Here is a 57,671-nt window from a genome sequence, read left to right on the forward strand (position 1 = left end):
GCCGCCGCTGGCGGCGGTCGCGGCAGCGGCGCCGCCGCCGGAGCGGCCGCCTGTTGCCGCGGCGCCGGCCGCCACCCGGCCGAAACCGGCCCGCACCCGGCTGGAAGCGCTGGGCGAACAAGAGATCGTCGATGCGATGGAGAGCAATGGCTGGCAAATCCTGGGCGCGGCGCGGGCCCTGGGTATCTCGCGGCCGTCGTTGTACAAGCTGCTGCAGGCGCATCCGCAAATCCGCCGCGTCGAATCGATACCCGTGGAAGAACTGCGCCAGGTGCTGGCGCAGTACGCACAGGACTGGCAAAAATGCGCCTCCGTGCTGCGCACGCCCGGCGAAGCCTTGCGCCGGCATGCGCGTCTGATCGGTCTGCTGGCCTAGTCAGCGTTCAGGGATGGCCGTCTTCATCGCTGCCGCGGCCGGAACCGACCTCCGTTTCCGGATCGAATGAAAAGACCCGTATCTCATCCTGCATATCGATGCCGCGGAAGATGCGCACGGTGAGCAGCAAGGACATTTCCCAGCGGCCCAGCACATTGCCGACATCGAGGGTGTGCTTCCAGTTTTGTGTCACCAGCCGCAGCTTCTTGTCGTCGACCGCATCGGACGTGAAGTCCAGTGCCAGCGGGTAGCTGGCGCCGATCTGCTGGGTAAATGGCCCGGGTGGCGCGTAGCGCGGGGTCTTGCCGGGTTGGACCTGCAGCACCAGGGGCCTGGTGACCACGCAGCAATCGATGATCTGGTAGCCCGTGAAGCTGGCTTGGCGGCCGCTGCCAATGACGCGAATGTGGAAGATCTCGCCTTGGCAGAAATAGATTTCGCCTTCAAACAGTCCGGTCGGATGGACTGGCTGCTGGCCGTCTGTCGAGGCAAATTTGAACGCAAGCTGGTCGCTGATCTGGTCGGCATCGAAACCGACCGTCAGCATGACGTCTTTCAATATACTCATTTGACACTTTCGTGGTGGAGGTGACGGTAGAGAGGATCGCGCCGGAGTGCCAGCAAGTCGGGTTCCATGGCGATCAGGTGGGCAGGGTAGCCGAGTGTCAGGGCCTGTTGAAGCTGGACCAGTGCGGCACTGCGGTTACCGCTGATTTCATACACTAGGCAGGCCCTGAAATGCGCGTCGGCGCTGTCCGGCGCGGCCTGGAGCGCGCGCCGCGTCCAGTCCGCGGCGGCCGCGCCGTTGCCGAGCTTGGCAAGATACAAGCCCAGGCGTGACTGGTAGGTGGCGTTGTGGCTGGAGCGCGCCAAAAGCGGTTGCAACAGCGCCGCCGCCTGCTGATAGGCCTGGCGCGCATCGGCCTCTCGTCCCGGCAGCCAGCGCAGCGCATCGCCCAGATTGGCCCAATACAGGTATTGGTTGGGACTGCCGCGGCCGGACGACACGGCCAGTTCGAAGTTCTTTTGTGCACCCAGGTAATCGCCACGGTAGAACAGGGCCGTGCCCAGGCTGCTGTACAGGCGACTGCTGGGATGGACCTGCAAGCCCTGTTGTAACACCTGCAGGCCTTCCTCGGCGCGATCCTGGCGCAGCAGCACCGCATGCAGATTGGCGTAGGCGTAACTCAGGTCAGGTTCCAGCGCGATGCTGCGGCGGAAGTCTTGCTCGGCGGCGGGCAGCTGGCCTTGCTGGAAATGCAGTCGGCCGCTCAGGTCGTACAGCAGGCGCTGCTCCGGGTGGGCGGCCATCGCGCCGGTCAGCGCCTGGCGCGCTTCCGCGTAACGGCGCAAGTTGATCAGCAGGTCGATCCGGCCCCATTGCGCAAACAGATCGAGTGGGTCGAGTTGCAGCGCGGCTTGTTCTTCCTGCAGTGCCTGCGCAGTCTGGCCCTGGTATTCCAGTACCCAGGCACGCGCGGTATGCGCCAGGGCCAGTTGCGGATCGTCCTGCAGCGCCTGCTGTGCGCTGGCATCGGCGCGGGCCAGCCAGACCTCGTCGCGGCCTTCGCCGAAATAGCGCAGGCTATAGGCCAGCGACAAGCCGGCGGCTGCGCCGGCGTGATGCGGCTGGCGCAGCAGGATGGCATTGAAATGGCCGATGGCCGTGTCCAGGCTGCCGTTACGGTCGGCGCTGCGCAAGGCGTCCAGGCCGGCGGCCATGCTGCGCGCGGTGGAAAACGGCAAGGCGGGCACGGAGCCGGCCAAATGCCAGGCGCTGGCCAACAGGACAGCTGCGAGGATGGCTGCGGCCAGCGCCGCCGGCCCGGCCCGGCCAGCGCGGCCACGGCGGATGCGGGCCAGCAAGGGGATGGGCCCGATGCGGCGCGGTCGCCGCAGGGCGGTGCCGGTGGACAGCGCCTCGATCGCGGCGCGCACCGCCTGCATGCTGGACAGGCGCAGCACCGGGTCGCGGGCGGTCATGGCTTGCACCAGTGCGGTCACTGCGGGAGGCAGTTGCGGCGGGAATTGCCATTGCTCCGAACTGGTCTGGAGCTGGGCTGCGGCCAGCGCCAGGCCGCTCAGGTTGGCCAGCGGGCGGTGGCCGGTCAACAATTCGTACAGCACCACGCCCACCGCATAGATGTCGCTGGATGGATTGGCGGCTGCGCCCAGCAGCCGCTCCGGCGCCAGATAGGCGATGGTGCCGTGGAGCTGGCCGGTGGTCGCGCTTTGTGTCGCCAGCGGGTCGATCTGGCGCGCCAGGCCGAAGTCGAGGATGCGTACGCTGCCGGAAGGTTCGTACATCAGGTTGGAAGGTTTGAGGTCGCCATGCACCAGGTGCGCCTGATGCGCCTCGCGCATCGCGTCGGCGATCTGGCCGGCGATGGCCAGCGCCGACGCAGGCGCCAACGCGGTGTCGCGGATCAGTTGACCCAGGGTCTGGCCTTCGACCAGTTCCATGACGATGGATTGCTCTTCCGCTTCGTCATCGAAGGCGTAGATCTTGACGAAGGCGGGATGCCGCAGCGATGCCGCTGCCCTGGCCTCGTCCAGCAGCCGGTATGGATGGTGGGCAGCGGACACTGCCTTGAGACGCTTGATTGCAACTCGCCGCTGCAACAGGCCATCCCAGGCCTCGAAAACCTGGCCATAGCCGCCTTCGCCCAAGCTGCGTATCAGCTGGTAGGGCGGTGTGGCGAGCGGAAACGAGGCTATATTCATATCGTCAGTCGATACTGATCAGTGGGTCGATGCCGGGAGATTGCGGCGCAATGGAGCACCACGCGCAGTTGCAAATGAACAACGTACAGCATAGCAGCCAGCTCGCACGAGCGGAAATCTTTCTGTAACTACAACTTGTTAAGTCACTTTGCCATGGGGGCACGTGGCCAAAGCACATGTTGCGCGAAGGGTCAGATTTTTATCAAAATGACATTTGGTGAGAATTTGACAATTTCACGTCATGTAGGATTGCTCCTACAGCTCGACATAAGTAACCTCACCAGAAAGATACTCATGCCCACAGTCAAAGTCACCTTCAAGTTCACGCCGTCGAGTCCCACCTTGCGCTACACCGCGTACGTTGATGATTCGCCGTTGGCCATCACGAATGGCAATGCAAGCGCCATGCTGGAGCAAAATGAAGAGCATATCCTCAGCTGGTGGATGTGGGGTAATGGCGGCGACAAGCTCGATATGACTGCCAACAACGGCAGCAAGGACATTCTGACCAAGTCCAGCGCCATACCGGCGACGAAACAAAAGGCAGCCGGCTATGGACGGATGAAGCCATGAAGGCCGCGCGTATAATTTTGTTGCTGGCGGCGCTGTCAGGAATACACGCCACCGGCCAAGAGCTTAGCCAAGCCGTGTTGCCAGCGGGCGGCGGCCTCAAAGATCCATCCCAACTGGCACCGGGAGTGGAGCTGCGCGCCGGTAAAGGGGATGACCAAGTCACGTTGAAGCTCTCACGTTATGTTTCGGAACCCGAGGGTCAGCTCTTGCCAAACGGAGACAGGCTCGCGCGCTTTAGCACCGGTAGCTTGTTGTTCAGTACGCCTCTTAGCAAGCGCAACACCACTGAATTGCTGACGTTGGATGGCTTGGCCACAGGCAGCAGCGTAGCGTTCCAGTACAGCAGCTTCAGCGCATCCTTTCGGCCGGCACTGGCGACCGAACGAGCTGCCAAGGACCAGATCTGTGCTGTCGTGCTTAAAAAAAAACAGGCAAAGGAGGACAAGAAGGCATCCGATCCCAAGGCCGAACAGCCTATCGAATGCGACAGCAGTGACGTAGAGAAATACGGCACGCCTAAGCAGCAAAAGGACTGGGAGCGCCTGTCCTGGGGCGATGCTGCCATGCCACCGCAGATCTGGGGCGCCAGCGCGGAAGTCGGTTTCCCCACTCACGATTATGTCAACACCGACACGCTGGCGAAGGAAAGCAGCAAGGAGCACCCGTGGTCGGTCGGTGCCTACTATGCGCTGAGTCCGGATCGTAGCAACACCATTTACTCCATCAGCGCCAAATACCAACGCAGCTATGAGGACGGCAAGGAAGGAGTGCTTTGCCCTGTCGTCGCGCCTACCGGGGTCAGCAGCGTTAGCTGTGCATCCGGCGCGCTGGGCGCTACGGTACGCAAGACCAAGAAGCTGCTTGCCTTTGATGTGCGCCACGACTTTGGTAATGTCGCTGTCGGCCTGACCATCACCCGTGACTTCGCTCAACCGGCAACCAGCGTGGAACTGCCGCTCTATCTGATCAAGAACTCCGATGGCAAGCTGAACGGCGGCCTGAAGTTCGGTTACCGCAGCGACACCAAGCAGTACGGCGCAGGAGTATTTGTGGGCAGCGCTTTCAGCATTTATCAGTAAGCCAAGCCGCTGTGATCATCGCGCGACAGGGGACCGGTCCTGTCGAGACATTCTCTGGTCCCTTCGAGACAGCGACATTGCCGCGGTCGAGTTATGGCGTTTGCCGCTTGCCTCCGCCGGCGTTGCCTTGCGGCTGGCTTCGGGCCAGCGCTGGCGCTACGGTCTGGCGCTGGACCGTCGCCTTGCGTTTGCCGCCGCGCTTGAGCAGCCCGGCGCGGTGTTGGGCGTGCATGCGCGGGCCCGCCTGGCGCTGCGTCGTCGCAAACTCGACCTTCCACTGGCCAAGTTCGTCTTGCTTCCGCTGGCGCTGGCCATACCCGCGTTCCACCTGCATCAACATATTGCCTACGGCGAATACTACAGTTTCGGCCTGAAGGCTTACCTCGTCGCCTTTGCGCTGCGGTGGGCCGCCTGGTCTATCGGCGGCGTCCTGAGCGCGGCGATCGAAGCCGTATGGCGCCTGGGGCGCACAGAATTATTTTTTCCCAGACCGATCCGTTTTGCCCCGCTTCGTCGTCATACACATAACAGGCCCGATTGGCGGGCCTGCCCAACCGGAGACGAACTATGACAACCTTGATGATTCCCCTGACCATCGACCCCGCCAACCAGCGCCAGGTGCTGGACATGTTGCGCGACAATATCAACACGGTGATCCGTACGCTGGACGGGTGGATTGCCACCGACTTGATCGCGAGTGCGGATGGAACGCGCATCGTCATCCATTCCCAATGGCGTGACGTCGCGGCGGTCGACACGATGCGCACCGACCCCAGAATGGTCGCCTACTACCCCAAGCTCGCCGCACTCGCCACGATCGACCCCATCATGGGCGAAGTCGTCGAGGCGGCCAGGGCTTGATAGTTTGATAAACTCGTACCCGGTATCGACGGACGTGGAGGCGGCCAGCAATGAACGATGTGGCGCAGGATTTTGAAAAACTGCTCGGTGAGATGCGGCCCAGGCTTCATCGCTATTGCGCCCGCATGACCGGGTCCGTGGTCGATGGCGAAGACATCGTCCAGGATACGCTCGTGAAAGCATTTGCCGCGCGCGCGTCCTTTGACGGACTGGACAACCCCCAAGCCTGGCTTTATCGAATCGCCCACAACGCGTCGCTGGATTTCCTGCGGCAGCGCGCACGCACGCCGGTGATGGAGGACGAAGGCGAGCTTGCCACATTGGCGTCTCCCGAAGTCCCAGATCCCGAGATTGCCGCGACCTGCCTGCGCAGTTTCATGCGGCTGCCGGCGCTGCAGCGAAGCGCGGTGATTTTGAAGGACGTGCTGGGCCATTCGCTGGGGGAGGCGGCGCTGATCACCGCATCCAGCGAGGCGGCCGTCAAGTCGGCGCTGCAGCGGGGACGTGAACGGCTGCGCGTGGTGGCCGGCGAATCCGGCGAGCCGGCACCGCCCGCTATCGACGGCGCCGTCAGCGCCCGGCTGCTTGCCTATGTGGAGGGATTCAAGACCGGTGATTTCGACACGGTACGCGCCATGCTGGCCGATGATGTCAGACTTGAGCTCGTGACCAAGCTGCGGCGCAACGGCAAGAGCGAAGTCGGCGAATACTTCGGCGCCTATGCCATTGCCGTGCAATGGGCGTTCTCGCCGGCGGTGGTTGACGGCCGCGCCGCGATGCTGGTGTTTGACCGCAACGTATCGCTTGATACGCCGGCGTATTTCGTGGCGCTGGAATTTGCCGGCGACCACGTCGTTGGCATACGCGACTTCCTGTATGCCCGCTACGCGATGGACGGGGTGGAGATACAGGCTATTGCCTGAGCCATGAACGATGACTGCAAGGAGCAACGATGAAAATACGAGCAATAGTGGTGCTGTGCCTGGGCGTGCTCATGATGACAGGTCCGGGCGTCTCTGCGTCTGCGGAACCCGCCGGACACATTACCGGCGTGGGTGGCATATTCTTCAAGGCCAAGGATCCCAAGGCGCTGGCGGCGTGGTATCGCGATGTGCTGGGCATGCCGCTGGAAGTGTGGGGCGGCGCGAAACTGCGCTACGATGCGCCCAACCATCCTCCGGCGCTGATCTGGAATGCCTTCCCTGCCACGACCAGCTACTTCGCGCCGTCGACCAGCGAGTTCATGATCAACTACGCGGTCGACGATATGGATGCGTTTCTCGCGCGCCTGGGCACGAAAGGCGTCGCCATCCTGAAGCGCGCCGACGATGCGAACGGCCGCTTCGCATGGGTGCTCGATCCCGAGGGGAACAAGATCGAGCTGTGGGAGCCTAAGCGCACTGCGCCTCCCTGATTATTTTTTGGACCAGATGAAGCGGGCGCCGTCGCTGCCGTCGGGCAGCGGACCGGGGGCGTCGGCGCGGACGGCGCCGGTCCGCGGGTCGATGCGCAGGAAGCGGTTGGTCAGCAGCGACATCAGCACCAGCTCGCCCGTCGGCGTCTCTGTCCACTGGAAAGCTTGGGTCACGCCGGACTGGGCGGGCTGCAGCGCGGCGCTGCCGTCGGCCGCGATGGTCACATAGCTGTTGCCGGACTGGAGCGCGGCCCGGCCCAGGCCCAGATCCAATATCGTGAACGGCGTCGGCGCCGCGTTGACGAGCGCTTCTCCGCGCGCGGCCAGCCCGGCCGAGCCCCTGAAGGAAGCGAGCTGTATCACCTGGCCATACGGAATGGGCCGCGTCAAACCGTGAGGGTAGGGCTGGTAGACCTCGAAGCTGGCGAAGTCGGCGGCGCCGCCGTTCTGCTTGCCCGTGTTGTAGTTGAACAGTGCGTAGCGCACGCCCTGCGAGGTGACGGGCTGGTAGATCATCGTGAATTCCTGCCCGATGGGCTGGAAGCGCTCGCCGTCGAACGAATAGCTGAAGCGTGCTTTCTCGGTCCGGAAGTCGCATTCGGCGCGCAGCCACACGCGCGTGGAGGTGATGCCGATGCGCGTGGACTGGTTGCGTGCCTGATCGAACAGCACCAAGGCGAGCTTGCCATTCTTCTTTTCCACCGCCAGCGTGGCATACGGCAGGTTCAGCAGGCCGAGGCCGGCCACGTCGTTTTCCAGCAGCCCGGATGCGTCCAGCGCCGCCGTCGGCACGGACACCGGCCCGATTGCCCGTTGCGTCAGCGAGTTGCGCGCTTCCCAGAACGACGCCGCCTGCATCGAGCGCAGGCGCAGGAAGCCCGGCCGTTCACTCAGCGACCACTTGTCTTCAACCGGCGCATGGTTCCATTGCCAGACGGGTTTGAGCGCGGGCTCGGAAAAATCGTCGCTGCGCACGAACGGCGCCGCGATCTGCTGCGCTTGCGCTGTGCGCGGCTTGACCCAGGTGCGCGGACTGTGCCCCGGATTGCCAGGCAGGCCGAAGTAGGGCCAGCCGTCCTGCCAGGTCACCGGCGACAAACTGAGCAGGCGGCCCGCCGAGTTATAGTCCATCATTGAAAATCCCCACCATTCGCCGGCCTCGGTCGGCACGATGCCGCCCTGGTGCATGGCCGTCATGGCGCGCGACGCCGGGTTGGGCGGCACGACTTCGAACGGATACTGCCTGTTCTTCAGCCGGTAGCCGCCGGCCATGCCGAAACCTTCCTCCTTGCTGATCGCCGGGTTTACTTCGTACGGTCCGTAGACATGGTCGGCGCGCGCAGCCGGCATGGTGCCGCCCGCATCATTGGCGCTGACGATGTAGTACTTGCCGTTGACCTTGTAGAAGTGCGCGTTTCCGCCCATGCCGTCGGCCTTGGTGAACAGCTCGCGTTCCGTGTCCGGCACGATATCGCTCAGGTCATTGGTCAATTGCGCGATGCGCAGTTGCTGGAGGCCCCAGACAGCATAAGCCTTGCCGTCGTCGTCGAACAATACCGACAGGTTTTGCAGGCTGCGCTTCATTTTCCAGTGCGTCCACGGTCCTTTCGGATTGATGGCGGAATACATCCAGGTGCCGCGACCGTTCACGTTGGCGAAGATATAGAACACGCCGTTGTGGTGGCGCAGGCTGGGCGCCCAGATGCCCTGGCCGTAGATGTTCCTGCCGCGCTCCAGCCGGTAGCTCGGCCCGAGATCCAGTTCGCCGGCGGCATAGCCGAGGAATTCCCAGTTGACCAGGTCCCGCGACCGCAACAGCGGCAGCCCGGGCATCGCGTGCATGGTGGCGCCGGTGAGATAGAACCATTCGCCCACCCGTATCAGGTCGGGGTCGGCCAGCTCGTCGTAGAAGAGGGGATTGGTATAGCTGCCGTTGCCGTTGTCCGGCGTCCAGGTCTTCATCGACAGGCCGGAGTCCGTACGGGGCTCCTGTTGGGCCGCCGCCGGCAGCGTCAGCGCGAGGGACAGCATGCACGCAATTGCGAGTTTGGTCATAGCGTCTCTATTTTTCCGGGGAAACATTCGGATAATGCCATCCTTGATTATTTGTGACATATGTCGCACAATGGCGACGTGTATCGCAAAGGAACTTAAATGGCCATCCCCTCGATCTCCGAGCTTACTCTGTTGAAGGCCTTATGGCGGCAGCAGCCGCTCAGCGCCCGCGAAATCCACGAGCAGGTCGAGGAGGAGCTGGGCTGGTCGTACTCGTCCACGCGCAAGACCCTGGAGCGCATGCTGGACAAGGGCTCGGTAAGGCAGCGCACGCTGCACGGTGTGCAGGTATATGAGGCGGCGCTTGAGAAGGTCGGCACGCTGGCCGCGTTCGCGCGCGACTTCAGCCGGCGGGTGATGGAGATGGATGCGCCTTTGCCGGCCAATATGTTCACCGGCAGCAAGCTCGTCGACGAGGATGAGCTGGCGCAGCTCGAGCAGTTGCTGAACGACTGGCCCACCGGCGAGGACGGCGCCAAATGACGCCATCCGACCTGCTGGCTTTACGCTTCCTGCTGGCCAGCTGCGGCTCTGTGGCCGTGGGACTGGTCGTGTGGACGTTGCTGGTTGCTTTCCGCCGCCGCCTGCCCGAGTTTTCCCTGCAACGCTCGACGTGGCTGCTGAGCCAGGCGACGGTTGTGGCGGCTTTCCTGGTGATCCTGCTGCCGCACAGCGAACGCCTGCGTTTGATTCCACCGATAGAACTGTCCGACAATGTGGCCGCGCATCTGGCCGATCCCGGCAAAACGGGCACGCCGACTGCCGCCGCCAACCCGGCCGGCGCGGCGAATACGGAGGCGGACTATCGCTCCTGGCTCGCCATCGGCGCGCAAGCCTGGCTGCTGCTATATCCGCTCGGCCTGGCTTATGCGCTGGCCAGATTGTGGCTGGGGCGCCGGACATTGAATGGCCTCGCCGCGGCAGGCCACCGGCTGTCCGTCTTGAATCAGCACGACGGCTTTGCCGCGCCCGGTACGCCCGCGCTGGCGGTCATCGAAGTGGACGCGCCAATCTCGCCCATGCTGTTCGGTCTGTTCCGTCCTCGCCTGCTGCTGCCGCGTCACCTGCGCAGCTTTGAGGCTGGCCAGCAACGGATGATCGTCGAGCATGAACTGACGCATATGCGGCGGCATGACCTGCAATGGATGAGCGTCGGCCTGCTGCTGCAAACGCTGCTGTGGTTCAACCCCTGCATGCGTTTGTTGCGCGCCCAGCTCTCGTGGGCGCAAGAGCTGGGCTGCGACCGCGATGTGCTGCGTGGCCGTCCGCAGACGGAACGCAAAGCCTATGCGGCGGCGCTGATCGCTCAATTGAAACTGCAGCATCGCCAGGTAAACGCCACGCTTGCTTTCGGCGGTGTCAGCGCGAGCACCGTGGCGGCGCGCATCGGCCTGATACGCGAGCCCGCCGCGCCGCGCGGCCCATGGGCCCGATGCGCCGCGCTGGCCGGCCTGGCGGCAGTGTTCGCGGGCAGCCTCGCCTTCCAGCCGGCCTTCGCGTGGCGCATCGCCCCGCTGGCGCAGGCCGTGCTGCCGGCAACGGAAACGCCGTTCAGCTGTACCGAGATGGCGGATGCAGACAGCGGCAAGCGGCTGGTCCACGACGGCCATTGCGACGAACGCGTCACGCCCGCGTCGACGTTCAACATCGCCGTCAGCCTGATGGGCTACGACAGCGGCATCCTGCGCGACGAGCACACGCCGAGACTGCCGTTCAAGGCCGGCTATACGGACTGGAACCCGTCATGGCGCGCAACCACCGACCCGACCAGCTGGATACGGAATTCGACCGTGTGGTATGCCCAGCAGGTGACTTCGCAGTTGGGCGCCGAGCGCTTCCAGCGCTACGTGAACAGTCTCAACTACGGCAACCGCGATGTCTCCGGCGATGCCGGCAAGGACAATGGCCTCGCGATGTCGTGGATAGCTTCCAGCCTGAAGATATCGCCGGTCGAACAGGTGGCTTTCCTCAGCAACATGTTGAACCGCAAGCTGCCGCTGTCGGAACATGCCTATGAGATGACGGCCCGCCTCACCGAACTTGATGCCCTGCCCAACGGCTGGGAGATCCACGGGAAAACCGGCACCGCCGCGCCGGTGCTGGCCAACGGCCGCGATGACGAGAAACACCGCTACGGCTGGTTCGTCGGCTGGGCGACCAAGGGCAGCCGCAAGGTGGTGTTCGCCCGCCTCGTGCTGGAGGACCGGCAGCAAGCCGCCGCCGGCCCCCGCGCCAAGCAAGCCTTCCTGCGCGATCTGCCGGCGCAACTGGACGCGCTTTAACAAGGAGACAGCAGTATGAATTTTCGCCACATGGTCATGGGGGCGCTGTGCAGCCTCGTCTGGACTTCAGCAGTCCATGCCACCGAAGTGTGCACCGCCATTGCCGAAGCCGGCACCGGCGCGATGCTGGTCCAGCGCGGCGACTGCCAGCGCCAGGTGACGCCGGCGTCGACCTTCAAGATCGCCATCAGCCTGATGGGCTACGACTCCGGTTTCCTCAAGGATGCGCACACGCCGAAGCTGCCGTTCCGCCCGGGCTATGTCGATTGGCGACCCAGCTGGCGCGAAGCGACGGATCCCGCCAAGTGGATGAGCGATTCGGTCGTATGGTATTCACAGCAGGTGACAAAATCCCTGGGCATGCAGCGCTTCGCCGAATACACGCGGAAATTCAATTACGGGAATGCCGACGTCTCGGGCGACGCGGAAAATGACGGACTGACCATGTCGTGGATAGGTTCCTCGCTGCGGATCTCGCCGCTGGAACAGCTCGCGTTCCTGGACAAGATCGTCAACCGCCGGCTGGGCGTGAGCGCCCATGCCTACGACATGACGGCCCGGCTGACGCAGTTCGGCCAGCCTCCCGCAGGCTGGCGCATCAACGGCAAGACCGGCGCGGCTTCCGGCTTTGGCTGGTATGTCGGATGGGCGTCGAAAGGTTCGCGCACCTTCGTCTTTGCGCACCTGATGCAGAGGGACGCGACGCAGCCGCAGGACGTGTCGGCCGGCGTGCTGGCGCGCGATGAATTCCTCAAGGAATTGCCGGCCTTGCTGCTCAAGGATACGGTGGACCGCGCCATCGAGCCGCTGATGAAGCAATACGATATTCCGGGAATGGCGGTGGCCGTCACCGCCAACGGCAAGAACTATTTCTTCAACTACGGGTTGGCGTCCAGGGAAACCGGGCAAGCCGTTACCAGCCATACCTTGTTCGAGATCGGCTCGCTGAGCAAGACCATGGCGGCGACACTGACGTCCTATGCGCAGGTCAACGGCCAGCTTGCGCTGACCGACAGCGTCAGCCGGCATATGCCCAAGCTGCGCGGCAGCAGCTTCGACAACATCAGCCTGCTCAATCTGGGCACCCACACGGCCGGCGATTTCCCGATGCAGGTTCCCGACCATGTCGAGACCTATGATCAGCTGATGGCGTACTACAAGGACTGGAAGCCCGGGGTTGCGGCGGGCAGCGCCAGGACCTACTCCAACCTGAGCATCGGCCTGCTAGGCATCATCACCGCGCAAAGCATGGGCATGCCGTTTGCGGAGGCGATGGAAAACAAGCTGTTCCCGCAGCTCGGCATGCATCACAGCTACATCGACGTGCCGGCGGCGGAGATGAAGAACTACGCGCAAGGCTATAACCAGGCCAATGCACCGGTCAGGGTCAATCCGGGAGTGCTGGCAACGGAGGCTTACGGAGTCAAGACCGATGCCGCGGACCTGATCCGCTTTATCGACGCCAACATGGGCGTCGTCAAGCTTGACGACAAGCTGCAGCGCGCGGTCACCGGCACCCACACCGCCTACTTCAAGACGGGCGAACTCACGCAGGATCTGATCTGGGAACAATATCCCGCCGCGTCGAAGCTCGATCGCATGCTGGCGGGCGTTTCCGAAAAAATGGTCTTTGAAACCAATGCCGCAACCAGGCTGGTGCCGCCGATGCCACCGCAAGCGGATGTGCTGATCCACAAGACCGGATCAACCGGCGGCTTTGGCGCCTATGCGCTGTTCAATCCGGGGAAGAGGATGGGCATCGTGATGCTGGCAAACAAAAGCTATCCCGGCGCCGAAAGAGTGACGGCCGCCCGGCACATACTGGATCAACTGAATCAGCGGTAGCCGCAGCCCTGCATGAGTACTTCGGGTTAATTTGAGCTACACTGTATAAAAAACCAGCGGGTGGCCAAGTCCTGTCGTTCTTGATATTTTCTTTTAATCAATATAGATTGGGGCTTTCATCGCTAGGGGCCGAGTTGCGGTTCCATGAAGCCATGCTGCAGATCTTGCCATCCTCCGCCTGGGTTGAATATCGCTGGGCACCGAAGAGAAAAACCTTAAACGAAGGGGCGATCCATTTCGCTATCGTTAAAGGAGTGGACGGCAAGGAGCATAAGTGCGTTGTCAAGTTGATGGATTTGTCGACTCGCCCCGGTTTGTTGTGCGAGGGATTGGGTTGGCTGCTGGCGCAGGCGGCGGGGGTCAACGTACCTGCGTTTGCCGCAGTGCTGCGTGTGCCGCTTGTCGAGCTTGGTAAGTCAATGACGCTGCCAGCGTTTGTTGCCGGCTATCCTGAATACTTGGCATGGTGCGTTGAAGTTGTTGAAGGCAATGCTGTGTCGCAAGTTAACAGATGGATGTTTTGGTTGGCGCGGGCCAGATGTCTCCACGCGAAAAACACGCCAGTGATCGCAGCATTCGATTATTGGGCCGATAATCGGGACCGGAATTACGGAAATGTTATTCGATCCAGAGATGGCCAATATATCGCCATCGATCATGAATCTCTTTTGCACGACGTAGTGTGGCGTAAGTACTATGGACTGGAGTTTACCCTCAACAGCCTGTTGCAAGAGGCGCGGTTGCGGCTTCCCGCCAGCCAGTTGCACAGGTTTCAGTGCGACATGGCCTTGGCGGCAGAAAAGCACGCCATCGCGATCCAGGCGATGAAAACTGTCGGTGTAAAATTCGTATCGGACATTGTTCCTGATCCTGCGCTCTCCGCGCAGTTGTGGACGGAGATTGAAACCTTCCTTGCCTTGCGTGCGCAGATTGGTTGGTTAGCTGGCGAACTAGGGGTGATCGTATGAATATTAATTTCTTCAGCCAAGACAAGCCGTTCGGACACCTTGATGCGGTCACGGTATCGGTTCCGGCATCTGCCTTTTTAGGTCATTGGTCCACTCTGGAGTTGCAGCCAGACTTGTTTGCTCCACAGCGCTTTACTGTGGGCGTCGTGGTTCAAGCAAGCCAACAGCGCCTGCATTACCATTTGCTTAGCGACTTCAAAAAGTTTGAATGCATTTATTCCGGACAGCTCCCCAAAAAACTGGTTGCAGATATGCTTGGACACGCCGAGGAAGTTCTGCGTCAAGCTGCGCAACGTGGAGTCTTGCTTGAGGAGGTCGATTTCGGATCGGCCAACCTCCAACTTTCTATCCCTGTCCATACATCGGGAGTATCTGCTGAATCCATCATTGAGCGCCTGTACCACGACGTCGTGGTGCTTGAGCCCGGTACATCGTCGGGTCGCATTCGCCAATTTGAATCGCTGGATACGCCTTCTGTCAGACATCTGGTTAATCAGGCGCTCAAGTCGATAGCTGGTAGTGACTTCGAACGGATTGTTCTTGATGCGAAAGGCGGCGTGCCAGTACCGGATGGGGATCGTACGCATTTTCTGGATGTGAACATTAAGACTGACACCGCTTGCGGCAGTGTCATTTCCGCCGTCTATAAAACCGTGGATAGGGTCGAAATGAACCTGCTGCGAGCGAATCTCGATTTGACGACGTTTGCGCGGTTAAAGCACATGGACGACAAGGGCGTTTTCCTGATGTTGCCTGAGCGGGCTAAACTGGAACGCAGCGAATGGGACCGCATCGAAAATGTCGTTGGCGAGCAAAGCTGGAAGCTCGCACAGGATGGTTTCCGCGTCGTCAGCGGGGATACTCCCGATGGCTTGGCCAAGGAAATTTACGACTGGGCCCGGCCTACGTTATAGACTCCCGTTCGCAGCCGTATTACTTGTGCTTGGCCACCACCTTGGTCGATGGCCGCAGGCGCGGCGCGGCGTCGGATTGGCGGCGTATCAGTTTGTAGTCGATCACCGCGTGCTTGGGCGCGTCCGGCTCGCCGTTGCGCTTGGCGCGGATCTGGTGCACCAGGAACTGCACCGCCTCTGCCGCCATGTCGGTGATCGGCTGGCGCACCGTGGTCAGCTCCGGCCAGATGGTGCTGGCCAGCGCGGTGTCATCGAAGCCGGCCACCGTCAGGTCGCCCGGCACGTCCAGCCCCAGTCGGTGGGCGATCGCCACCACGGCGGCGGCCATGTCGTCGTTGCTGGCGAAAACGGCGGTCGGGCGCTGCTCCAGGCCCAGCAGCACTTCGGCCGCGTCCAGGCCGGAACGGTAGGTGAACATGCCCTGCACGATCAGCTCCGGCGAACTGGGGATGTTTTTCTCGGCGATGGCGGCCTTGAAGCCGGCCAGCCGGCGCGCGCTGGCGGTCTGGTTCGGATGGCCGATGACGAAGCCGATGCGCTGGTGGCCCAGCGACACCAGGTGGCAGGTCATCGCATGGGCGGCGCTGAAGTCGTCGATGCTGACGCCGCCGACGCGGGCGTCCGGCTGGCCGCAGGCCACCGTCACGGCCGGCGTGCCGGAGGCGACGATCAGGTCGATCAGGTTCGGGGTGTCGCACAGCGGCGGCGGCAGGATGATGCCGTCGACGCCGTTGGCGATCAGGCGGCGCGCCTGCTCGATGCCGTGTTCGTCGGCCTCGCACTTTTCCACCACCAGCTGGACGTTGTTGGGACTGGCCTGGTTCAGCAGGCCGACCAGGAATTCGCTCAGGTAGCCGGCGCTGGGATTGCTGTAAAGGAAACCAACCCGTATCGGGCGCGAGCCGGCAAGCCGGCGCGCGGCCTGGTTGGGGACGTAGTTCAGCGCGGCCACCGCCGCGTCGACGCGTTGCCGGGTCTTGTCGCGGACATTGGTATCGCCGTTCATCACGCGCGACACCGTCATCGGCGAGACGCCCGCCAATTTGGCCACATCGGACATGGTCGGCGCCTGCGACCGGATTTCCACCACCGGCTCCGCCTTCGGTTTCACCTTATTGCTTGTCATCTGCCTTCGTAACCTTGTTTGAAAAGTGAAGCTAAGTTCAGCGTCAGACTTTACCACAAGGCCCTGCCTGCCGGGGCGGAATGCCCCCGGCAGGCAGGGCCTGACAGGGCGCAGGCCGAGCCGAACATGCTGTTCAATGCCCCGGTGCGTAAGGGAAGCGCATGGCCTGGTAGCTTGCCAGCGGCAGCGCCGGCGGGCGCACGCCCGGCGGCAGCGGCAAACCGGACACCGACTGGAAGTATGCGATGCAGGCGTCGCGCCATAGCACGGCGTCGTCCACTTGCCGCGCCAGGCGCTGCGCCACTTCGGCGTGGCGGCGGGCGTCGATCAGCGGCCGCATCGCCGCCCAGCGCGCCTGCAGATTTCTTGCGGACGCGACGCCGGTGTCGTACCGGGTCAACAGTTCGGCCCACAAGGTGCGGCCGGACGGCATCGTGTAATCCCACGGCAGGTGGTGGAACCACAGCAGGAATTGCTGCGGCGTGGTGTGCGGGTCGGCGTACTGGCGGGCGATCTCCGGCGCGTACTGCGCCAGCGCGTTGCTGCCGCTGGCGGTGCGGTCGAAGCCGATGCCGTTGCGGTCGGCGCGGTGGTAGTAGACCGGGTTCCAGTCCGGCCGCTCCAGGTTGGCCACCCACGGCGCCGGGCCGTGGTGGTGGCCGGTGCCCATCATGTGGTGCAGGCCCAGAGGGGTCATGTAGTCGACCACCGCTTCGCGCGACAGCATCATCATGTCGACGATGGGAGTGGTGACGGCGGGATCCGCGCTGAAGGTCTGCGCCGCCCACTCGGTGGCGATATCGCGCGCCGAGGCCTGCGGGTTCCACGCCAGTCGCCCGTAGGCGTACCAGTTGGCCTGGTCGAAGTGGGAACCGGTCCAGTTGCGGTCGGTGCCGATGTTGGCCACGCCGGCCATGCCGCTCAGCGTCTGCGCCACGGTGGCGCCCTGCGGCGAGGTCCTGGTGTCGCTGCGCAGCGTCTCCTCAAACAGCGTGCCCAGGTAGGCCATGTCGGTGGAGAAGCCGAGATACTCCTTGGTGACCTGGAACTCCATCATCAGCGGCGTCTTCGGCATCGCGCCGAACAGCGGATGGAACGGTTCGCGCGGCTGGAAGTCGATCGCGCCGTTCTTCACCTGTACCAGCACGTTGGCGGCGAAAGTGCCGTCCAGCGGCTTGAATTCGTCCCACGCCTGCTTGGCGCGGTCCGATGCCTTCTCGGCGCCGGGCGCGTAGACGAAGGCGCGCCACATGACGATGCCGTGGTGCGGCGCGACCGCTGCGGCCAGCATGTTGGCGCCGTCCGCGTGGCTGCGGTGGTAGTCCTGCGGGCCGGGCTGGCCCTCGGAGTTGGCCTTGACCAGGAAGCCGCCGAAGTCCGGGATGGCCTTGTAGATCTCGTCGGCCTTGCGCCGCCACCAGGCCTGCACTTCGGGCGACAGCGGATCGGCGGTGGAGGTTTCGTGCAGCTCCAGCGGCGTCGAGAAGCGCGCCGACAGATAGACCTTGATGCCGTAGGGGCGCAGCACGTCGGCCACGGCGGCGGCCTTGGCGATGAACTGCGCGGTCAGCGACTCCGGCTTGGCGTTGACGTTGTTGAGCACCGTGCCGTTGATGCCCAGCGAGGCATTGGCGCGCGCATAGTCGGTGTAGCGGCGGTCCTTGATGTCGGGCAGCGCCCACCAGTCCCAGATCGAGGCGCCGGCGTAGCCGCGTTCCACCGTGCGGTCCAGGTTGTCCCAGTGATTCAGCACGCGCAGCCGCAGCTTGGGCGCGGAGGACGCCTCCGGCGCCTTGCCGTCGGCCGCGGCGCGCAGCCAGGCAAAGGCGCCGTACAGCAGGCCGGTGTCGCTGTTGGCGGCGATCAGCGTGACCTCGTGGCCCTGCAGGCGGGTGCGGCGCAGCAGATAGCCTTCGGCGCCCAGGGCGGCCAGTTCGGCGCGCAGCGGCGAGGCGCCGGCGGCCAGCTCCGGCAGCGTGGCCGGCGTGGCCAGCAGCAGCGCGCCGTCCTGTATCTTGGCGGACAGCGCGGGGGCGCGGCCCAGCATGCCGGCCAGGCCCGTTTGCAGTTCATCCAGCGCGGCCTGGGTGGTCGGCGACGGAGCGCCGCTCAGGACGATGCTGCGGGCCTGCGCGCCCAGGCGAACCTGCGCCGCGTGCGGCAAGGGACGGTAGCGCAGCCACAGTTGATAGCCGTCTTCGTCGGCCGGTACGGTGGCCGGAGCATTGGCCGCCGACGCGTTGGCGCATAGCGCAAGCAGCGCCGCTGCCAACAGGGTGTTGAGAAAATTCCGCATACCGTCTCCATTTTGGTGCATTATGTTAGCGTAACCATTTGATTATGCCACGATGTTAGCGAACATTTTTACCTTGGAGTGTAACAATGACGATTTCTCGCCGTAATGTTTTATCGATGCTGGCCGCCGGCCTGCTTCCGCTGCCGGACGTGCTGGGTGCCGAAGCAGGTCCCACGCCCCTGAAAGTGCTGGGCAAGCGCAAGGGACTCAATATCGGCAACGCCATCGGCACTCGCGACTTGCGCGATCCGGGCTACAGGGCATTGATGGCGCGCGAGTGCAACATGATCGTGGCCGACAACGAGGGCAAGTGGCAGGCGTTGGCGCCGCGCCAGGGCCAGTACAACTTCGCGCCGGCCGACGAGCTGTATGCGTGGGCCAAAAGCCAGGGCATGCTGATACGCGGGCATAACCTGATCTGGGAGCCCGCCAAATGGCTGCCGAAATGGGTCAACGAGCACGATTTCGGCAGCCAGCCCGCGCGCGAGGCGGAACGGCTGCTGCGGGTGCACACCCAGGCGGTGTGCGGCCATTTCGGGCGCGACATCCACAGCTACGACGTGGTCAACGAGGCGGTCGATCCGGCCACCGGCGCCTTGCGCGCCAATGTCTTCACCGAACGCCTGGGCGCGCTGGAGCAGGTCGAGCTGTCGTTCCGGCTGGCGCGCGAGTATGCGCCGCATGCGCAACTGGTCTATAACGACTACATGCGGGCCGACGAGGGCAGCGCCAAGCACCGCGCGGGCGTGCTGAAGCTGCTGCACGACCTGAAGTCGCGCGGCGCGCCGGTGCAGGCGCTGGGCCTGCAAAGCCATATCGGCTCGTGGGACGAGGTAAGCGGCGGGACGGGCGCCGCGCATCAGCTGGAGTGGCGCAAGTTCCTCGACGAAGTCACCGGCATGGGACTGGACCTGCTGATCACGGAATTCGACGTCAACGACCGCAAGCTGCCGGGCGATATCAAGGCCCGCGACGTCGGCGTGGCGGCCCTGGCCAAGGACTACCTGGACGTGACCTTCAGCTATCCGCAGTGCCGCGACTTCCTGATGTGGGGCATGGCGGACAACTTCAGCTGGTTGCAGACATGGGACGAAGCGCCGCGCACGGATGGCTTGAAAATGCGCCCGACGCCTTTCGACGACAAGCTGCGCGCCAAGCCGCTGCGCGACGCCATCGCCGCCGCCATCGAGGCGATGCCGCAGCGCGCGGCCTGACGGCTTAGCGTCTCGGACTTTCGGGCGGACCCAGATAGCTGTTGCGCTGGCCGCCCGCATCGACCACCAGCTTTTGCAGCACCACACCGGGATCGATGGCCCAGAACTTCAGCGTATGCTGGCCCGGCGCGGCGATCTTGTGCCGCGAGCTCAGTACCGTCGCGCCGTCGGATACGCTGCGTTCCCACGCCTTTTCCGTCGCGTCGGCGTGCATGTTGACGATCTGCGGCGCCTCGTCGTCGAAGGACACGGCGTAGCGCAGGCCGGCGCCGGGCTGGAACTTCTGGGTAGGCGCCAGCGTCGCCTGCACGCCGACTGTTCCCGCGCTGAACAGATGCATCTCGTATTCCAGCCGCATGCGCGGCGTGTCGTCCGCCGCAGCGCCGGTCGGCGCCGCCGGCTGCAGCACCGTCATGCCGGACAGCGTGCGGCCATGGTCGGGGATGCGCAGCCAGGTGCGCTGGCCGTCCGGCACTGCGCGGCTGTAGTGCTCCGCCTCCATCGCCACCACGCCGCCGGTTTCGACAAAGCCGCTAGGCGCCGCGCCGGCCGGCTTGCGCAGCGGGACTTTCAACGTGGCCTTGCCGCCGTCGGGACCTGTAACTGTCAGCGTCGCCTGCGTCACGCCATCCGGCACTTCCGCCCAGCGGGCGCCAACCTGCACACGCTGCTCGCGCAGCACCTTGCCCCTGGGCTTGTCCAGCGTGATCCACGGTTCGCTGGCGGTGATGGTGTAGTCGAACGGCTGCTGTCCGCGGTTGAAGATCTCGACGAAACGCGCCCGCTGCTCGAACACGTCCAGCGCCGGCAACGACAGCTTGTCGCCGTCCGGGCCTGGCCATACCTGCTCGCTGCCTTCCACCGCCACGCCCATGTCGGCCTGTTTGGGCACCTGCATCTCGGTCACCGGCGGCATCACGTTGCGCGGTGGCTGGTTCCAATAGGTGTAGCCCAGGTGGGTCTGCGACATCATGTGATCCCATTTTCCGCCGCTGATATCCTCGTGATAGCGCCGCACCAGTTCGGCGTCCTCCCTGAACAGCTGCCGCGCCCGTGCCGCCAGGTCGTTGGTGGATGCCCGTCCCTGCAGGCCGTACAGGCGGTTCATGCCCGCCGTGACATACAGCTCGTTGACCACCGCGCCGGCCTTCACCGGATACAGCACCAGCTGGTAGAAGGCGTCGCGCCGCGAGGCGGGCAATGCGGCGGAGATTTTCTCGGCGCGTGCGGCGATGTCCTTGTACTCGGCGACGATGCGCTCGGCCTCGCCGTAGTTGACCAGGCTGTAGGTGGTGGGCTCCAGCTGCTCCGGCTTGCGGCGGCCGTTGTACTTGGCGTACTTGGCCACGACGTCGGCGATATCGTCCGCATGTTCGGGGCCGAATTCGCGCGCCGCCCACAGCTTCAGGTACTCCGGCAGCCGCTCCGCCGGCCAGGCGGCCGGGTTCCACGCATAGGTCAGGAAGAATTCGATCGGCACTTCCATCGGCTTCAGGTCGCCGACGTTGACGATCCACATGCGGTTGGCCTGGTACTGCCAGGCCAGGTGCATCTGCTCCCATACCTTGGGTAGCGGGGTGACGTTGATCCACTTGTACGAACGCGGACCGCCGACGTAATCGAAGTGGTAGTAGACGCCGGCGCCGCCCGAGCGCAGGCGTTCCGCCGGCGTCGGCAGGCGGCGGATATTGCCCCAGTTGTCGTCGCACCACAGAAGCATCACGTCGTCCGGCACGCGCATGCCCTTCTCGTAGTAGTCCTGCACTTCCTTGTACAGCGCCCATACCTGCGGCACCTTGGCCACGTCCGGGTTGATCTCCCTGGCGATGATGGAGCGCTGGTCGTCGACGATATGCTCCAGCAGCGAGACGTTCGACTCGCGCGACATCGGCTCGTCGCCGTCGCCGCGCATGCCGACCGTGATCATCTTTTCGCCGCTGCCGGCGTTGCGCAGGCCTTGCGCCCAGAACTCCTTCAGCTTGTCGGCGCTGCGGTTGTAGTCCCAGGCGCTGCCGCCGCCGTAACGCCGCCATTCATCGTGCGCGCGCATCATCGGCTCGTGGTGCGAGGTGCCGATGACGACACCGTATTCGTCGGCGCGCTGGCCGTTCAACTTGTCGTCGTCGTAGAAAGCCTCGCCCCACATGGCCGGCCACAGATAGTTGCCGCGCATGCGCAGTATCAGCTCGAAGACTTTTTCGTAGAACTGGTGATTGAAGCCGCCATAGCGCTGCTTGACCCAGCCGGTCAGCGCCGGCGCCTCGTCGTTGAGGAAGATGCCGCGATACTGCACCGCCGGGGCGTCGCTGGTGGCGGTCGCGGACGAGGCGTAGATGCTGGCGTGCTTCGCGGCCGGCACGTCGGCCCACCAGTTCCACGGCGACACGCCGATCTGCTCCGACATCTCGTAGATGCCGAAGATGGTGCCGCGCTTGTCGCTGCCGGCGATCACCAGCGCCCGCTCGACGCCGGGCATCGGATTGCGCAGCGTCTGCACCTGCCAGCCTTCCCACTTGCCCTTGATCGCGGAGACGTCCAGCGCTCCCGAGTGCACCAGCTTGTCGATCAGTGCGCTCTTGCCGATGGTGCCGATGATGACCACGTCCGCGCCGGCCGGCTGCAGGCCCTTGGTCAGCGTCGCCTTGGCCGCGCTGACGCGGCCGATGTCGGCCTGCAGGTCGCCCGCCGCGCGCAGCACGCCGGGATAATCGGACGGATCGACGTACAGCCTGGCGGCATGGCCGGCCTGCGCCAGCGCGACAGCGCCGGCCGGAGGGTGATCGAAGAAGGCCAGCCGTTTTTCGCCCAGCGCTTGCGCGGGCAGGGCGTGCGACAGCAGGGCCGCCATCAGCGCCCCTGCCGCCATATAGTGATGTCTCATGGTGTTATTTTTCTATGGCCTGGTAATCGAACCATGCGAAATCCGCAGGCGGCATGGGTTTGTTTTTGCCCGCACCTTCGGCGTACATGCCGATGAAGACGCCGGTGAATCCTCCTGCCAGTTCGGAGGTGAGGGGAGCGGTGGCCGCCACGCCGATCCGCGTTGCCGGCGCGTTGTCGCCTGCGACAGTCTTGTAGCTGAATTCGTAGCGGTCGGGCCAGGATTCCACCTGCAGCACGACCGGGTCGTCGCCCGGCGGCAACGATGCCGTGGCTTGCAGCGCCGTCACCCCGGCCACGCGGGTGATCAGTTCGAGCCGCCGCTGCGGTGCGCCGGTGACGCGCAATTCGTAATAATTTTTTTCGTTCTGGCGCAGCACCAGTCCCGCCGCCTGCGAAGTCGAGTCCGGACGGAACTCAAGCTGCGTGGCGGCGCGCATGCGCAGATGCTCCTGGCGGCGGCCGATAAACGCCGGCTGCGCGACGTCGTTCATCGTCACGTCGCTGCCCTTGAGCCGCAGCACGCCGGCGCGCTCGCCCAGCGACCACAGGCCATCGCCGGGGCCGCGCAATTGCGTCCATTGCAGCGCCAGCGTGGGCGCGTCAAAGTTGTCGCGCACCGGCTCGGCGGGCCACGGCGCCGATGGCGGCAGGCCTGCCGTCGGCATCGTCAACTGCAGCGGCGCGCCGTCGTTCACCGTCAGCCATCCCTGCTCGTTCCACTTGGCCGGGGCCAGCAGCGTTTCGCGTCCCAGGTGATGGCGCTGCGATTGCGGACGGATGCCGAGCAGCGTCACCCACCATTTGCCGTCCGGCGTTTGCACCAGGTCGCCGTGGCCGGTGGCTTGCAGCGGCAGTTCCGGGTGGCCGCGATGGGTCAGTATCGGATTCGAGGGCGCCGCCTCGAACGGTCCGAACGGCGATTTGGAGCGCGCCATCGTCAGGCTGTGGTTGTACGAGGTGCCGCCTTCGGAAATCATCAGGTAGTACAGGCCATCGTGCTTGTACAGGTGAGGACCTTCGGGCCATATCCCGCCGGTGCCAGGCCAGATCAGGCGTGGCTGCTCCAGCAGCTTGCCGGCCTCCAGGTCGATCTGCGCCTGATAGACGCCGCCATGTTCGCCGCCGCCATGGCGGGTGTAGTAGACCTTGCCGTCGTTGTCGAAGAACAGCGACGGGTCCATGCCCCACGATTTGTCGTTCAGCCAGACCGGTTCCGACCATGGTCCCGCCGGGTCCCTGGTGTGAACGTAGAAGGCGCCGCCGCCCTCCATATTGGTGGTCACCATGTAGAACGTGCCGCCGTGGCAGCGCAGCGTTGGGGCGTAGATGCCTTGCGAGCTGCGGGTGTGCGCCATCGACAGCTGGCTGGCGCGGGTCAGCGCGTGGCCGATCTGGCGCCAATGCACCAGGTCCTTGCTGTGATAGATAGGCACGCCGGGGAAGTATTCGAAGCTGCTGGTGGCGAGATAGTAGTCGTCGCCGACGCGGCAGACGCTGGGATCGGCATGGAAGCCGCTCAGAACGGGATTGGTGTAGACGGCATCCGTTGCCGCCTGTGCTCCGGTTGCGGCCAATAGCGCGCAGACCGCAACGGATGCCGCGCGGATCGCGGCCATGGCATTCATCGCGCCTCCCTGCACGAGCTGCGCAGCGCGGCCAGCGGCACCGCGTTGGCGATGGCGCGGTAGCCGGCGGCCGATGGATGCAGGCCGTCGCCGGAATCGTAGTCCTTTGCCATCAGCTGCGGTTGCGCCGGATCGCGCAGCGCGGCGTCGGTGTCGGCCACCGCGTCGAACACGCCGGAATGGCGTATCCAGTCGTTGAGCGCCTGGCGGTCTGCTTCGTTTTCCGCTTCCGGATGGTAGTAGCCGCTGGCCTTGTAGGGCGTGATCGTGGCGCCGATCAGGCAGATGCCGTGCGCGTGGGCGCGTTCGGCAAGCTGGCGGTGGGCCGTTTGCAGGTCGGCCAGCAGCTGCTGGCGGTCGGCCGGCAGGTCCGGCGTGTTGCGGTGCTGGCTGCCCAAATCGTTCACGCCGATCAGCACCAGCGCGTGCGTGACGCCGGCGCGCGACAGCACGTCGCGATCGAAGCGGGCGGCCAGGCTGGTGCCCAGGCCGTCGCGCAGCATGCGGCCGCCGCCGATGCCGGCGTTGACCACGCCGATCGCCGCGCCGCTCTGGCGCAGGCGCGCGGACAGCGCGTCGGTCCAGCGCGTGTTGCTGTCCGGCGCCACGCCGTAGCCGTCGGTGATCGAGTCGCCCACGACCACCAGCGCGCCGGTCGTGGCCGGGGCCCGGACCTCGACATCGGCCAGCATATACCAGTGGGCGATGCTGCCGGCGTCCGCCCAGGCGGCGTCCATCACGCGGTTGCCCTTGGCGAGGAAGCTGGCGGCGCGCGAACCGGGATGGCCGGTCTGGCGCGCCGGTTCGCCCTTGAAATACAGCGAAACCGCCAGGTCGGCGGCCGGCTTGACGGTCATGTCGACGGCGTCGCTGTAATACTCGGCGCCGGAGGGGATCATCACGGTGCCGCGGCCGTCAAAGGTCAGCGGACGCAGGGTGGTGGCGTCGATATCGGCCTTTCCCGGCTGCGCCAGCGCGATGCTGGCCCCTTCCACCACCAATGGCGCGCTGCCGTAGGCGTTGCTGATGCGGACCCGCAAGCGGCTGCCTCCCAGCGACAAGTGTACGATCTGCCGCAGGCTGGCGTCGCGCCAGTGCTCCGCGGGCAGTTCGTTCGCCGGTTCCGGCAATTGTTGCGCCGCACCCCAGGTGGCGACCCAGTGCTGCAGGTTCTGCGCGGCCATCGCCGGGCTGGCGTTCAATAGCAGGGCCGCCAGGACGGTGCTTATCGGCCGGCTCAAAGACCTGTACAACGCGTGTTGACTTGATCGCATAAATCCTTCACACTGGTGTAATGTTAGCGCTATTCATTTTAGGGTAAAGAGATGGTACATGCAACAAATTTGCCGGGAAGCGCATCTCCGGTAATTACGGAAATGCGGGTTGTGCCAGTCGCCGGTCATGACAGCATGCTACTGAATCTGTGCGGCGCCCACGCGCCATACTTCACCCGCAACCTGGTCCTGCTGAAGGACAGCGCTGGACATACCGGCATGGGCGAAGTGCCAGGCGGCGCCGGCATCCTGCGCGCGCTGGAAAACGCCGTACCGCTGGTGGTCGGCACCCAGATCGGCCGCTACAACCGCACGCTGAACGGCATCCGCGACGCCATCGCCAACAAGGACGTCAGCGGCCAGCAGTACCAGGTCACCTCGGCCGCCGAGGCGGAAGTGCTGAAGCAGCCGCACGAGATCAACCTCCGTCTGGAGAACGTGGTCACCGCCGTCGAAGCGGCGCTGCTCGATCTGCTGGGCCAGCACCTGGGCGTGCCGGTATGCGAACTGCTCGGCGCCGGCCAGCAGCGCGACAGCGTGCCGATGCTGGCCTATCTGTTCTACATCGGCGACCGTACCCGCACCGACCTGCCGTACCTGACCGGTGACGGCGCGTCCGGCTGGTACCACATGCGCCACCAGGAAGCGCTGACGCCGGCCGCCATCGCGGCGCAGGCCGAGGCCACCGTCGCCAAGTACGGCTTCCGCGACTTCAAGCTCAAAGGCGGCGTGATGCGCGGCGCCGAGGAAATGGAAGCGGTGGCCGAGATCAAGGCGCGCTTCCCCGATTCGCGCGTCACGCTCGATCCGAACGGCGCCTGGTCGCTGAGCGAAGCGATAGCTTTGTGCAAGGGCCAGGGCCACGTGCTGGCCTACGCCGAGGACCCGTGCGGTCCCGAAAACGGCTACTCCGGCCGCGAGGTCATGGCGGAATTCCGCCGCGCCACCGGCATCGCCACCGCCACCAACATGGTCGCCACCGACTGGCGCCAGATGGCCCATTCGCATTTGCTGGGCGCGGTCGACATTCCGCTGGCCGATCCGCATTTCTGGACCATGCAGGGCTCCGTGCGGCTGGCGCAGCTTTGCCAGGACTGGGGCCTGACCTGGGGTTCGCACTCCAACAACCATTTCGATGTGTCGCTGGCGATGTTCACCCATGCGGCGGCCGCCGCGCCGGGCAAGATCACCGCCATCGACACCCACTGGATCTGGCAGGAAGGCCAGGAACGCCTGACCGTCGATCCGCTGCGGATCGTCGGCGGCGAGGTCAAGGTGCCGCAGGCGCCGGGGCTGGGCATAGAGCCCGACATGGAGCGCATCGAAGCTGCGCACCAGCTGTATAAGAAAGTAGCCACCACGGCGCGCGACGACGCGATGGCGATGCGGTATCTGGTACCTGATTGGACATATTCACCCAAAAAACCGAGCCTGGGGCGTTGAGCTGTACCTGCACCTGGCCTTACGAGACATAGGAAAACCCGTGAAAAATAATCTCAAGCATGCGCCCGCAGCGGCGCACCTGCCGTCCGACCTGCCGGACGCCCTGCTGGTAGGCCGCGTCTGGCGCGCCGGCGACATCAACGGCCCTTGCGTGGTGGTCGTGCGCAACGGTGAAGTGTTCGACATCACCTCCCAGGCCAATACCGTGGCCGACCTGCTGGACCGCGACGATCCCGCCGCCTTCGCGCGCAGCGCGCCGGGCGAGCCGCTGGGCCGCGTGGAAGCGCTGATCGATAACGCGCTGGCCAACGACGCTTCCCCTCAGGCTCCGCGCCTGCTGGCGCCGTGCGACGTGCAGGCGATCAAGGCCTGCGGCGTGACCTTCGCCGTCAGCCTGCTGGAACGCGTGATCGAAGAGCAGGCCGGCGGCGACGCCAGCCGCGCCGACGCGCTGCGCAGCGCGCTGCTGAAGGACATCGGCGCCGACCTGTCGGCCATCAAGCCCGGCTCGCCGGAAGCGGAAAAGCTCAAGCAGCAGTTCATCGAGCGCGGCGCCTGGTCGCAGTACATGGAAGTGGGCATCGGCCCGTATGCCGAGGTGTTCTCGAAATCGCAGCCGATGTCGGCGGTCGGTTTCGGCGCCGACGTCGGCCTGCATCCCGCATCGAAATGGAACAACCCTGAGCCGGAGATCGTGCTGGCGGTGAACAGCCGCGCCGAGACCGTCGGCGCCACGCTGGGCAACGACGTCAACCTGCGCGACATCGAAGGCCGCAGCGCGCTCCTGCTGGGCAAGGCCAAGGACAACAACGCATCCTGCGGCATCGGTCCGTTCATCCGCCTGTTCGACGGCGGCTTCACCATCGACACCGTGCGCAGGGCGGAACTGCGCATGCTGATCGAAGGCGCGGACGACGGCTTCACACTCGACGGCGCAAGCTTCATGCGCGAGATCAGCCGCGACCCGCTCGACCTGGTGTCGCAAACCTGCGGCGCGCATCATCAATACCCTGACGGCTTCATGCTCTTCCTCGGCACCATGTTCTCGCCGATCAAGGACCGTGGCGCGAAGGGCGCCGGCTTCACCCACAAGCTGGGCGACCGGGTCAGCATCAGCAGCCCGTCGCTGGGCATGCTGGTCAATCACGTACAACTGAGCGACGCCATCACGCCATGGACTTTCGGCGTGCGCGCGCTCTACCGCAACCTGGCCCAACGCGGCCTGCTATGAACCCAACGAATCAACAGGAGAAACACACTATGGCGCAACCCATGGCCTACGCCACCTATCCCAGCCTGGCAGACAAACGCGTACTGATCACGGGAGGCGGCACCGGCATCGGAGCCGCCATCGTGGACGCCTTCGTCAAGCAGGGTGCGCAGGTGTACTTTATCGACATCGCCGTGGAGGAGTCGAAGGAGCTGGCCGCCAGCCTGAAGGACGCCAAGTATCCGCCGCGCTTCTTCCCTTGCGACCTGACCGACCTCGATGCGCTGGCCGGCGTGTTCGCGCAGATCGAGCGCGATCACGGCACGGTGGAGGTCATGATCAACAACGCCGCCAACGACAACCGCCACAACATCGAAGACGTCACGCCGAAATACTGGGACGACAGCCTGGCCGTCAACCTGCGCCACCAGTTCTTCTGCGCCCAGGCCGTGGCGCCGGGCATGAAGGCTGCAGGCACCGGCGTGATCCTGAACTTCGGTTCGATCTCGTGGCACCTCGCGCTGGGCAACCTGAGCCTGTACATGACCGCCAAGGCGGCCATCGAAGGCATGACCCGCGGCCTGGCGCGCGACCTCGGCGCCTCCGGCATCCGCGTCAACTGCATCATCCCGGGTTCGGTGCGCACGCCGCGCCAGATGGCATTGTGGCATACGCCGGAAGGCGAACAGGAGATCCTGAACGCCCAGTGCCTGCATGAGCGCGTGGAGCCCGAGGACATTGCCGCGATGGCGCTGTTCCTGGCATCGGACAATGCAGGGCGCTGCTCCGGCCGCGATTACTTCGTAGACGCCGGATGGTATGGTGCATGAACATCACCCAGCCTGAGTGCATCTGGCCGCTGGCGGCCACATTGGGCGAAGGCCCGGTGTGGCATGCCGGTGACAATGCCCTTTATTTCGTCGACATCAAGCAGCGCGCCATCCATCGCTGCGGCGAGGACGGCAGCCGCCGGCAAAGCTGGACGGTGCCGGAGGAAGTCGGCTTCGCGCTGCCGATGCACGGCGGTGGTTTCGTCTGCGGCCTGCCGGGCCGCCTGATGCGCTTTTCGTTCGACAGCGGCGAATTGACGCCGCTGGTGGAACTGGAAGCCGACCTGCCGGGCAACCGCCTCAACGACGGCTATGTGGACCGCCACGGCTGCCTGTGGTTCGGCTCCATGGACAATGCCGAAACGGCGCCCAGCGGCTCGCTGTACCGCCTGTGCGAAGACGATGCCTTGCAGTGCAAGGACAGCGGCTACGTGATCACCAACGGGCCTTGCATCAGCCCGGACGGCCGCACCTTCTACCACACCGATACGCTGGAAAAAACCGTCTACGCGTTTGACGTGGACGACCAGGGCTCCCTGGCCAACAAGCGGGTCTTCGTTCGCATCGAAGGCGAAGGCTATCCGGACGGCACGGCGGTGGACGCCGACGGCGCGCTGTGGATCGCCCTGTTCGCCGGCGCGCGCATCGAGCGCTATTCGTCGGCAGGCGAATTTCTCGATTCGGTTAATATGCCATGCTCTAACATCACCAAAGTCGCCTTTGGCGGCGCCGACCTGCGCACTGTCTTCGTGACGACCGCGCGCAAGGGACTGACGGACGAAGAACTGAGCCGGCAACCGCTGGCGGGAGGCTTGTTCAGCTTCCGCGTGGCGTCGCCGGGCCAGCTGCAAAACGAATATTTACCAGGACAGGCAATATGAACACACCTCGCCGTTTTCGCTCGCAGGATTGGTTTGACAATCCAGACCACATCGACATGACCGCGCTGTACCTCGAGCGCTTCATGAACTACGGTATCACGCCGGAGGAGCTTCGCTCCGGCCGCCCCATCATCGGCATCGCGCAATCGGGCAGCGACATCAGTCCGTGCAACCGCATCCACCTGGAGCTGGCCAAGCGCGTGCGTGACGGCATCCGCGACGCGGGCGGCATCGCGATGGAATTCCCGCTGCATCCGATTTTCGAAAACTGCCGCCGCCCGACCGCCGCCATCGACCGCAACCTGGCCTATATGGGCCTGGTCGAGATCCTGCACGGTTATCCTATCGACGCCGTGGTGCTGACCACCGGCTGCGACAAGACCACCCCGGCGCAGCTGATGGCCGCCGCCACCGTCGATATCCCCGCCATCGTGCTGTCCGGCGGCCCGATGCTGGACGGCTGGCTCGATGGTGAACTGGTTGGTTCCGGCGCCGCGATCTGGAAAGGCCGCAAGCAGCTGGCCGCCGGCAAGATCAATGAAGAGAAGTTCCTGCAGATCGCCGCCGCCTCGGCGCCGTCGGCCGGTCACTGCAACACCATGGGCACCGCGTCGACGATGAACGCCATCGCCGAGGCGCTGGGCATGTCGCTGACCGGCTGCTCCGCGATTCCGGCGCCGTACCGCGAGCGCGGCCAGATGGCCTATGAAACCGGCAAGCGCATCGTCGAGATGGCGCACCAGGACCTGCGTCCGTCGGCGATCCTGACGCGCGAGGCCTTCCTCGACGCGATCGTGGTCAACGCCGCCATCGGCGGTTCCACCAACGCCCAGCAGCACATCGTCGCGATGGCGCGCCACGCCGGCGTCGAACTGAAGTCGAGCGACTGGATGGAATACGGCCACAAGGTGCCGCTGCTGCTGAACATGCAGCCGTCCGGCAAATTCCTCGGCGAGCGCTTCCACCGCGCCGGCGGCGTGCCGGCCGTGATGTGGGAACTGGAACAGAACGGCAAGCTGCGCTCGGACCGACTGACCGTCACCGGCGCCACCATGAGCGACAACCTGAAGGGCCGCGAGACCAACGACCGCGAAGTGATCTATCCGTTCGCCGCGCCGCTGAAGGAAGACGCTGGCTTCTTCGTCCTGAAGGGCAACCTGTTCGACTTCGCCATCATGAAGACCAGCGTGATCTCGCCGGAATTCCGCGCCCGCTACCTGAGCAAGCCGGGCGCCGAGAACATCTTCGAGTGCCGCGCCGTGGTGTTCGACGGTTCCGGCGACTACCACGACCGCATCAACGATCCGTCGCTGAACATCGACGAGGACAGCATCCTCGTCATCCGCGGCGCCGGCCCGGTGGGCTGGCCCGGTTCGGCGGAAGTCGTCAACATGCAACCGCCTGATGCCCTGATCAAGCGCGGCATCATGAACCTGCCGACCCTGGGCGACGGCCGCCAGTCCGGCACCTCGGACAGCCCGTCGATCCTGAACGCCTCGCCAGAGAGCGCGGTGGGCGGCGGCCTGGCCTACATCCGCAACGGCGACGTCGTCCGCGTCGACCTGAACGAAGGCACCTGCAATATGCTGGTCGGCGACGAGGAACTCGCCAAGCGCAAGGCCGAAGGCATACCGGCCGTGCCGCCAAGCCAGACGCCGTGGCAGCAGCTGTACCGCTCCACCGTCGGCCAGATGGAGAGCGGCGCCTGCATGGAACTGGCGGTCGACTACCGCGGTGTCGGCCACACGCTGGCGCGCCACAACCACTAAACATAAAAAATCCTACTGGAGACAGCAACATGAAGAAGATTATCGCCACCGCCGTACTCGGCGCCATGATGGCATTGGCCGGCGGCTACGCGCAAGCGGACGCCAAGAACCCGAAGATCGGTTTTTCCATCGACGACCTGCGCCTTGAGCGCTGGGTGCGCGACCGCGACTACTTCACTGCGGAAGCCGAGAAGCTGGGCGCCAAGGTCTACGTGCAGTCGGCCGACGCCAGCGAACAGCGCCAGATCTCGCAGATCGAAAACCTGATCTCGCGCGGCGTCGACGTGCTGGTCATCGTGCCGTACAACGCCACGGTGCTGAACAACGCGGTGCGCGAGGCGAAGAAGGCCAAGATCAAGGTCGTGTCCTACGACCGCCTGATCCTCAACGCGGACATCGACGCCTACATCTCCTTCGACAACGCCAAGGTCGGCGAGCTGCAGGCCGGCAGCCTGGTCGCGCTGAAACCGAAGGGCAACTACTACCTGCTGGGCGGCGCGCCGACCGACAACAACGCCAAGGTGCTGCGCGAAGGCCAGCTGAAAGTGCTGCAGCCGCTGATCGACAAGGGCGACATCAAGATCGTCGGCAAGCAGTGGGTCAAGGACTGGAGCGCTTCCGAAGCGTTGTCCATCGTCGAGAACGCGCTGACCGCCAACGGCAACAAGATCGACGCCGTGGTGGCCTCCAACGACGCCACCGCCGGCGGCGCCATCCAGGCGCTGGCCGCGCAGAAGCTGGCCGGCAAGGTGCCGGTGTCCGGGCAGGACGCGGACCTGGCAGCCGTCAAGCGCGTCATCGCCGGCACCCAGGCGATGACGGTCTACAAGCCGCTCAAGCTGATCGCGACGGAAGCGGCCAGGCTGTCGGTGCAGCTGGTGCGCAACCAGGCGCCTGCCTACAACTCCACCTACGAGAACGGCATGAAGAAGGTCAGCACGCTGCTGCTGGCGCCGATCGCGCTGACCAAGGCCAACGTGAACGTGCTGTCCGACGACGGTTTCTACACCAAGGCCCAGCTGTCCGCCAACTAAGGAGTCGGTATGGCTGACTATCTGCTGGAAATGAAGAACATCGTCAAGGAATTTGGCGGTGTTCGCGCGCTCAACGGCATCGACATCAAGCTCAAGGCCGGCGAGTGCGCAGGCCTGTGCGGTGAAAACGGCGCCGGCAAATCGACGCTGATGAAAGTGCTGTCCGCCGTGTACCCGCACGGCACCTGGGACGGCGAGATCCTGTGGGACGGCAAGCCGCTGCGGGCGGAGTCGATCCGCGAAACCGAAGCGGCGGGCATCGTCATCATCCACCAGGAACTGATGCTGGTGCCCGAGCTGTCGGTGGCGGAGAATATCTTCCTCGGCAACGAGATCAAGCTGCCCGGCGGCCGCATGGACTATGCGGCCATGAACCGCCGCGCCGAGGAACTGCTGGCCGAGCTGGATATCCGCGACGTCAACGTGGTGCTGCCGGTGAAGCAGTACGGCGGCGGCTACCAGCAGCTGATCGAGATCGCCAAGGCGCTCAACAAGAACGCCCGCCTGCTGATCCTGGACGAGCCGTCGTCGTCGCTGACGGCCTCCGAGATCAAGGTGCTGCTGAAGATTATCCATTCGCTCAAGGCCAAGGGCGTCACCTGCGTCTACATCTCGCACAAGCTCGATGAAGTGGCGGACATCTGCGACACCATCGTCGTCATCCGCGACGGCCAGCACATCGCCACCACGCCGATGGCCGACATGAACATCGAACGCATCATCGCGCAGATGGTCGGCCGCGAAATGAACCAGCTGTATCCGGAACGCAGCCACGTGCCGGGCGAAGTCATCTTCGAAGCGCGCAACGTCAACTGCTACGACGCCGACAACCCGCAGCGCAAGCGCGTCGACAACATCTCCTTCAAGCTGCGCAAGGGCGAGATCCTCGGCATCGCGGGCCTGGTGGGCGCCGGCCGCACGGAGCTGGTGTCGGCGCTGTTCGGCGCCTATCCGGGACCGAGCGAGGCCGAGGTGTGGCTCAACGGCGTCAAGCTCGATACGCGCACACCGCTGAAGGCCATCCGCGCCGGCCTGGCGATGGTGCCGGAAGACCGCAAGCAGCACGGCATCGTGCCCGACCTGGGCGTCGGCCACAACATGACGCTGACGGTGCTGAAGGATTTCGCGCGTGCCACCCGCATCGACCAGCAGGCCGAACTCGCGACCATCCACAAGGAGATCAAGAGCGTCAAGCTGAAGACCGCCACGCCGTTCCTGCCGATTACCAGCCTGTCCGGCGGTAACCAGCAAAAGGCCGTGCTGTCGAAGATGCTGCTGACCAAACCGAAGATCCTGATCCTCGACGAACCGACGCGCGGCGTCGACGTCGGCGCCAAGTTCGAGATCTACCAGCTGATGTTCGACCTGGCCGCACAGGGCATGTCCATCATCATGGTGTCGTCTGAGCTGGCCGAAGTGCTGGGCATCTCGGACCGCGTGCTGGTGGTCGGCGAGGGCAAGCTGCGCGGCGATTTCGTCAACGATAACCTGAGCCAGGAAACCGTGCTGGCCGCGGCGCTGGACCAAACGCAGCCTGCGCTGCACTGATACTCTCCTAGATCTGGATTTGCCATGAACAGTAACAACATCAAACAGTTATTCACGCAGTACAAAATGCTGGCCCTGCTGATCGCAGTCGCCTTGATCTGGGGTTTCTTCAGCTACCATACCGAGGGCGGCTTCGTCACGCCGCGCAACCTGTCCAACCTGATGCGCCAGATGGCCATCACCGGCATCGTCGCCTGCGGCATGTCGCTGGTGATCATCGCCGGCGAGATCGACCTGTCGGTCGGCTCGCTGCTTGGCCTGCTGGGCGGCGTGGCGGCGGTGCTGGATGTGTCGCACCATCTGCCGCTGCCCTTGAACCTGCTGATCGTGCTGGGCATCGGCCTGGTGATCGGCCTGTTCAACGGCTACCTGACCGCCTACCTGAAAATCCCGTCGTTCATCGTCGGCCTGGGCGGCATGCTGGCCTACCGCGGCATCGTGCTGGGCGTGACGGGCGGCGTGACCATCGCGCCGGTATCGGACGACCTGGTCTACCTCGGCCAGGCCTACCTGTCGCCGACCCTGGGCGTGGCGCTGGGCGTGGTGCTGTTCGCCGTCGCGGTATTCCTGGTATGGCAGCAGCGCCGCAGCCACGCCGCCTACGGCCTGGCCGTGGCGCCGGTCTGGCGCGACGCCGCCAAGGTGGTGGTGCTGGGCGCCGTGCTGCTGGCGTTCGTCACGACCTTCAATTCGTACGAGGGCATTCCGCTGCCGGTGCTGCTGTTGCTGGCGTTGCTGGGCATCTTCAGCTACGTCACCACGCAGACGGTGTTCGGCCGCCGCGTCTACGCAGTCGGCAGCAATATGGAAGCGACGCGCCTGTCGGGCATCAATGTGCAGGCGGTGAAGCTTTGGATCTTCGGCATCATGGGCCTGATGTGCGCACTGGCCGGCCTGGTCAACACCGCGCGCCTGGCGGCCGGTTCGCCGTCGGCCGGCACCTCCGGCGAACTCGATGCGATCGCGGCCTGCTTCATCGGCGGCACCTCGATGCGCGGCGGCTCGGGCACCGTGCACGGCGCGCTGATCGGCGCGCTGGTGATGGCGAGCCTCGACAACGGCATGTCGATGCTGGACGTGGACACGTATTGGCAAATGATCGTCAAGGGCTGCATCCTGACGCTGGCAGTGTGGGTGGACGTTGCGACCCGCGCAGGCAAGCGCTAAGCGGCATCATCAAAGAACACCATAAAAGAATACCAACGGAGACAGATAACATGAAGAACAACCGCAGACAGTTTTTAACTTCCATGTCCAGCATCGCCGGCCTGTCCGTGCTGCCTGGTTCGATGGCGCTGGCCGCCACCGCCAAGGCGCCGTACAAGGATGCGACCCTGCCGGTGCAGCAGCGCGTCGACGACCTGCTGGGTCGCATGACGCTGGAAGAAAAAATCATGCAGATGCAGTGCACCTGGCAGCAGAAGACCGAGATCCAGGACGCGAAAGGCGAGTTCTCGCCGGCCAAGGCGCAGAAGGCGTTTCCGAACGGCCTGGGCATGATCGCCCGTCCGTCGGACCGCCAGCTGGGCCAGGCGGCGGGCGCCGGCGACACCGGCGCGCATGACAACCGCAACGCGCTGGAAACGGCGACCTATGTGAACGCGATCCAGAAGTGGGCGGTCGAGCAGACCCGCCTCGGCATCCCGCTGTTCATGCACGAGGAATCGCTGCACGGCTACGTCGCGCGCGACGCCACCAGCTTCCCGCAGGCGATCGGCCTGGCGTCGTCGTTCGACACCGACCTGGCGCGCAAGGTGTTCAGCGTGGCGGCGCGCGAGATGCGCGCGCGCGGCGCCAACCTGGCGCTGGCGCCGGTGGTGGACGTGGCGCGCGAACCGCGCTGGGGCCGCATCGAGGAAACCTATGGCGAAGACCCGCACCTGTGCGGCGAGATGGGCAAGGCCGCCGTGCTGGGCTTCCAGGGCGAGAGCAAGGTGCTGGCCAAGGACAAGGTCTACGCCACGCTCAAGCACATGACCGGCCACGGCCAGCCTGAAAGCGGCACCAACATCGGCCCGGCCGAAGTGAGCGAACGCACGCTGCGCGAGGAGTTCTTCCCGCCGTTCGAAAAACTGATCAGGGAAACCAACGTCGCCGCCGTCATGCCGTCGTATAACGAGATCGGCGGCGTGCCGTCGCATGCCAACCACTGGCTGATCACCAAGGTGCTGCGCGAGGAGTGGGGCTTCAAGGGCGTGACCGTGTCGGACTACTTCGGCATCAATGAACTGGTCACGCGCCACAAGCTGGCCGCCACGCCGAAGGAAGCCGCTTACCGCGCGCTGAAGGCCGGCGTCGACATCGAAACGCCGGACGGCCTGGGCTACAAGACGCTGGCGGAGCTGGTGAAGGAAAAGCGCATCGCCGAAAGCGAGATCGACGCCGTGGTGCGCCGCGTGCTGGAACTGAAATTCAATGCAGGCCTGTTCGAGCAGCCCTACGTCGATGCGAAAGCGGCCGACAGCCTGACCGCCACGCCGGAAGCCGTCGCGCTGGCGCGCCTGGCGGCCACGCGCACGCCGGTGCTGCTGAAGAACGACAAGGGCGTGCTACCGCTGGACGGCAAGAAGGTGGGCAAGGTGCTGCTGCTCGGTACCCACGCCAAGGATTGCCCGATCGGCGGCTACTCGGACGTGCCGCGCCACGTGGTGTCGATCTACGAAGGCCTGCAGGCCGAGGCCAAGGCGCAGGGCTTCGAGCTGGCGTATTCCGAAGGCGTGCGCATCACCGACAGCCGCGTGTGGGGCGCCGACGAGATCAAGTTCACGCCGCCGGAAGTCAACGCCAAACTGATCGCCGAGGCGGTGCAGGCGGCCAAGTCGGCCGACACCATCATCATGGTCCTGGGCGACAACGAGCAGACCAGCCGCGAGGCCTGGGCCGACAACCACCTGGGCGACCGCGACAGCCTGGACATGCTGGGCCAGCAGAACGACCTGGCGCGCGCCATCTTCGCGCTCGGCAAGCCGACCGTGGTGTTCCTGCTCAACGGCCGTCCGCTGTCGGTCAACCTGCTGGCGGAAAAGGCCGACGCGCTGATCGAAGGCTGGTACATGGGCCAGCAGACCGGCTTCGCCGCCGCCGACCTGTTGTTCGGCCGCGCCAACCCGGGCGGCAAGCTGCCGGTGTCGATCGCGCGCAGCGTCGGCCAGCTGCCGATCTTCTACAACCACAAGCCGTCGGCGCGCCGCGGCTACATCGACGGTTCGACCAAGCCGCTGTATCCGTTCGGCTTTGGCCTGAGCTACACCACGTTCGATATTTCCGAACCGCGCCTGGTCAAGGCCAGCATCGCTGTCGGCGAATCGACCAAGGTGGAAGTGGATGTGACCAACACCGGCAAGCTGGCCGGCGACGAAGTGGTGCAGCTGTACATCCGCGACGATATCAGCTCGGTCACGCGGCCGGTGCTGGAGTTGAAGGGCTTCCAGCGCGTGACGCTGAAGCCGGGCGAGAAGCGCACGCTGTGGTTCGACATCAAGCCGTCCGACCTGTGGTTCTTCAACACCGAGATGGTGCGCGTGGTGGAGCCGGGCAGCTTTACCATCCATGTCGGTCCGGACAGCGTCAAGCTGAAATCGGCCAAGCTGATGGTCGGTTAAGGTTCGCTCAGCTCCAGGACCAGAAGCCGGCGGCGACGCCGGTGGCCTGCGGCAGGCCGGTGCCGACTTTCGGGGTGGGCCGGCGCCCGCCGCTCTGGTCGGCGAATGGCCGCATCAGGTAATGGCGTGCCATCGCCGCGCCGCCGATGGCGATGGCGTTGATGCCGAAGCGCGGCGTGCGGATCGCCGGCGCCGGCAGCAGCGTCGCGCTGGCGCAGTCGTTGAGCACCTGGCGGCCCGGCTCCAGGAAGCGGTCGCCCAGGCGCAGCGCGGCGCCGCCGATGACGATGCACATCGGATCGAACGCCACCCACAGGTTATTCAGCAGCACCCCCAGCTTGCGGCCGGCCGCGGCCACCACGTCGCAGGCGGCGGCGTCTCCCGCCTCCACTTGCACGAACAGCTTTTCCAGCAGCTCGGCGCCGTGCGCCGGCTTGCCATTCACCTCGTCCATCAGTGCCTGCAGGCCGATCAGCGCGTCGGCGCAGCCGCGCCGGCCGCAGGAGCAGGGCGGTCCGTCCTGCTGCAGGATGGTGTGGCCGACCTCGCCGGCGAATCCGTACAAGCCGGTCAGCAGACGGCCGTTGACGATGATGCCGGCGCCCACGCCGTAGCCTATGCTCAGGTAGATCAGCGGATCGGCGCCGGCCTGGTTGGAAAATTCCAGCTCCGCCAGCGCCGCCACGTTCGCCTCGTTCTGGATGAACAGCGGCTTGCCGTCCAGCGCGGTGAAGGCGAAGTGCGAGCGCATCTGGTTGGCCACGTCGACGTTGCGCCAGCCGAGGTGGGGCGCGTAGTGCAGCACGCCGGTGGCGTCGTCGACCACGCCGTGCAGGCCGATGCCCACGCCCAGCAGCGCGCGGCCGGCCAGCGCGCCGTCGGCGCGCGCCATGTGCAGCACGCCTGCCGCCATCTGCCCGATGCAGGCGATGGCGTCGGCGCCGTTGGCGTAGTCGATCACCGCCTCGTCCAGCACTTCGCCCAGCAGATTGGTGGCGACGATGCGCGCCGCGCCGATGCCGAGGTCGACGCCGAGCAGCGCCAGGCGGGTGCCGTCCAGGTGCAGCGGCGTGGCGCGCCGGCCCAGCGCGCCGGTGGCCAGCAATGCGCTTTCGCTGAGCCAGCCTTCGTCCAGCAGCTCGCGCACCAGCAGGCTGACGGTGGACTTGGTCAGGCCGACGGTTTCGGCCAGCCCCGCGCGGGACAGTCCCGGCTGGTTGCACAGCTGGCGCACCAGCGCCATGCGATTGACTTGCTTGAGTAGCTGTTGGTCGCCGGCGACGATCATAGGTGAAAGCGTTCGAGGTGAGGAGTCAGGCAGGGATCATACACCAATGAAATGCAGTCGAGTCATCCGCGCTTTTTTGGCGCTTTGCGGCGTCCATACAACAGCCCGCAACTTCCTCGTTTGAATTCGTTCGATCAATTGACTAATGAGTTTTTTTCTCATATCCTGAGTTGGCTTTATCAATTCGTCATTTGATTGAACTAAGTTTGAAAACGTTTGCATGCCGACCTGGCGTGCGCGTGACCGGGGGCCATCCGCGCCGCCGCCAGTTTCTGTAACAGAACACTTCAGAGTAGTTGTAGTTGTCACCATCATCGGCGTTGCTTACGGCCTGCTCGATCAGCGTCGAAGATATAAATAAATCTAATAAGGAGACGTAGTGCGAAACCATACCACCAAGGGGGCAGTCCACCCGAATTCCCGACGCAGGGCCATCAGCCTGGCGGTCGCCAGTGCCTGCTTGAGCCTGTCTTCGGCTTACGCGCAAGAGGCCGTCAAGGCGGCCGATGCGCCGCCGGCCGAACAGACCGTCGTTGTCACTGGTATCCGCGCCAGTATGCAATCGACGCTGAACCTGAAGCGCAATTCCGACGGTATCGTCGACGGCATCGTGGCCGACGATATCGGTAAGTTCCCCGATACCAACTTGGCCGAATCGCTGCAGCGCATTTCCGGCGTGTCGATCGACCGCAGCAACGGCGAAGGGCAGAAAGTCACCGTGCGCGGCGTCGGCCCCGACCTGAACATGGTGCTGCTGAACGGCCGCCAGATGCCGACCTCGAACCTGGGCGACCTGTCCGGCCGCGCGTTCGACTTCTCCAACCTGGCGTCCGAGGCGATCTCGCAGATCCAGGTGTACAAGACCAGCCGCGCCGACACGCCGCCGGGCGGCATCGGCGCCACCGTCAACATCATGACCGCGCGTCCGTTCGACAATCCCGGCATGCATTCGAGCGTCGGCGTCAAGGGCGTGTACGACACCTCGAACAACCACCTGCCGGACGCCGACAAGGCCAGCACCTCGCTGACGCCTGAAATCTCCGGCATCTACAGCAACACCTCGGCCGACGGCCGCTGGGGTGTCGCCATCAGCGGCAGCTACCAGAAGCGCAACCTGGGCGTGAACACCGCCGGCATCCCCAACGGCTGGCGCGGCCCGTTCACCGGCGACGAAAACAACTGGGGCACGATCCCGCAGGCGGGCCAGCCGGGCTACAGCGACATCACCAACCGTCCGAAGCCGGGCGACGTGTACTCGGTGCCGCAGAACATTTCCTACTTCATGAAGGGCATGCAGCGCCAGCGCACCAACGGCCAGCTGGCCTTGCAGTTCAAGCCGACCACCGACCTGACCACCACGCTGGACTACACCTATTCGGAAAACAAGATCCAGACCCGCTCGCACGAGCTGAGCGCCTGGTTCAACTTGGGTCCGTCCGTCAGCAAGTGGACCGATGGCCCGATCGCCTCGCCGATCTACTACCAGGAAAACGTCACCGCGCAGGATATCGCGATGAACGGCGGCGACTACGCCACCAAGTCGACCAACAAGTCGCTCGGCTTCAACGCCGTGTGGAAAGCCACGCCGTCGCTGAAGGTGGTGTTCGACGCGCATAGTTCGTCGGCGGTGTCGCAGAAGGACAGCCCGTTCGGCTCGGCCAACGACCTGGCCACCGTCAGCTTCAGCCGCGGCAATACCGGCGTCGACTTCACCCACGAAATGCCGGTGCTGAGCATCCAGGGCGCGAACTTCACCGCGGCGCCGATGCAGGTGTCCGGCTCCTGGTTCCAGGACGGCTACCAGAAGATGACCATCGACCAGGGCCAGGCCAGCGCCAGCCTGAAACTGATGGAAGCGTCCAACCTGAACTTCGGTCTGGCCGTCACCAACGTCAAGAACCGTTCGGCCTTCCAGCAGGTGCAGAGCGACAGCTGGGGCGGCGCCACCAAGGCCTCCGACTATCCGCAATCGCTGTTCCAGGCGGACGACCTGCGCAAGTACTTCGGCAAGATGGACGGCGTGAACGATCCCAACCTGTTCAACCAGATCCACACCTTCAACTTCGCCGCCGTGCGCCAGGTGGCGTCGGACACCACCGGCAAGCCGGCGCTGTACATGCCAAGCCTGGACAACCCGGACTACGACCGCCGCACCACCGAGAAATCGAAGTCGGCCTTCGTCCAGCTGGTGACCGAGTGGGATACCGCGATTCCTATCCACACCGGCATCGGCGCGCGCTTCGAGAAGACCGACGTGCTGTCGACCGCGTTGTCGCAGACGCCGAGCGAAGTGCGCTGGGTCTCGCAGAACGAGTTCCCGATCACCTTCGCGGGCAAGGCGTTCACCTCGCAGACCGGTTCCTACCACAACCTGCTGCCTAGCCTGGACATCGACGCCGACCTGCGCTCGGACTTCAAGGTACGCGCCAGCTACGGCGAGACCATCGGCCGTCCGCGCTACGACCAGATCCAGGGCGGCACCACCATCGGTGCCACCGCGTCGGTCAACGGCGACTCGGCATCGACCGGCAATCCTGCTCTGAAACCGGTCAAGTCGAAGAACCTGGACTTGTCGGCCGAGTGGTACTACGACAAGCGCAGCCTGGTGTCGCTGGGCCTGTTCGAGAAGAAGCTGACCAACTACGCCGGCCAGTCGGTGACCGATGTACCGCAGGCCAACCTGCATACGCCGGTCGGCGGCAAGTACTGGAACGCGGCGCTGGGCGCCGGCTGTATCGTCACCGATACCGCCTGCATCCGCAACTACATCTTCAAGAACTTCAACGGCCAGCCCGGCGTGGTGCGCGGGCCGGACAACGAGAAGGGCGAGATCACCGGCGTCATCACCGGCCAGCCGAGCGATCCGGCGATCAAGTTCCAGACCACCAGCTACGTCAATGCGCAGGACGCCAACCTGCACGGCGCCGAGATCAACTGGCAGCACATGTTCGGCAACAGCGGCTTCGGCATCCAGGCCAACTACACCTACGTCAAGTCGGGGCTGGCGTTCAACAACGCCAGCAAGGGCGACCAGTTCGCGCTGGTCGGCCTGAGCAACTCGGCCAACCTGGTGGGTATCTACGAGGATGACAAGTGGAGCGTCCGTGCCGCGTACAACTGGCGCGGGCAGTTCCTGTCGTCGACCACCGACCTGGCAGGCGCCAATCCGCAGTACGTGGAGCCGTACGGACAGGTGGACGTCAACGTCGGCTATGCCTACAACAAGAACCTGAGCTTCCAGCTGGAAGCGATCAACCTGACCGACCAGCTGCAGCGCGTGCACGGCCGTACCGACATGATGGTACTGAGCCTGGCACAATCGGGACCGCGCTACATGTTGTCGGCTCGGTACAAGTTCTAACCGCCGCAGACACCGGGACGGCGCCAGCCGTCCCGGCCTGACCCGCAGGCCGCCTTCATGGCGGCCTGTGCTTTCTCGTGCCTGGTGGTGGCACCGGGCTGCAAGGATTCCAACCTATGAATGGGCCTGAGCCGCAACAGCTGCAACAGCTGCAACAGCTACAACATATCGTCATCGTCGGCGGCGGTTCGGCCGGCTGGCTGACGGCGGCGGTGATCGCCGCCGAACACGCGGCGCTGAAGGTGACCGTGCTGGAGTCGCCCGACGTGGCGCCGATCGGCGTCGGCGAGGGCACCTGGCCCAGCATGCGCGACACCTTGGCGCGTATCGGCGTGTCCGAGACCGATTTCTTCCGTGAATGCGACGCCTCCTTCAAGCAGGGTTCGCGCTTCAACGCCTGGGTCGACGGCGGCGACGACGATTTCTATTTCCATCCCTTCGTCGTGCCGCACGGCTACGGCGAGGCCAACCTGCCGGCCCGCTGGCGTGCCCGCCACGCGGACCAGCCGTTCGCCGGCGTGGTCAGCTTCCAGCCGCAGCTTTGCCTGCACGGCAAGGCGCCCAAGCAGGCCGCCACGCCGGAGTTTGCCGCCGTGTCGAACTACGGCTACCATCTCGACGCCGGCAAGTTCGGCCTGTTCCTGCGCCGCCACTGTACCGAGGTCCTCGGCGTGCGCCACCTGGTCGACCACGTGGACGCCGTGCTGCCGCAGGACGACGGCGACATCGCCGCCCTGCAGACGCGCCGCAACGGCGCCGTCCGGGGCGACCTGTTCATCGACTGCAGCGGCGCCCAGTCGCTGCTGCTGGGCCAGCACTACGGCGTCGAGTTCCTGTCGCAAAAACACGTGCTGTTCAACGACAGCGCGCTGGCGCTGCAGATGCCCTATCCCGACGAGCACAGTCCGATCGCCTCGCAGACGCTGTCGACCGCGCAGGCGCACGGCTGGATCTGGGACATCGGCCTGCCGGCCCGGCGCGGCATCGGCTATGTCTATTCCGGCGCCCACACCGGCGACGAGCAGGCCGAGCGCACGCTGCACGCCTATGTGCGGCGCACCAGCCCCGGCCAGGAAGTGCCGACCCCGCGCAAGCTGTCGTTCCAGCCCGGCTACCGCGCGCGCTTCTGGCACCGCAACTGCGTGGCGATCGGCCAGTCGGCCGGCTTTCTCGAACCGCTGGAGGCGTCGGCGCTGGCGATGGTCGAGCTGTCGGCCGCCACGCTGGCCGACGCGCTGCCGGCCAACCGCGCCGCGATGGACATCACGGCGCGCCGCTACAACGACGCCTTCCTCTACCGCTGGGAACGGGTGATCGATTTCCTCAAGCTGCACTACGTGTTGAGCCGGCGCGACGACACCCAGTACTGGCGCGACAACCGCCGTGCGGGATCGATCCCGCCGCGCCTGAAGGAATTGCTGACCTTGTGGCGCCACCAGCCGCCGTCGCGCTACGACCTGCACCGCATCGAAGAAGTGTTCCCCGCCGCCAGCTACCAGTACGTCCTGTACGGCATGGGCTTTGACACCGACTACGGCGACGGCCGCCGCCGCTCCGACCATCCCGGCCTGGCCGACGCCTGCTTCCGCGACACCCGGGCGCTGGCCGGCCGGATGCTGGCCGGCCTGCCGGACAACCGCGAACTGATCGACCACATCAAGCGTCACGGCCTGCCGGTACAACCCTGAGGCGCCAAGCCGTGGCTCAAACGCGTTATGGACTGTTCGCCTCGTCGATACGCGCGCAATTGATATACCTCTTATTTGTTAATGACAGCGTGTGCCAAATTTGACTAGAATGAAACTAGTTGTATAAATTGACACCGTTACTGAGGGGTTCACAATGAATATCCTGGCGGCGCTGGCGTCTACGCGCTGGTTCAAATTATCCATACTCCTCGCGCTGCTGGCCGGCTGCGCCAAGCACGAGGAGGGCGGCCCGCAGGGCGGGCCGCCCGCGGTATCGGTGGCGCCGGCCGTCAAGCGCGACGTCAAGGAATTCGACGAATTCACCGCCCGCCTCGAGGCGCCGGACACGGTCGACATCCGCTCGCGGGTGGCCGGCACGCTGATGCAGGTGCACTTCCGCGAAGGCCAGATGGTGCGCAAGGGCGATCCGCTGTTCACCATCGATCCGCGTCCGTTCGCCGCCGAAGCGGCCCGCGTCGAGGCGCAGCTGGTGGCCGCCCGCACTTCCGGAGAGTTGAGCAAGACCGAGCTGGCGCGCGCGGAAAAACTGGTCGCCGTGCGCGGCGTCAGCCAGCAGGAGCTGGACCAGCTGAAGGCGGCGGTCGCCAACGCCAACTCCAACGTCAAGGCCTACGAGGCGGCGCTGGCGCAGGCCAGGCTGAATCTGGAGTTCACCCGCATCGTCGCCCCGGTCACCGGCCGCACGTCGCGCGCCAATGTCACGGTCGGCAATCTGGTGAATATCGGCGATCCGGTGCTGACCACCGTGGTGTCGAACGACCGCATGTACGCCTACTTCGACGCCAGCGAGGCGCTCTACCTGAAATACATGCGCGCGGCGCGCGACGGCAGCCGTCCATCGTCGCGCGATGTGCCGAACGCGGTGCGCCTGGGCCTGGCCAACGAGGAGGGCTTCCCGCATGAAGGCCACATGGACTTCGTCGACAACCGCCTGAACCCGGCCACCGCCTCGATGCGCGGGCGCGCCGTGTTCGACAACAAGGAGGGCCTCTACACGCCCGGCCTGTTCGCCCGCATCCAGCTGGTCGGCAGCGGCAGCTATTCCGCCACGCTGGTGTCGGACCGCGCCATCATCACCGACCAGACGCGCAAGGTGGTGCTGGTGGTCGGCAAGAACAACATCGTCGAGCAGCGCGAGATCAAGCCCGGCGCGCTGATCGGCGGCATGCGCGTCGTCACCGGCATCAATGCCGGCGAACTGGTGATCGTCGACGGCCTGCTGCGCGCCTTCCCCGGCGCGCCGGTCACGCCGCAGGTGCTGAAGGTGGACGAGCAGGGGCAACCCATCCCGGCGCCGCCGCCAGGCGCCCCGGCTGTGGCCAAGGGCTGAGGAGCGGCGCATGGATATCTCGCGATTTTTCATCGACCGCCCGCGCTTCGCCACCGTCCTCTCGATTTTCATTTTCATGGTCGGCCTGCTGGCGATCTTCCAGCTGCCGATCTCCGAGTATCCGGAAGTGGCGCCGCCGCAGATCGTGGTGCGGGCCCAGTTCCCCGGCGCCAATCCGCGCGTGATTTCGGAAACCGTGGCCGCGCCGCTGGAAGAGCAGATCAACGGCCTGGAACACATGCTGTACTTCGAAAGCCAGGCCACAGCCGACGGCAGCATGACGCTGACGGTGACCTTCAAGATCGGCACGGTGCCCGAGCAGGCCGAGACGGCGGTGCAGAACCGCATCAACCGCGCCTTGCCGCGCCTGCCCGACATCGTGCGCCAGATCGGCGTGACGACCGAGAAGCAGTCGCCCAACCTGACCATGGTGGTGCACATGGTCTCTCCGGACAACAGCCACGACGCGCTCTACCTGCGCAACTACGCCAACCTGAACGTGCGCGACGACCTGCTGCGCGTGCCCGGCATGGGCTCGGTGCTGCTGTTCGGTTCCGGCGACTACGCGATGCGCATCTGGCTCAATCCGCGCCAGCTGGCGGCGCGCAACATGACCGCCGGCGACGTGGTGGCGGCGATCCGCGAGCAGAACGCGCAAGTGGCGGCCGGCGTGGTCGGCTCGCCGCCGGCGCCCAACGACACCGACTTCCAGCTGCAGGTCAATGCGCAGGGGCGGCTGATCAAGGAGGAGGATTTCGCCGAGATCATCGTCCGCAGCGATCCCGCGACCGGTGCGCTGGTGCGCATCAAGGATGTCGGCCGGGCGGAGATCAGCGCCAACTCGTATTCGCTGCGCAGCCTGCTGAACAACAAGGAGGCGGCGGCCATCGGTATCTTCCAGGCGCCCGGCTCGAACGCGCTGAAGCTGTCGAACGACGTGCGCGCGACGATGGAGAACGCCAAGAAGAACTTCCCCAAGGGTGTCGACTACGACATCGTCTACGACCCCACGCGCTTCGTGCAGACCTCGATCGAGAAAGTGGTGCACACGCTGATCGAGGCGGTGCTGCTGGTGGTGCTGGTGGTGATCATCTTCCTGCAGACCTGGCGCGCCTCGGTGATCCCGCTGCTGGCGGTGCCTATCTCCATCATCGGCACGTTCGCGATGCTGCTGTTGCTGGGCTACTCGATCAACACGCTGACCCTGTTCGGGCTGGTGCTGGCGATCGGCATCGTGGTCGACGACGCCATCGTGGTGGTGGAAAACGTCGAGCGCAACATCGCCGACGGCCTGACGCCGCACGACGCCACGGTGCGCGCGATGCGCGAGGTGAGCGGACCTATCATCGCCATCGCGCTGGTGCTGTGCGCCGTGTTCATCCCGCTGACCTTCGTGCCCGGCCTGTCCGGCCAGTTCTACAAGCAGTTCGCGGCGACGATCGCGATTTCCACGGTGATCTCGGCGTTCAATTCGCTGACCTTGTCGCCGGCCCTGGCGGCGCTGCTGCTGCGCCCACACGACGCGCCCAAAGACAAGATCATGGTGGTGATGGACAAGCTGTTCGGCAAATTCTTCCACTGGTTTAACTGCATGTTCCAGCGCCGCAGCAAGGCCTATGGACGCGGCGTGACCGGGCTGCTGCAGCGCAAATCGCTGGCGCTGGTGGTCTACGGCGTGCTGCTGCTGTGTACCGGCCTGCTGTTCACGCGCATTCCCAGCGGCTTCGTGCCGGCGCCGGACAAGCAGTACCTGATCGGCATCGCCCAGCTGCCCGCCGGTTCGTCGCTGGCGCGCACCGAGAAGGTCATCCGCGACATGAGCGACATCGCGCTCAAGGTGCCGGGCATCGTCGATTCGATCGCCTTCCCCGGCCTGTCGATCGCCGGCTTCTCGTCGTCGCCGAACGAGGGCATCGTCTTCTTCGGCCTGGCGCCGTTCGAGGAGCGCACCACGCGCGCCTTGTCCAAGGACGCCATCCTCGGCAAGGTCAATGGCGCCATCCAGGCGATCCAGGGCGCGCGCATGTTCGTCGTGCCCCCGCCGGCGGTGGACGGCCTGGGCAACGCGGGCGGCTTCAAGCTGCAGGTGCAGGACCGCGGCGGCCAGGGCGAGCAGGCGCTGTATGGCGCGGTCTGGGGCGGCATACTCGGGCCGATCTACGGCAATCCCAAGTCCAGCATCGGCACGCCGTATTCGAACTACGACATCAACGTGCCGCAGCTGTTCGCCGACGTCGACCGCACCAAGGCCAAGCAAATGGGCCTGCCGCTGCAGGAGATCTACGACACGCTGCAGATCAACCTCGGCTCGCTGTACGTGAACGACTTCACGCGCTTCGGCAAGACCTACCAGGTGGTGGTGCAGGCCGACGCGCCGTTCCGCTCGCGCGCCGACAGCATCACCAACCTGGAGACGCGCAACTCGGCGGGCCAGATGGTGCCGCTGGGTTCCGTGATGCAGGTCAATCCGACCTTCGGCCCGACGCGCGTGACGCGCTACAACGGCTTCCCCTCGGCCGACGTCAACGGCGCCGCCAAGCCGGGCTTCTCCAGCGGCCAGGCGGAATCCGAGATCGAACGCCTGGTCAAGCAGCTGCCGCGCGGGATGTCGTACGAATGGACCGACCTGACCTACCAGGACCGGCTCACGCGCGACATCACGCTGCCCGGCATCAACGTCAAGATACCGACGCTGGCGGCGGTGCTGTTCCTGTCCGTGGTGCTGGTGGTGCTGGTGCTGACTGCGCAGTATGAAAGCTGGAGCCTGCCGCTGGCCATCATCATGATCGTGCCGATGTGTATCCTGTCGGCGCTGTTCGGCGTGTGGATATCGCACTTCCCGCCGTTCTCGCAAGGCGGAGACCTGAACCTGTTCACGCAGGTGGCGCTGGTGGTGCTGGTCGGCCTGGCGTGCAAGAACGCGATCCTGATCGTGGAATTCGCCAAGGAGCTGGAGGAGCAGGGGCAGCCGATGATGGAGGCCATCGTCAACGCCTGCCATCTGCGCCTGCGGCCTATCCTGATGACGTCGATCGCCTTCTGCGCCGGCGTGATTCCGCTGATTCTGGGCAGCGGCGCCGGCAGCGAGATGCGCCGCGCGATGGGGATCGCCGTGTTCTCGGGCATGGTTGGCGTGACCTCGTTCGGCATCTTCCTGACGCCGGTGTTCTACTCGTTGCTGCGCAAGGGCACCGAGAAGCGCCGCGCGCATTCGGCCGAACTGCGGCACCAGATCGAGGCCGCGGCCCATCCATTCCATCCCGGCATCGACGATGCCGATCCGCCGCGCAAGGGGGAAGTATGAGCCAGCATCGTAGCCATCCGGCCGTCGTCATCGGCGTCGCGCTGGTGTTGACGGCGTGCTCCAGCGCGCCGCCGGTCAAGAAATTCGAGCCCGCGCTGGACAGCGGCTTCGCCAACGCGCCGTCGGCCGTCGCAGGGGAACCGGTCGGTGAATTCTGGCACGCCTTCAACGACCCGCTGCTCGACACGCTGGTGCAGCGGGCGCTGAAGGCCAATACCGATATCCGCAGCGCCGCCGCCAGCCTGCGCGAAGCGCGCGCGCTGAACCGCTACGCCGACGCGCAGCTGCTGCCCAGCATCGGCCTCGATGCCGGCGCGGCACGCATCCGCGCGCCGAACGACGCCGGCGTGGTCAAGACCAACAACAACTACTCGGTTGGCTTCGACGTCGCCTGGGAGGCCGACCTGTTCGGCCGTCTCGGCGACGCGCGCAAGGCGGCGCAGGCCAACGTGCTGGCCGGCGCGGCCGGCGTGCGGGCGGCGCAGGTCAGCGTGACGGCCGAGGTGGCGCGCAACTACTTCGACCTGCGCGGTCTGCAGAAGCAGCTGCGCGTGGCCGTGGCGTCGCTGGAGACGCAGCAGGCGGCGCTGGAGCTGGTCGACGCGCGGCTCGACGTGGGCCGCGGCACGGCGCTCGACAGCGAACGCGCGCGGGCCCTGGTGAAATCGACGGCGGCCAATATTCCGGCGCTGGAGGCGGCCTTGATACGCACGCGCTATCGGCTGGCGGTGCTGTGCGGCCTGCAGCCGACCGCGCTCGACGCGGAACTGGGACCGGTGCGGCCGTTGCCCGGGTTGAAGGCGGTGCAGTTGTCCAGCATCGGTTCGCCGGCCTCGCTGCTGCGGCGCCGGCCGGACATCCAGCTGGCCGAGGCGCAGGTGGCGGCGGCAGCGGCGCAGGTCGGCGTGGCGCGCAGCGCGCTGTTCCCGGTGCTGTCGCTGGGCGGCACGCTGGGACAGAACTCGTCGCACTTCAGCGACTTGGGCAAGGGCGCTTCGTATGTCTACAACCTCGGCGCGCAGCTGACGTGGAACCTGATCGACTTCGGCCGCATCCGCGCGCAGATCAGCGCCGCCGATGCGCGCAACGACGCGGTGGTGATCGGCTACGAGAAAGCGGTGCTGGGCGCGCTGGAGGAGACGGAAGGCGCGCTGGCCAGCTACACCCGCACCCAGCGCCAGACCGAGCTGCTGTTCGAGGCGGCCCAGTCGTCGGAGCAGGCCGCCGTGATCGCGCGTGAGCGTTTCAAGGTCGGCTCGACCGATTTCCTGACGGTGCTCGACGCCGAGCGCGAACTGTTGTCCGCGCGCGACCGCCTGGCGCAAGCCCAGGCCGGCGCCGCCACCTCGCTGGTGGCGGTCTACAAGGCCCTGGGCGGCGGCTGGGAGGTGCCTGCACAATAGCAATCAAACAGCGACTTGCAATAGAAAAGAAGAAATTGCAGAGTTGTGCGTTGCAGCATAAACTGGACTGGCCATTTGACCTTTTAATAGGAACATCATGAGCCCGTGCAGAAGAAAAGACCCTCTAGTCGCCGCTAAGGTCGAAGTAGGACGCATTTTCAAGGACATGCTGAGCGTGGAGGATGCCGCCGTTTACATGGCCAGCAACAGCATTCCGCCCGAGGTGTCCGAGCGCGTGCTCAACAGCTCGGGATGCGATACTCGACAATGCGTCGAGACGCTGCAACACAGCTAGGAGTTTCACCTCGTTAAACCGCATGGCTGCTGTTGCAGCCTGCGGCACTTCCGCGCAACACTTCATTCGCTTTCGTTGACATTCAAGAATTGCCGGTGCTATAGTTAATTCAATAAGTGGAAACGATTCCATTTAATTCATAAGTGAATAAACGATAGACGGAAGGGCAACGATCCTTCTGCACGGAGACAGAATGTTGACAGCCAGCCCCGCTATGCCGGGCGACGGAGCCTTGCGCCCTTCGCCTTTGCAGCATGTCTTGAAACGCCTTCCCCGCCTGTTCGCGGTGCCGGCCTTGCTGCTGTGCGTGCACGCGCCCGCTCAGGCGCAGGCCAGGGTGCGGGCATGGATCACCACCGGCGACCAGACGCAATTGCTGGCGCGCGGCGCCGATGCCCAGTTCAAGCCGGGCGCCGCTGCCGCCACCATCATCGAGGTCGATCCGTCGCAGCGCTACCAGGAAATGGTGGGCTTCGGCGCCGCCATCACCGACGCTTCCGCCTGGCTGATGCGGAACCGCATGAACGAGCAGCAGCGCAGCGCCTTGCTCAACGAACTGTTCGGCAAGGCGCCGGGGCTGGGCTTCAGCTTCACCCGCCTGACCATCGGCGCCTCCGATTTCTCGCGCCAGCACTACAGCTTCGACGACATGCCGAAAGGCCAGACCGATCCCACGCTGGCGCATTTCTCCATCGAACCCAACCGCGCCGACGTGCTGCCGATCACCAAGGCCGCGCTGGCGATCAATCCCAGGCTGCGCGTGATGGCGTCGCCGTGGAGCGCGCCGGGCTGGATGAAATCCACCGACAGCCTGATCCAGGGCACCTTGAAGCCGGAAGCGTTCGCGCCGTTCGCCGCCTACCTGTCGCGCTATGTCGGCGCCTACGAGAAGGAGGGCGTGCCGATCTACGCGCTGACCTTGCAGAACGAGCCGCACTTCGAGCCCAAGGATTATCCCGGCATGCGCGTGGATCCGGCCAAGCGCGCCGCCTTCATCGGCGGCCACCTGGGGCCGCTGCTGGCGAAGGAACATCCGCAAACCCGCATCCTGGACTGGGACCACAACTGGGACGAGCCGGGCTCGCCGGCCGACGTGCTGAAGGATCCGGTGGCGAACAAATACGTCAACGGCATCGCCTGGCACTGCTACGGCGGCGACGTGCGCGTGCAGGCCGCGCTGCATGACCGCTGGCCCGACAAGGACACCTACTTCACCGAATGCTCGGGCGGCAAATGGGCGCCGGTATGGTCGGACAATCTGCAGCACTTCGCCCGCACACTGGTGATCGGCACCACGCGCGGCTGGGCCAAGGGCGTGCTGCTGTGGAACCTGGCGCTGGACGAACACGACGGCCCGCACCTGGGCGGCTGCAACGATTGCCGCGGCGTCGTCACCATCGACAGCCGCGACGGCAAGGTCACCCGCAACGAGGAATATTACGCGCTGGCCCACGCCAGCCGCTTCGTGCGCCAGGGCGCGCGCCGCATCGCGTCGACCAGCGGCTACGACCAGCTCGACACGGTGGCCTTCCGCAACGCCGACGACGGTTCGGTGGCGCTGCTGGTGGTGAACTCGGCGAAGGAGCCGCGCAGCTTCGCGGTGCGCCAGGGCAAGCAGAGCTTCAGCTATACCTTGCCGGCAGCCAGCGTCGCCACCTTCACCTGGAAATAAAAAAGCGCTGCCGCGTCGTCGCGCGGCAGTTTTTTCAGAACAAAAATGGAAGCGCTTCCACACAAGGGGATGCCATGTCATACCGATCTATATTAGTGACCTTGCTGGCGCTTGCCGGCTGCGGCGGCGGCAGTGGCGCCGGTCCGTCGTCCGCGCCCGTGCCGCCCGCGCCGCCGGTGGCGGAAGCCATCAAGCTGACTCCGGTCACGCCGGTGCCGGTGACGCCGACCATGCTGCACACGCAGGGAAGCAAGTGGCTGAAGGCCGACGGCAGCCAGGCCGCGCTCAAGGGCGTCAACCTCGGCAACTGGCTGATCAATGAATTCTGGATGATGGGGCAGGGCAGCGCCGGCATCGACGACGAGTGCAAGCTGGAAGCCAACTTCGACAGCCGCTTCGGCTATGCCGAGCGCCAGCGCCTGATGCAGCTGTTCCGCGACAACTGGATCACCACCCGCGACTGGGACCAGATGCAGAAGTTCGGCCTGAACCTGGTGCGCCTGCCGTTCATCTACAGCGTGGTCGAGGACGAAAAGAATCCGCGCCACTTGCGCGCCGACGCCTGGCGCTACCTGGACGACGCCATCGCCCAGGCCGAAAAGCGCGGCATGTACGTGATCCTCGACCTGCACGGCGCCGTCGGCGCGCAGGGATGGGAACAGTACAGCGGCTGCGCCAACAAGAACCTGTACTGGAGCACGCCGGAATACCAGGAGCGCACCGTCTGGCTGTGGCAGCAGATCGCCGGCCGCTACAAGGACCGCGCGTCGGTCGCCGGCTACAGCGTGCTCAACGAGCCGTGGGGCACCACCGCCGCCAACCTGGCCGCCGTCGTCAAGACGCTGTACACGGCGATCCGCGCGGTCGACCCGAACCACGTCGTCATCCTGCCCGGCCACAACAGCGGCAACATCAGCGCCTATGGCAAGCCGTCCGAACAGGGCATGAGCAATGTCGCGTTCGAGATGCACTTCTACCCGGGCCTGTTCGGCTGGGGCCAGATCGGCCTGCAGGTGCACAAGGACTGGCTGACCTGCAGCGGCGGCGGCAACAGCGGCGTGTGCGAGTGGGACAACAAGATCAAGGCGGTCGACACCGCGTTCTTCATCGGCGAGACGCAGCCGTGGACCGGGCTGGGCCTGGACCTCGGCGGCCAGGTCACGCGCGCTTCCTTCGATACCTACGCCAAGTACGGCTGGGCAGCCACGGCGTGGACCTGGAAGGTGGTCAACAACAAGGGCGGGCAGGGCAACGGCACCTGGGGCCTGGTCACCAACGCCGCCGCCGCGCCGGTGCCGGCGCTCGATTTCACCAAGGCGCCGGTGGCCGATATCGAATCCCTGTTCCAGTCGTTTGGCACGCAGGTTTATGAGGTCCACCAGTCCGCGCAGGACTGGATGACCAGCAGCACCGCACCACAGCCGTTCCGTTAGTCGTAACCAGTAAAACTATAAAGAGAGAGACAACATGAGAAAGCAGACACATCCACTCGCATTGACCCCGATCGCCGCCGCCTGCGCCACGCTGGCCTGGGCCCTCTCCGCCAGCCCGGCCTGGGCGCAGCAGGGACCGGCCAACGGCGCCGCGGCCGAGGACAAGGAAGTCCAGTCGGTGGTCGTCACCGGCATCCGCCGCAGCATCGAGACCTCGATGGCGATCAAGCGCGATTCCGATTCCATCGTCGAGGCGGTCACCGCCGAAGACATCGGCAAGCTGCCGGACGTGTCGATCGCCGAGTCGATCGCCCGCCTGGCCGGCCTGACGGCGCAGCGCGTCGAAGGCCGCGCGCAGTCGATCTCGATCCGCGGCCTGGCGCCGGACTTTTCCGGCACGCTGATGAACGGCCGCGAGCTGGTCTCGACCAGCAACAACCGCGGCGCCGAATACGACCAGTATCCGTCCGAGCTGATCAACGGCGTCACCGTCTACAAGACGCCGGACGCCTCGCTGGCCGGCGGCGGCCTGTCCGGCACGGTGGACCTGCACACGGTGCGTCCGCTGGACCTGCGCGAGCGCAGCATCGTGTTCAACGCGCGCGGCGAACACAACTCCAACGGCAAGCTGAACTCGAACACGCCGGCCAACGGCAACCGCCTCAGCGCGTCGTATGTCGATCAGTTCATGAACAACACGCTGGGCGTGGCGATCGGCTACGCGCACCTGGATTCGCCGGGCCAGCAGCAGGAATACAAATCGTGGTGGTGGGGCACCGACAACAAGCTGCCGAAAGGCGACGAGGACGTGGTGGCGCTGAAGGGCGCCGAAGTCACGGCGACCTCGCGCAAGCAGAAGCGCGACGGCCTGATGGGCGTGATCGAATACCGTCCGTCCAAGGAATTCCGCACCTCGCTGGACCTGTACTATTCCGAGTTCAAGGAAGACACCACCATGCGCGGCATGATGTGGAACTCGCACCAGTGGAGCGACGTCACCTACAACAATCCGCAGATCGTCACGCAGGGCGGCACCCGCCTGCTGGTGGGCGGCGCGCTGGTCAACCTGGAACCCATCGTGCGCAACGACTTCAACCAGCGCAAGGACCAGCTTGGCGCCGTGGGCTGGAACAACCAGTTCAAGCAGGACCGCTGGACCCTGGTCGGCGACCTGTCCTACTCGACCGCCAAGCGGCGCGAGATGGTGCTGGAAACCTACGCCGGCCTGGGCCCTGCCGGATCGCACATCACCGACAACAACTTCCAGTTCAAGATCCCGACCGCCAGCGGCCTGCCGACCTTCACGCCCAGCCTGAACTTCGCCGATCCGCAGATCATCAAGCTGACCGACGTCGGCGGCTGGGGCAAGGATGCGGACATGCACCATCCGGTGGTGGAAGATTCGCTGGGTTCGCTCAAGCTGTCGGCCAAGCGCGACCTGGACGGCATGTTCCGCAACGTCGAAGGCGGCGTCAACTACAGCAAGCGCGAGAAGACCCACGCCGACACCAACAACTACTGGAACCTGAAGAACGGCCGCGCGCCGGCCACGGTGTCGTCCGACCTGATCGAGCCGTCGACCTCGCTGGCCTTCGCCGGCATCCCGCGCGTGCTGACCTATGACGTGCTGGGCGCGTTGAACAAGTACTACACCATGCAGCCGGCCCGCCCGGACGACCAGGCGCTGCAGGACTGGGGCGTGACCGAGAAAGTCACCACCGCCTATGGCCGCGTCGGCATCGACACCGACGTCGGTCCGTTCCCGCTGCGCGGCAACATCGGCGTGCAGGCCGTCAACGTCGACCAGAAATCGCGCGGCACCACCGTCAACTCCGGCAAGCTGGGCTCGATCACCGGCGGCGCCAGCTACACCGACTGGCTGCCGAGCGTGAACCTGAACTTCGACCTCGACAAGTACCTGAGCACCACCAACCTGCGCTTCGGCGCGGCCAAGACGGTGGCCCGTCCGCAGATGTCGGACATGCGCGCCGGCATCTCCGGCGGCGTCGACGCCACCACCCGCATGTGGAACGGCAGCGGCGGCAATCCGCAGCTGGAGCCGTGGCGCGCCAACTCGTATGATTTGTCGATGGAAAAGTACATGGGCAAGCGCAGCTACATCGCCGGCGCGCTGTGGTACAAGAAGCTGCAAAGCTACATCTACAACCAGCAGACCGCGTTCAGCTTTGCCGGCTTCCCGAATCCGTCGGCCGTCGTGCCGATCCAGGATATCGGCACCTTGAACCGTCCAGCCAACGGCACCGGCGGCATGGTCAAGGGCGTGGAACTGTCGGGCGCGCTGGACGGCGGCCTGCTGTGGGCGCCGCTGGAAGGCTTCGGCGTGACCGGCAGCATGTCCGGCACCGAGAGCACCATCCATCCCAACGGTCCGGGCACCAAGGAGAAACTGCCGGGGCTGTCGGGCGTGGTGTCCAACTTCACCGTCTACTACGAGCAGTCTGGCTACTCGGCGCGCGCCAGCCGCCGCTACCGCTCGGCCTATCGCGGCGAGGTCACCGGCCTGTTCGCGCAGCGCGCCTTCAGCGAGATCCTGGCCGAGCGCCAGATCGACCTGCAGCTGGGCTACGCGATCGAGCAGGGCCGCTACAAGGGCCTGTCCTTCCTGTTCCAGGTGAACAACCTGAACAACTCGCCTTACCAGACCCGCCAGGGCGATCCATTCTCGGGCGGCTCCTACGCGCCCGAGCGCTACACCACCTACGGCCGCCAGTTCTTGCTGGGTCTGAACTACAAGCTGTAAGTTTGCAGCGCCGCCGTCAGCAGTTCGGTGAAGACGCGTATCTTCACCGAACCGCGGCGGCTGGCCGGATACAAGGCATAAATTCCCACATCCATGTCGCCGGGGTTGGTTTCGTACAGATCCAGCACCGGCACCAGCATGCCCTGCTCCAGGTCCTGGTGGATCAGCCAGGCCGGCAGCAGCGCCAGGCCCAACCCGCTCAACGCTGCTTGCCGCAGCATCTCCGAATTATTCACGCTGAGGCTGCCGTGCACCTCGATCTCGGCCTCCTGGCCGCCGCGCCGCAGCTTCCAGGTCTGGCGGCTGGCGCCGTAGGAAAACTGCAGGCAGTTGTGGCCGGTCAGGTCGGCCGGCGCGTGCGGCCTGCCGTGCTGGCGCAGATATTCGGGGCTGGCGCAGATGTGGCGCCGGTGGCCGGCCAGCTTGCGCGCGATCAGGTTGGGCTGCCGCTCCGGCGTGCCGATGCGGATCGCCAGGTCGATCGCCTCGTCGACCATATTGGTGTAGTTGTCGCTGAGCCGCATGTCCAGCGCCATCTTCGGGTAGCGCCGCACCAGCTCCGGCAGCAGCGGGCCGATGGTGCGGATCGCCAGGGTCACCGGCGCGGCCACGCGCAGCACGCCGACCGCTTCGCTGTCGCGGCCGGAAGCGGCGTCGTCGGCCTCGTCCAGCGCGGCCAGGATCTGCGTCGCGTGCTCATAGTAGTTGCGGCCGCTGTCGGTCAGCGTGATGCTGCGGGTCGAGCGGTTCAGCAAGGGGGCGCCGAGGCGCACTTCCAGCGCGTCGACCAGCCGGGTGACCGAGGACGTGGCCACGCCCAGGTGGCGGGCGGCGGCGGAAAAGCCGCCATTGCTGGCGACCAGGCAGAAGGCTTTGAGTTCAGCGAATCGGTCCATGGCAGGCTTTGCGTCTGGCGCAAAGGTGATTGCAGATTCGCCTATATTATCAGCAGAGTTGTGCGGGATTATAGTGATTTCATACTTTTCAGCCCTGGAGGCCGTATGAACATTACCCCCTTACCCTTGAGCTTTGGCGCCACCATCGAAGGCGTGGACTTGCGCCAGGCCGGTCCCGGCACCGCGCAGTTGCTGCGCTCGGCGTTGCTGCAGTACGGCATGCTGGTGATACGCGGCCAGTCGCTGACGCCGCCGGAGCAGGTCGCCGCCACCGAACTGTTCGGCAGCCTGGAGACTTTTCCGGCCATGCGCGGCCAGCTGGACGGCTTGCCGGAAATCTTCCGCGTCGCCAGCCGGCCCGAGGATGGCCACGTCGACGTCGGCCGCTACTGG

Annotated in this window: 41 protein-coding genes and 3 pseudogenes (1 of these 44 running past the window's edge); 33 read left to right on the top strand and 11 right to left on the bottom strand. The window is 65.2% G+C overall.

All coding sequences use genetic code 11. The features are described from left to right. Positions 1 to 376 (top strand): helix-turn-helix domain-containing protein (locus ABWW33_RS22500; protein WP_353403826.1); only part of this gene is annotated, 376 nt, incomplete at its 5' end. A 7-nt stretch (positions 377 to 383) separates the two neighbouring features. On the opposite strand, the gene ABWW33_RS22505 is transcribed toward ABWW33_RS22500, so the two are convergent. Together ABWW33_RS22505 and ABWW33_RS22510 are read right to left on the bottom strand one after the other, a co-directional pair. Further along, positions 384 to 944, bottom strand: coding sequence for a hypothetical protein (locus tag ABWW33_RS22505; RefSeq protein WP_353403827.1), 561 nt, complete (start codon positions 942 to 944; stop codon positions 384 to 386). Then, a complete protein-coding gene (locus ABWW33_RS22510; protein ID WP_353403828.1) occupies positions 941 to 3,100 on the bottom strand; it encodes a protein kinase domain-containing protein in 2,160 nt (719 codons plus the stop codon). Before ABWW33_RS22510 ends, ABWW33_RS22505 begins: the two co-directional genes overlap by 4 nt. 294 nt (positions 3,101 to 3,394) lie before the next feature. Here ABWW33_RS22510 and ABWW33_RS22515 point away from each other — a divergent pair, with 294 nt between their 5' ends. The 6 genes from ABWW33_RS22515 to ABWW33_RS22540 all read left to right on the top strand — a co-directional run bounded on the left by ABWW33_RS22515 (position 3,395) and on the right by ABWW33_RS22540 (position 7,027). After that, on the top strand, positions 3,395 to 3,673 hold the full coding sequence (locus ABWW33_RS22515) for a hypothetical protein (RefSeq protein ID WP_353403829.1): 279 nt from the start codon (positions 3,395 to 3,397) through the stop codon (positions 3,671 to 3,673). Then, positions 3,670 to 4,752: a hypothetical protein gene (locus ABWW33_RS22520; protein ID WP_353403830.1), complete on the top strand. Its 1,083-nt coding sequence runs from the start codon at positions 3,670 to 3,672 to the stop codon at positions 4,750 to 4,752. Before ABWW33_RS22515 ends, ABWW33_RS22520 begins: the two co-directional genes overlap by 4 nt. 100 nt (positions 4,753 to 4,852) lie before the next feature. After that, entirely contained in the window at positions 4,853 to 5,323 is a 471-nt protein-coding gene (locus ABWW33_RS22525) for a hypothetical protein (protein ID WP_353403831.1), read from the top strand. Further along, positions 5,320 to 5,613: an antibiotic biosynthesis monooxygenase gene (locus tag ABWW33_RS22530; protein WP_353403832.1), complete on the top strand. Its 294-nt coding sequence runs from the start codon at positions 5,320 to 5,322 to the stop codon at positions 5,611 to 5,613. Before ABWW33_RS22525 ends, ABWW33_RS22530 begins: the two co-directional genes overlap by 4 nt. A gap of 50 nt (positions 5,614 to 5,663) precedes the next feature. Further along, positions 5,664 to 6,536 (top strand): sigma-70 family RNA polymerase sigma factor, encoded by an 873-nt coding sequence (locus tag ABWW33_RS22535; protein ID WP_353403833.1) that lies wholly within the window; start codon positions 5,664 to 5,666, stop codon positions 6,534 to 6,536. Positions 6,537 to 6,565: 29 nt separating this feature from the next. Then, a complete protein-coding gene (locus tag ABWW33_RS22540) occupies positions 6,566 to 7,027 on the top strand; it encodes a VOC family protein (RefSeq protein ID WP_353403834.1) in 462 nt (153 codons plus the stop codon). Here ABWW33_RS22540 and ABWW33_RS22545 read toward each other — a convergent pair whose 3' ends face one another. Further along, positions 7,028 to 9,082 carry a family 43 glycosylhydrolase gene (locus ABWW33_RS22545; RefSeq protein ID WP_353403835.1) on the bottom strand — a complete coding sequence of 685 codons (2,055 nt, stop codon included), beginning with the start codon at positions 9,080 to 9,082 and terminating at the stop codon, positions 7,028 to 7,030. 99 nt (positions 9,083 to 9,181) lie between these two features. On the opposite strand from ABWW33_RS22545, the gene ABWW33_RS22550 reads away from it, so the two are divergent. From ABWW33_RS22550 to ABWW33_RS22570, 7 genes and pseudogenes are all read left to right on the top strand, one after another. Beyond that, a complete protein-coding gene (locus ABWW33_RS22550) occupies positions 9,182 to 9,565 on the top strand; it encodes a BlaI/MecI/CopY family transcriptional regulator (protein WP_176653068.1) in 384 nt (127 codons plus the stop codon). Next, a pseudogene (locus ABWW33_RS33135) lies at positions 9,562 to 10,407 on the top strand (M56 family metallopeptidase); the annotation flags it as partial. The gene ABWW33_RS22550 and the pseudogene ABWW33_RS33135, both read left to right, overlap by 4 nt. A 135-nt stretch (positions 10,408 to 10,542) precedes the next feature. Further along, positions 10,543 to 11,364 carry a class D beta-lactamase gene (gene blaOXA, locus ABWW33_RS33140; protein WP_444551011.1) on the top strand — a complete coding sequence of 274 codons (822 nt, stop codon included), beginning with the start codon at positions 10,543 to 10,545 and terminating at the stop codon, positions 11,362 to 11,364. A gap of 15 nt (positions 11,365 to 11,379) precedes the next feature. Beyond that, a pseudogene (blaOXA, locus tag ABWW33_RS33145) lies at positions 11,380 to 12,138 on the top strand (class D beta-lactamase); the annotation flags it as partial. 12 nt (positions 12,139 to 12,150) lie between these two features. Further along, positions 12,151 to 13,209, top strand: a pseudogene (gene ampC, locus ABWW33_RS33150) (class C beta-lactamase); the annotation flags it as partial. Positions 13,210 to 13,361: 152 nt separating this feature from the next. Then, complete coding sequence (locus tag ABWW33_RS22565) at positions 13,362 to 14,177, top strand: hypothetical protein (protein WP_353403838.1); 816 nt, start codon at positions 13,362 to 13,364, stop codon at positions 14,175 to 14,177. Continuing rightward, positions 14,174 to 15,091, top strand: a complete 918-nt coding sequence (locus ABWW33_RS22570) for a hypothetical protein (protein WP_353403839.1) — start codon at positions 14,174 to 14,176, stop codon at positions 15,089 to 15,091. Before ABWW33_RS22565 ends, ABWW33_RS22570 begins: the two co-directional genes overlap by 4 nt. A gap of 19 nt (positions 15,092 to 15,110) precedes the next feature. Here ABWW33_RS22570 and ABWW33_RS22575 read toward each other — a convergent pair whose 3' ends face one another. Beyond that, the gene (locus ABWW33_RS22575; RefSeq protein ID WP_353403840.1) at positions 15,111 to 16,217 is read right to left on the bottom strand and encodes a LacI family DNA-binding transcriptional regulator; all 1,107 of its coding nucleotides are present in this window, start codon (positions 16,215 to 16,217) and stop codon (positions 15,111 to 15,113) included. Between the two features lie 133 nt (positions 16,218 to 16,350). Further along, positions 16,351 to 18,513 carry an alpha-glucuronidase family glycosyl hydrolase gene (locus tag ABWW33_RS22580; RefSeq protein ID WP_353403841.1) on the bottom strand — a complete coding sequence of 721 codons (2,163 nt, stop codon included), beginning with the start codon at positions 18,511 to 18,513 and terminating at the stop codon, positions 16,351 to 16,353. Positions 18,514 to 18,599: 86 nt separating this feature from the next. On the opposite strand from ABWW33_RS22580, the gene ABWW33_RS22585 reads away from it, so the two are divergent. Continuing rightward, positions 18,600 to 19,727 carry an endo-1,4-beta-xylanase gene (locus ABWW33_RS22585; RefSeq protein ID WP_353403842.1) on the top strand — a complete coding sequence of 376 codons (1,128 nt, stop codon included), beginning with the start codon at positions 18,600 to 18,602 and terminating at the stop codon, positions 19,725 to 19,727. A 4-nt stretch (positions 19,728 to 19,731) separates the two neighbouring features. Here ABWW33_RS22585 and ABWW33_RS22590 read toward each other — a convergent pair whose 3' ends face one another. From ABWW33_RS22590 to ABWW33_RS22600, 3 genes are read right to left on the bottom strand one after another with little or no spacing between them, the layout of a single operon-like run. Further along, positions 19,732 to 22,608, bottom strand: a complete 2,877-nt coding sequence (locus tag ABWW33_RS22590) for a glycosyl hydrolase 115 family protein (protein ID WP_353403843.1) — start codon at positions 22,606 to 22,608, stop codon at positions 19,732 to 19,734. 4 nt (positions 22,609 to 22,612) lie between these two features. Then, on the bottom strand, positions 22,613 to 24,235 hold the full coding sequence (locus ABWW33_RS22595) for a glycoside hydrolase family 43 protein (protein ID WP_353403844.1): 1,623 nt from the start codon (positions 24,233 to 24,235) through the stop codon (positions 22,613 to 22,615). Next, complete coding sequence (locus ABWW33_RS22600; protein ID WP_353403845.1) at positions 24,232 to 25,476, bottom strand: SGNH/GDSL hydrolase family protein; 1,245 nt, start codon at positions 25,474 to 25,476, stop codon at positions 24,232 to 24,234. Before ABWW33_RS22600 ends, ABWW33_RS22595 begins: the two co-directional genes overlap by 4 nt. A gap of 84 nt (positions 25,477 to 25,560) precedes the next feature. Between ABWW33_RS22600 and ABWW33_RS22605 the strand changes: the two genes are divergently transcribed. The 9 genes from ABWW33_RS22605 to ABWW33_RS22645 are packed head-to-tail and all read left to right on the top strand — an operon-like array spanning position 25,561 to position 37,826. Then, positions 25,561 to 26,952 carry an enolase C-terminal domain-like protein gene (locus tag ABWW33_RS22605; protein WP_353403846.1) on the top strand — a complete coding sequence of 464 codons (1,392 nt, stop codon included), beginning with the start codon at positions 25,561 to 25,563 and terminating at the stop codon, positions 26,950 to 26,952. A gap of 40 nt (positions 26,953 to 26,992) precedes the next feature. Next, positions 26,993 to 28,183, top strand: coding sequence for a fumarylacetoacetate hydrolase family protein (locus ABWW33_RS22610; protein WP_353403847.1), 1,191 nt, complete (start codon positions 26,993 to 26,995; stop codon positions 28,181 to 28,183). A 41-nt stretch (positions 28,184 to 28,224) separates the two neighbouring features. Continuing rightward, positions 28,225 to 28,992 carry a D-xylose 1-dehydrogenase gene (gene xylB, locus ABWW33_RS22615; RefSeq protein ID WP_353403952.1) on the top strand — a complete coding sequence of 256 codons (768 nt, stop codon included), beginning with the start codon at positions 28,225 to 28,227 and terminating at the stop codon, positions 28,990 to 28,992. Next, complete coding sequence (locus tag ABWW33_RS22620) at positions 28,989 to 29,873, top strand: SMP-30/gluconolactonase/LRE family protein (protein ID WP_353403848.1); 885 nt, start codon at positions 28,989 to 28,991, stop codon at positions 29,871 to 29,873. Before xylB ends, ABWW33_RS22620 begins: the two co-directional genes overlap by 4 nt. Next, positions 29,870 to 31,642 carry an IlvD/Edd family dehydratase gene (locus tag ABWW33_RS22625; RefSeq protein WP_353403849.1) on the top strand — a complete coding sequence of 591 codons (1,773 nt, stop codon included), beginning with the start codon at positions 29,870 to 29,872 and terminating at the stop codon, positions 31,640 to 31,642. The genes ABWW33_RS22620 and ABWW33_RS22625 overlap by 4 nt, the downstream gene beginning before the upstream one ends. Before the next feature lie 29 nt (positions 31,643 to 31,671). Next, positions 31,672 to 32,676: a D-xylose ABC transporter substrate-binding protein gene (gene xylF / locus ABWW33_RS22630; protein WP_353403850.1), complete on the top strand. Its 1,005-nt coding sequence runs from the start codon at positions 31,672 to 31,674 to the stop codon at positions 32,674 to 32,676. A 9-nt stretch (positions 32,677 to 32,685) separates the two neighbouring features. After that, entirely contained in the window at positions 32,686 to 34,224 is a 1,539-nt protein-coding gene (gene xylG, locus ABWW33_RS22635) for a D-xylose ABC transporter ATP-binding protein (RefSeq protein WP_176653053.1), read from the top strand. Between the two features lie 24 nt (positions 34,225 to 34,248). Next, a complete protein-coding gene (locus tag ABWW33_RS22640; protein ID WP_176653052.1) occupies positions 34,249 to 35,391 on the top strand; it encodes a sugar ABC transporter permease in 1,143 nt (380 codons plus the stop codon). A gap of 50 nt (positions 35,392 to 35,441) precedes the next feature. Beyond that, on the top strand, positions 35,442 to 37,826 hold the full coding sequence (locus ABWW33_RS22645) for a glycoside hydrolase family 3 N-terminal domain-containing protein (RefSeq protein WP_353403851.1): 2,385 nt from the start codon (positions 35,442 to 35,444) through the stop codon (positions 37,824 to 37,826). Between the two features lie 7 nt (positions 37,827 to 37,833). On the opposite strand, the gene ABWW33_RS22650 is transcribed toward ABWW33_RS22645, so the two are convergent. Together ABWW33_RS22650 and ABWW33_RS22655 are read right to left on the bottom strand one after the other, a co-directional pair. Continuing rightward, on the bottom strand, positions 37,834 to 39,114 hold the full coding sequence (locus ABWW33_RS22650; protein WP_353403852.1) for an ROK family transcriptional regulator: 1,281 nt from the start codon (positions 39,112 to 39,114) through the stop codon (positions 37,834 to 37,836). A gap of 36 nt (positions 39,115 to 39,150) precedes the next feature. Further along, on the bottom strand, positions 39,151 to 39,429 hold the full coding sequence (locus tag ABWW33_RS22655; protein ID WP_353403853.1) for a hypothetical protein: 279 nt from the start codon (positions 39,427 to 39,429) through the stop codon (positions 39,151 to 39,153). 64 nt (positions 39,430 to 39,493) lie between these two features. Between ABWW33_RS22655 and ABWW33_RS22660 the strand changes: the two genes are divergently transcribed. The 8 genes from ABWW33_RS22660 (at position 39,494) to ABWW33_RS22695 (ending at position 56,382) form a co-directional block, all read left to right on the top strand. After that, complete coding sequence (locus ABWW33_RS22660; protein ID WP_353403854.1) at positions 39,494 to 42,475, top strand: TonB-dependent receptor; 2,982 nt, start codon at positions 39,494 to 39,496, stop codon at positions 42,473 to 42,475. A 116-nt stretch (positions 42,476 to 42,591) separates the two neighbouring features. After that, a complete protein-coding gene (locus ABWW33_RS22665) occupies positions 42,592 to 44,163 on the top strand; it encodes a tryptophan halogenase family protein (RefSeq protein WP_353403855.1) in 1,572 nt (523 codons plus the stop codon). 154 nt (positions 44,164 to 44,317) lie between these two features. Beyond that, positions 44,318 to 45,514, top strand: a complete 1,197-nt coding sequence (locus ABWW33_RS22670) for an efflux RND transporter periplasmic adaptor subunit (RefSeq protein ID WP_353403856.1) — start codon at positions 44,318 to 44,320, stop codon at positions 45,512 to 45,514. Positions 45,515 to 45,524: 10 nt separating this feature from the next. Next, positions 45,525 to 48,818: an efflux RND transporter permease subunit gene (locus ABWW33_RS22675; RefSeq protein ID WP_353403857.1), complete on the top strand. Its 3,294-nt coding sequence runs from the start codon at positions 45,525 to 45,527 to the stop codon at positions 48,816 to 48,818. Continuing rightward, entirely contained in the window at positions 48,815 to 50,221 is a 1,407-nt protein-coding gene (locus tag ABWW33_RS22680; RefSeq protein ID WP_353403858.1) for an efflux transporter outer membrane subunit, read from the top strand. Before ABWW33_RS22675 ends, ABWW33_RS22680 begins: the two co-directional genes overlap by 4 nt. A 554-nt stretch (positions 50,222 to 50,775) precedes the next feature. Continuing rightward, positions 50,776 to 52,188, top strand: a complete 1,413-nt coding sequence (locus ABWW33_RS22685; RefSeq protein WP_353403859.1) for a glycoside hydrolase family 30 protein — start codon at positions 50,776 to 50,778, stop codon at positions 52,186 to 52,188. A 74-nt stretch (positions 52,189 to 52,262) separates the two neighbouring features. Next, on the top strand, positions 52,263 to 53,621 hold the full coding sequence (locus tag ABWW33_RS22690; RefSeq protein ID WP_353403860.1) for a glycoside hydrolase family 5 protein: 1,359 nt from the start codon (positions 52,263 to 52,265) through the stop codon (positions 53,619 to 53,621). A gap of 34 nt (positions 53,622 to 53,655) precedes the next feature. After that, the gene (locus tag ABWW33_RS22695; protein WP_353403861.1) at positions 53,656 to 56,382 is read left to right on the top strand and encodes a TonB-dependent receptor; all 2,727 of its coding nucleotides are present in this window, start codon (positions 53,656 to 53,658) and stop codon (positions 56,380 to 56,382) included. Here ABWW33_RS22695 and ABWW33_RS22700 read toward each other — a convergent pair. Beyond that, a complete protein-coding gene (locus ABWW33_RS22700; protein ID WP_353403862.1) occupies positions 56,370 to 57,278 on the bottom strand; it encodes a LysR family transcriptional regulator in 909 nt (302 codons plus the stop codon). The genes ABWW33_RS22695 and ABWW33_RS22700 overlap by 13 nt on opposite strands. A gap of 105 nt (positions 57,279 to 57,383) precedes the next feature. Here ABWW33_RS22700 and ABWW33_RS22705 point away from each other — a divergent pair, with 105 nt between their 5' ends. Further along, positions 57,384 to 57,671, top strand: the 5' portion of a protein-coding gene (locus tag ABWW33_RS22705; protein ID WP_176653040.1) for a TauD/TfdA dioxygenase family protein. The gene runs 477 nt beyond the window's last position; 288 of the gene's 765 nt are visible here — the first part of the coding sequence; its start codon is at positions 57,384 to 57,386; its stop codon lies off the right edge, out of view.

The organism is Duganella hordei (assembly GCF_040369125.1).
Classification (GTDB): domain Bacteria; phylum Pseudomonadota; class Gammaproteobacteria; order Burkholderiales; family Burkholderiaceae_D; genus Rugamonas; species Rugamonas hordei.

What these genes read in the sequence shown, in the direction of transcription:
- ABWW33_RS22505 (WP_353403827.1), bottom strand. Translation starts at nt 944, where the DNA reads ATGAGTATATTGAAAGACGTCATGCTGACGGTCGGTTTCGATGCCGAC.
- ABWW33_RS22510 (WP_353403828.1), bottom strand. Translation starts at nt 3,100, where the DNA reads ATGAATATAGCCTCGTTTCCGCTCGCCACACCGCCCTACCAGCTGATA.
- ABWW33_RS22515 (WP_353403829.1), top strand. Translation starts at nt 3,395, where the DNA reads ATGCCCACAGTCAAAGTCACCTTCAAGTTCACGCCGTCGAGTCCCACC.
- ABWW33_RS22520 (WP_353403830.1), top strand. Translation starts at nt 3,670, where the DNA reads ATGAAGGCCGCGCGTATAATTTTGTTGCTGGCGGCGCTGTCAGGAATA.
- ABWW33_RS22530 (WP_353403832.1), top strand. Translation starts at nt 5,320, where the DNA reads ATGACAACCTTGATGATTCCCCTGACCATCGACCCCGCCAACCAGCGC.
- ABWW33_RS22535 (WP_353403833.1), top strand. Translation starts at nt 5,664, where the DNA reads ATGAACGATGTGGCGCAGGATTTTGAAAAACTGCTCGGTGAGATGCGG.
- ABWW33_RS22540 (WP_353403834.1), top strand. Translation starts at nt 6,566, where the DNA reads ATGAAAATACGAGCAATAGTGGTGCTGTGCCTGGGCGTGCTCATGATG.
- ABWW33_RS22545 (WP_353403835.1), bottom strand. Translation starts at nt 9,082, where the DNA reads ATGACCAAACTCGCAATTGCGTGCATGCTGTCCCTCGCGCTGACGCTG.
- ABWW33_RS22550 (WP_176653068.1), top strand. Translation starts at nt 9,182, where the DNA reads ATGGCCATCCCCTCGATCTCCGAGCTTACTCTGTTGAAGGCCTTATGG.
- ABWW33_RS22565 (WP_353403838.1), top strand. Translation starts at nt 13,362, where the DNA reads ATGCTGCAGATCTTGCCATCCTCCGCCTGGGTTGAATATCGCTGGGCA.
- ABWW33_RS22570 (WP_353403839.1), top strand. Translation starts at nt 14,174, where the DNA reads ATGAATATTAATTTCTTCAGCCAAGACAAGCCGTTCGGACACCTTGAT.
- ABWW33_RS22575 (WP_353403840.1), bottom strand. Translation starts at nt 16,217, where the DNA reads ATGACAAGCAATAAGGTGAAACCGAAGGCGGAGCCGGTGGTGGAAATC.
- ABWW33_RS22580 (WP_353403841.1), bottom strand. Translation starts at nt 18,513, where the DNA reads ATGCGGAATTTTCTCAACACCCTGTTGGCAGCGGCGCTGCTTGCGCTA.
- ABWW33_RS22585 (WP_353403842.1), top strand. Translation starts at nt 18,600, where the DNA reads ATGACGATTTCTCGCCGTAATGTTTTATCGATGCTGGCCGCCGGCCTG.
- ABWW33_RS22590 (WP_353403843.1), bottom strand. Translation starts at nt 22,608, where the DNA reads ATGAGACATCACTATATGGCGGCAGGGGCGCTGATGGCGGCCCTGCTG.
- ABWW33_RS22595 (WP_353403844.1), bottom strand. Translation starts at nt 24,235, where the DNA reads ATGAATGCCATGGCCGCGATCCGCGCGGCATCCGTTGCGGTCTGCGCG.
- ABWW33_RS22605 (WP_353403846.1), top strand. Translation starts at nt 25,561, where the DNA reads ATGGTACATGCAACAAATTTGCCGGGAAGCGCATCTCCGGTAATTACG.
- xylB (WP_353403952.1), top strand. Translation starts at nt 28,225, where the DNA reads ATGGCCTACGCCACCTATCCCAGCCTGGCAGACAAACGCGTACTGATC.
- ABWW33_RS22620 (WP_353403848.1), top strand. Translation starts at nt 28,989, where the DNA reads ATGAACATCACCCAGCCTGAGTGCATCTGGCCGCTGGCGGCCACATTG.
- ABWW33_RS22625 (WP_353403849.1), top strand. Translation starts at nt 29,870, where the DNA reads ATGAACACACCTCGCCGTTTTCGCTCGCAGGATTGGTTTGACAATCCA.
- xylF (WP_353403850.1), top strand. Translation starts at nt 31,672, where the DNA reads ATGAAGAAGATTATCGCCACCGCCGTACTCGGCGCCATGATGGCATTG.
- xylG (WP_176653053.1), top strand. Translation starts at nt 32,686, where the DNA reads ATGGCTGACTATCTGCTGGAAATGAAGAACATCGTCAAGGAATTTGGC.
- ABWW33_RS22640 (WP_176653052.1), top strand. Translation starts at nt 34,249, where the DNA reads ATGAACAGTAACAACATCAAACAGTTATTCACGCAGTACAAAATGCTG.
- ABWW33_RS22645 (WP_353403851.1), top strand. Translation starts at nt 35,442, where the DNA reads ATGAAGAACAACCGCAGACAGTTTTTAACTTCCATGTCCAGCATCGCC.
- ABWW33_RS22650 (WP_353403852.1), bottom strand. Translation starts at nt 39,114, where the DNA reads ATGATCGTCGCCGGCGACCAACAGCTACTCAAGCAAGTCAATCGCATG.
- ABWW33_RS22655 (WP_353403853.1), bottom strand. Translation starts at nt 39,429, where the DNA reads ATGATGGTGACAACTACAACTACTCTGAAGTGTTCTGTTACAGAAACT.
- ABWW33_RS22665 (WP_353403855.1), top strand. Translation starts at nt 42,592, where the DNA reads ATGAATGGGCCTGAGCCGCAACAGCTGCAACAGCTGCAACAGCTACAA.
- ABWW33_RS22670 (WP_353403856.1), top strand. Translation starts at nt 44,318, where the DNA reads ATGAATATCCTGGCGGCGCTGGCGTCTACGCGCTGGTTCAAATTATCC.
- ABWW33_RS22675 (WP_353403857.1), top strand. Translation starts at nt 45,525, where the DNA reads ATGGATATCTCGCGATTTTTCATCGACCGCCCGCGCTTCGCCACCGTC.
- ABWW33_RS22680 (WP_353403858.1), top strand. Translation starts at nt 48,815, where the DNA reads ATGAGCCAGCATCGTAGCCATCCGGCCGTCGTCATCGGCGTCGCGCTG.
- ABWW33_RS22690 (WP_353403860.1), top strand. Translation starts at nt 52,263, where the DNA reads ATGTCATACCGATCTATATTAGTGACCTTGCTGGCGCTTGCCGGCTGC.
- ABWW33_RS22695 (WP_353403861.1), top strand. Translation starts at nt 53,656, where the DNA reads ATGAGAAAGCAGACACATCCACTCGCATTGACCCCGATCGCCGCCGCC.
- ABWW33_RS22700 (WP_353403862.1), bottom strand. Translation starts at nt 57,278, where the DNA reads ATGGACCGATTCGCTGAACTCAAAGCCTTCTGCCTGGTCGCCAGCAAT.